Source organism: Adhaeribacter pallidiroseus (assembly GCF_003340495.1).
GTDB classification, from domain to species: Bacteria; Bacteroidota; Bacteroidia; order Cytophagales; family Hymenobacteraceae; genus Adhaeribacter; species Adhaeribacter pallidiroseus.
Window position 1 is genome coordinate 1 of record NZ_QASA01000001.1, and the last position, 57671, is coordinate 57671.

Sequence of the window (57671 nt, forward strand, 5' to 3'; positions counted from 1 at the left end):
ATGATTAAAGACTGTACGACAGTATGGAAAAACTGTCTGCAGGTGATAAAGGACAGCATAGGGGAGCAGAGCTACAAAACGTGGTTCGAGCCTATCGTGCCTTTGTTGCTGAAAGACAACGTACTGACGATCCAGGTGCCCAGTCAGTTTTTTTACGAATGGCTGGAAGAGCATTATGTTAGTCTGCTCAAAAAAGTTATTTACCAGGAGCTAGGGAACGAAGGCCGGCTGGAATATTCGATTATCGTGGATCGGGGCAACGATTTTAATAAACCGCAAACGGTAAATATTCCGACCAAAAAAGTACCCACGGCTATTTCTAATTCATACCATCCGGAGCAACATTTTTTAAAAAATCCGTTCGAATCCAAAACCATCGACCGGAATTTTTTTAATTCGCAGTTAAACGGTTCTTATAATTTTGATAATTACATCGAAGGCGATTGCAACCGGCTGGCCCGTTCGGCGGGTTACGCGGTAGCTGCCAAACCCGGTACTACGTCTTTTAACCCCTTAATGGTATACGGCGGCGTGGGTTTAGGCAAAACGCACCTGGTACACGCCATCGGCAACCATATTAAAAGTACCTGGCCCGAGAAATTTGTACTGTACGTTTCGTCGGAGAAATTCGTTAATCAGTTTATCGAGTCATTAAAAACCAATTCGGTTCAGGATTTTGCGAACTTTTACCTGCTCGTTGATATCCTGATTATTGATGACGTGCAGTTTTTGAGCGGGAAAGAGAAAACCCAGGAAATGTTTTTCCATATTTTCAACCACCTGCACCAGTCCGGCAAACAAATCGTGATGACTTCGGACTGCGCACCGCCGAAGTTAAAAGGTTTGGAAGAGCGATTACTTTCCCGGTTTAAATGGGGCTTAACCGCCGATTTGCAAAGTCCGGATTTTGAAACCCGCATGGCCATTATTCAGAAAAAAATGCAGGCCGATGGCATTGATATTCCGAATAACGTAATTGAGTACCTGGCTTATTCCGTGGATACCAACGTACGGGAACTGGAAGGCGTACTGATTTCGTTAATTGCCCAATCGTCGCTGAACCGCAAAGAGATTGACCTGGAATTGGCTAAAAATGCCTTAAAGCACATTATTGAAGACGTAGAAACCGAGGTAAACCTGGATTTCATTCAAAAAACGGTAGCCGAATACTTTGATGTAACCCTGGACTCGTTGAAAGCCAAGACCCGGAAGAAAGAAATTGTAACGGCGCGGCAGGTGGCGATGTATTTTGCCAAAGAATTTACCAGTCATTCTTTAAAATCTATTGGTTACCATTTTGGTGGCCGGGACCATAGTACCGTTATTCACTCGGTGCAAACCGTTTCGGATTTAATTGATACAGATAAAAAATTTAAAGCATCGATACAAGAACTACAAAAGAAATTTAAAGTGAAAACCGGCTGATAGCCGGAATTAGGAACTGATATGCTTTCAAAAAAAGCGAAATACGCTCTAAAAGCCCTCTTATACCTCACCAAAAACGCCGATAAAGGCCTCATTCTTATTTCGGATATTTCCGAGCGGGAACGTATTCCCCGTAAATTCCTGGAAGCTATTCTGGTAGATTTAAAAACCCAGGGCTTGCTGCAAAGTACCCGCGGTAAAAATGGCGGCTACGCTTTAGTAAAAGATCCTTCGCAAATTTCCGTGGGCAACGTTATCCGCATGATCGACGGCCCGCTGGCTCCTATTCCCTGCGTGAGTCATTTGTATTACCGCAAATGCGACGAGTGCGTTGACGAAATAACCTGCGAAATCCGGATTGTGATGAAAAAGGTGCGTGATTCTACTGCCAACATTCTGGATACTACCTATCTAACGGACCTAGAAAAAATGAATACCCTGGTAGCTTAAAAAAAAGATTTGGCTCTTTCAAAACTTCTTGCGTTATTTGTCTACAAATTCTATAGACAATGCCTTTAACTACTTGCTGCCATCTATCTTGCCTAACGGAAACAAAACTGTTTTATACCTGTTTAGGTGCTTTGTTTTACAGATCTGTTTAGCATTAAACGCAGCAAAATAACTAAAATTTTAAAAAAACTTCTGTACCACCTCACCAATCCTGCTTTTACCTTTAACCCATGAAAAAAACTTTTTTACTCCTTTACGTTCTGCTTATAGCTGTGCTAACCACCTATGGTCAGGAGAATAATATTATTGAAATTACGGGCCAAGTAACCGACCAGGAAGCCAAAGATCCTTTGCCCGGGGTAAGTGTCTACGTAAAAGGCACCGTTACCGGCACTGTAACCAATAATGCTGGCGATTTTTCTTTGCGTACCCGGTTACGGTTTCCATTTACTTTAATTTTTTCTTCGGTGGGCTTTCAGCAGCAAGAGTTTGAAGTAAAAGGAGTCGGCTCTAAATTGAATGTAGCTATGGTTACCCAAACCGTACTGGGTAAAGAAGTAGTTATTACGGCTTCGCGGGTAGAAGAAAGTATTTTAAAGTCACCGGTAGCTATTGAAAAATTAGATATCCGGGCGATAAAAGATACTCCGGCCCCCAGTTTTTACGATGCTCTGGAAAACGTAAAAGGCGTGCAGATGACCACTTCCAGCCTTACCTTTAAAGTGCCTAATACCCGTGGTTTTAATATCCCGAATAACTTCCGGTTTATGCAATTGGTAGACGGCGTAGATATGCAAGCGGCCACTTTGGGCGTACCGTTGGGTAATGCTATTGGCCCAACGGAATTGGATATTGCCAGCGTAGAAATTACGCCGGGGGCAGCATCGGCTTTGTACGGCATGAACGCGATTAATGGCATGGCCAACTTAATTACCAAAAGCCCTTTCTTGCACCAGGGTTTAAGTGTTTACCAGAAAACCGGGGTAAACCACGTAGACGGCATCGACCACGACCCGAGCGTATTAACCGAAACAGCTATCCGGTACGCCAAAGCTTTTAACAACAAATGGGCCTTTAAAATTAACGGGAGCTACATGCGGGGTACCGACTGGCGATCTAACACCGCTACCGATCAGAACCCCAATAACTTAAATACGGCTAATCCTAGTTTTCCGGAACTGGCAGGTGCCAACAACCCGGCTTACGATGCCTGGAATAAATACGGCGACGAAAACAACAATGCGGTTACTTTAAGCGGCGTGCAGTATCAGGGTAAAAACCAAACCTTTTTGGTGCGGCGTACCGGTTATTGGGAACGCGATATTGTGAGCCCAATCGTAGATAATTTAAAATTTGATGCCGCATTGCACTACCGCTTAAACGAAAACGCCGAGCTTTCTTATGGTTACCGCATTGGTAAAATGGACGGGGTTTTTCAGCGCGGAAATAAAATTCAGCTGGATAACGTGCGGGTACAAAACCACCGGCTAGAGTTAAAAGGCACTAATTATTTTATCCGTGGTTACGCCTCCATCGAAAATACCGGCGATTCTTATAATGTAAAACCGATGGTGGACAACCTGGATATCACCGGTGGTGGTACCAATTCAGTGTGGGGTGGAAAATTTAAAACTGCCTTGCAAAACGAACTAAATAGCGGCGTTGACTTAGCTACTGCCATGCAGAACGCCCGCCAGTCGGCTGATCAAGGTCGGCCGGAACCAGGTACGCCGGCTTTCGAAAATTTAAAAAATACCATTCGTAGTATCAATAACTGGGACCATGGAGCTGTAATTGCGGGTGCACCGGCTACCGGTGGCGCTTGGTTAAGGCAAATGAGCCGCTTGTATCACGCCGATGCGCAGTACGACTTTGGTGATAAAATTAAATTTGTAAATGTATTGGTTGGTTTAGATGCCCGTTTGTACGAAATTATTCCGGATGGGAACAACTTCGTAGACTTTTCGCGGCCTATCGAAGAAAGAACATTGCCGGGCGGTAACAACGTGTATTACAAAAAAGTAGGCGGTTTTGGCCAGGTAACGAAAACGTTTTTCGACAACAAATTAAAATTATTCGGTTCGTTGCGTTTGGATTACAATCCGGAGTTTGATCCGAAATTAAACCCGCGGGTTGCCGCTGTGTATACGCTGTCGGATCAACATAATTTCCGGGCTTCGTTCCAGAATGGCTTCCGGTTCCCGTCTTTATTTGAGGCCTTGTCTTACGTAAATAACGGCAATGTGCGGCGCGTAGGTGGTTTATCGTATATTAACGAGGGCCTGGGTTATTTAGATAATTCGTATACTTTAAATTCGGTAAATACTTTTAATGCCGCCGTTAATAAAGACGTAACGGCCGGCTTAACCGCGAACGATGCCGCTTTAAAAAACCGGGCTTTGCTGGAAGCAACTAACTTATCTGCTACCCGGCCCGAGCGCATCAATTCATTTGAAGTTGGTTATAAAAGCGTGTTGCTGGATAACAAATTAGTAGTAGATATTGATGCGTATACCAACGAGTACAGTGGATTTTTAGGCCAGGTAGAAGTAGCCGTACCTGCTTCCGGCAGAGTAGGAACCGATGCGGGTGTAACCGATATGTTAGCCGCTAACCGGAGTAAACAAACCCGCTACCGGGTGTATACCAACGCCAAAAATACGTACAATAATTACGGCTCTTCCTTAGGAATTACGTATAACTTTTACCAGAAATTTACACTGGCTGGTAACGTAAACTATAATAATATTAAAACTAACGCCGAAAGGGATGTGTTTGTAACGGGCTTTAACACGCCAAAGTTTATTACCAATTTATCTGTTGGTAACCGCGAAGTTTTTAAAAATGTAGGCTTTAACGTGGTCTGGAAATGGCAGGATTCTTTCTTGTGGGAAAGCCCATTAGCCAACGGTACCGTACCGGCTTATCACACTTTTGATGCGCAGGTAACGTACCGGGTGCCTAAAGTAAACACCACTATTAAAGCGGGTGGAGCTAACATCTTTAACCAGCGCTACATTCAGTACGCCGCTGGCCCAACCATTGGTGGTTTGTATTATGTAGCCATAACTATCGACGGATTGTTAAATAAATAAGCCGATTGCTCCGTTTAGTATTTGATTGAACAAAATCAGAGATTATTGGTTTTATAACCCAAGATGATAAAGAGCCCTATGCAAGTTTTTAAAATCGAAAGCTGTTGTTACATGTGTTGTTGTAGCTAGTGGCCGGACCGGAGTAGATGAACGGTGCTGGCTGTAATGAGTTAAAACTATTTTTCTACTTTAAAAACTTTGCCGCATGAAAGCCATTACCTCTTTATATTCCAATGCCCTTGTTTCCGAAAGCAATTTCCGGAGTTCTTCTGATAAATTACGTACTTATCCGGCGGCGGCCGCTAATGTTATTTCGGTTCTGATGACTACGCCCGCTAAGCCTAAAATTACGGTACTTAAAAACAGTCATTTAGTAGAACTGCAAAAGCTAACGAAATCGTTGCGCGCGCAGGTGCGCAATTCGGTAGCGCTAATTAAGTTTCTGCACGCCAAAAAAGTAGATTATACCGGAATCGAAACGGAACCAGCAAGTAAGCAAAACGCATTTGGTGAAAGCTTAACGTTCCGGTTTTCAACCGATCCGGAAGCTTTTTATTTGTTTGCCGATACCTTGCTCCGGAAAAGTTATTTTTTACATCACCACGCCGAAGTAGATCCGGACAACCAATTGCTGAAAGTACGCGTGGCCGAAAGCCGTTTGCCCGAACTGGAGCAGGAACTGAGTATTGTGTTCGAAAATATAAAACCAATAAATTACCTTGAGACTTATTTGCTACGGAAATAACCGGTGAAATTTAAAAAAGCAAGCAGCAAATATTACCTCGATCGGATTTAGTTTATAATTATTTAGTAACAGGCTGGTAGCAGGCCTTTACATGTGCTGCGTTTTAAAAATTGGGGTGTTGTTAAAAATTATATTTTATTTAGCGATTTTCAGAAAGTAGTACTTTCTGCACGGGTTAATTTTAATGGACAACATCTAAATAATCCTTTGTTTTACCTTTAACAGATAAAAAACTATGGCTTTACGATTAGGGGATTTAGCTCCCGATTTTACAGCAGAAACGTCGCAAGGCGTTATCCATTTTCATGAGTGGCTAGGCGATAGTTGGGCCGTTTTCTTTTCGCATCCGCGCGATTATACCCCGGTTTGTACCACTGAACTGGGAGCCGTAGCGCGCATTAAAGACGAATTTGATAAGCGCAATACCAAAGTAATTGCCGTTAGTGTAGACCCCGTCGACTCGCACGCCGGTTGGATCAAAGATATTAACGAAACCCAGGATACCACGGTAAATTTCCCACTTATCGCCGACCCAACCAAAGAAATTGCCAACCTGTACGATATGATTCACCCGAACGCCAGCGACACCGCTACCGTGCGAACAGTTTTTGTGATTGGGCCAGATAAAAAGATTAAATTAACTCTAACGTATCCGGCTTCTACCGGTCGCAATTTCGCCGAGATTTTACGGGTTATAGATTCGTTGCAGCTAACGGCCAATTACAGCGTTTCCACGCCGGCTAACTGGGAAAACGGTCAGGATGTTATTATTGTGCCCGCCATTGCAACCGAGGATATTCCGGCCAAATTCCCGAAAGGTCATACCATTATTAAACCTTATCTGCGAACTACGCCGCAGCCAAATTTATAATTCAATTGTTTTTTTAAATAAAGTAGCGGCTCCGACCGCTACTTTATTTTTAATTATTAAACCTTAGTTGCTGTATTACAGTAATTTGTATTTTCATTCCGCATTTATACCCCGTTTTATACGCCCATGTTCCGGAAATTCCGGCTTTGCATCCAAAAATTTAAAAAAACAGCTTTACTCCTTAATTAACTTGTATGCTTTTACCTACTAATCCATCCGGTAATAATAAAACGGAAGTTAAAACTGGAGTAACAACTGTATTACCAACCCCTATGAGTGAAACGGAAAAACCAGCAAAGCAAGGTCGTAAATTACTACGCTATGCGGGATGGGCTTTATTTCTGGCAGTTGGTTTATTTCTTTTGAGTCAAGTACCGGTTCGCCATTCCGCTACTATTTACGATTTACTGGCCCAAAATATTACTTCCGAATTTTTTCTGTATATGCTAGGGGGCTTTATCGCCCAGATGGTAGATGGAGCATTGGGTATGGCTTACGGACTTACGTCTACTACTTTTCTGCTTTCGGTGGGTATTTCGCCGGCGGCCGCTAGTGCCAGCGTACACGCTTCCGAAGTTTTTACCAGCGGAGCTTCCGGGCTGATGCATTTAAAATTAAAAAATGTAAACCGCAAGTTGTTTACCTCCTTACTAATTCCGGGAGTAATTGGGGCAGGTTTAGGCGCGTATATTTTATCGGAACTCGAAAGTTATAACCACATTATGAAGCCGTTAGTGGCCGGTTATACCTTAGTTTTAGGGGTTTTAATCATTATTAAAGCCTTTAAACCCAACCGTAAAAAGTTAAAAGAGAAATTAATTCCGCCTTTAGCGGTATTTGGCGGATTTATGGACTCGGTGGGCGGCGGTGGCTGGGGACCGATTGTGTCTTCCACGTTAATTGCAGGTGGTCATCCGCCGCGTTTTACCATTGGCTCCGTTAACTTAGCCGAGTTTTTTATTGCCTTGGCCAGCTCTCTCACCTTTTTTACCATGATCGGTATTCATCATTGGCAAATTATTGCGGGTTTAATTTTAGGCGGCGTTATTGCGGCACCTATTGCGGCTAATTTGTCGAAAAACTTGCCCGTAAAAGGGTTGATGATTTTGGTGGGAGTGCTGGTTATTCTGGTAAGTATCCGGATTTTATTTCTGGCTGTAGGAGTTTGATTTTTCTTTCTTTTACCTGATAAAACAGAACGGAAGGTGCTTTTGTACTTAAATGAAGCATTTCATACTAAATAGAACGCAGTAGGTTGCTATGAAAACCACGGCTTACTATTCGTTTGCATTGTAGTGTAAGAGAACAAATCCGGAAGTAAAGACATATCTTCAATCTCTGCCTTCTTTGTATCCACTTTGCTTAAATTAATAAGAATTATTCGCTGAAACCGGCCCTTCGGTTAAATCAAAATCAAACTTAAGCGCCATAATATGCAGTTGTTCTTTGATTTTTTTTAAATTTTTACGGCGGCTGATGATCTTTAAATCAATAGTATGCCTTTCGCCGTTTTTTAAAAGCAAGCGTAACGATAGTGGAGCAATGTGCAATTCGGCTACTTCTTCGAAAGAAAAAATGGTTTTGGGCTTGAAATGTCCGCGCTTCAGCACAATATAATCCGGAGTAATTTCGAAGTACGATTGGGTGCCAAATACAGGGGTATTCTGGGCTAAGATATATAGCAAGTAGCCAACGGCAAAAGTCAGGAAAACGTAATGAAAAAAATGGCTGTCGTTGGTAGGGCTTTCTGTAAATAACAGGAACAAGGCATAAATAATCCAGAAAAAAACTAAAGCTAACTGCACTCCAAACGAAAGCCGGGCATTTCGGGAGGGCCGCAATCCTACGCGTACCAATGATTTCATAGAAGAATTTTATTTACCAATAAGAAATTAGCGGCCGCTCATTGGGCCGCTAATTACCAGTTTATGCACTTTTTAAAGAAGCTTGCAAAGTAATATCCGGCACGCCGCCTAAAGCTTGCGAAATAGGGCAGCCTTTTTTCGCTTTTTGAGCGTGTTCCTGAAAGTCACTGTCGCTTAAGCCATTTACTTCGGCTTCGGTAGTAACATCGATCCGGGTAACAAAAGGACCGCCATCTTTACTGCCTAAAGTTACTTTGGCTGAAGTATTTATAGCCGTAGCCGGGCTGCCGGCTTGTTCGAGCAGGCTGCTCAAAAACATCGAATAACAGGCCGCTAATGCTGCGCCAATTAATTCTTCCGGATTGGTCCCATTCGGATCGTTCTCGAAACGAGTCCGGAAGGTATAGGGAGTATTTAACGCTCCACTCTCGGTAGATACCGTACCGTTGCCATTTTTTAAGCCGCCATTCCAGACAGCTTTACCAGTTGTAAATGCCATAGTTTTAGAGTTTGATTTGTCTTATGCTTAAGTACGCGATTTACTTAAAATATTTAAAAAAGCCAAGATAGGTAGCCGTAGCTCTTGCGTTATAAACCGTAGTTCTGGAAGTACGCAGTTCCGCCAAAGATGGTTAAAAACTAGCCGGTAATCGTTACAAGTACCAGCGAATATAATTACCTTTACCAACCGCAAAGCGTTTCACGTGATCTATGGGTATAAAAGCTGCTTTAAGTAAACCGTTTGCCGCCTACATGCACCAGCGCAACCAAGCCTGGATGCAACAACCGGCGCTGGCGCAGCAGAAAATATTTAATAATCTTATTCAAAAAGGCCAGCAAACTAAGTTTGGTCACGATCATTTTTTTAAAAATATTCGCACCCACGCCGATTTTACCCAGGCCGTACCCGTCCGCGACTACGAAGGTTTAGCGCCTTACCTGGAAAAAGTGAAAAAAGGAGAACCAGATGTAGTATGGCCGGGTAAACCCATTTACTTTGCTAAAACCTCGGGCACCACTTCCGGTACCAAATACATCCCGATTACCGCCGATTCTATTTCGAACCACATTAACGGCGCCCGCGATGCTTTATTAGCCTACGTGCACCAAACCGGTAAATCAACTTTTCTGGATGGTAAATTAATTTTCTTATCGGGTAGCCCGGAGCTCGATGAAGTAAGTGGCATTAAAACGGGTCGCTTATCCGGCATTGCTAACCACCACGTGCCCGCCTATTTGCGGCGCAACCAACTGCCCAGTTACCAAACCAACTGCATTGAGGATTGGGAAGAAAAGCTGGACGCCATTATTGCCGAAACCATCAACCAGCGCATGACGCTTATTTCGGGCATTCCGCCCTGGGTGCAGATGTATTTCGATAAAATTACCGCCCGCACCGGTAAAAAAATAAAAGACGTATTTCCGGATTTTTCCTTGTTTGTGTACGGTGGGGTAAATTTTGAACCATATCGCGCCAAGCTGATGGAAAGCATTGGCAAATCTATTGATTCCATTGAGCTTTTTCCGGCCTCCGAAGGTTTTTTTGCTTACCAAAACGAGCAGGACGATCCCGGGATGTTGTTGCTGCTGAACTCCGGCATATTCTACGAGTTTATTCCGGCCGCTGAATATTACAATGAAAATCCGCGGCGCTTACCTATTTCGGAAGTAGAAACCGGTATAAACTATGCTTTGGTAGTAAGCAGCAATGCTGGTTTATGGAGTTATTCTATCGGCGATACGGTAAAATTTACTTCTATCAACCCGTACAAAGTAATCGTGAGTGGTCGCATCAAGCATTTCATTTCGGCTTTTGGCGAGCACGTTATTGGCGAAGAAGTTGAAAAAGCTTTGCGGAATGCTATGCAAAAATTTAAGGAAGTAGAAGTAGTAGAGTTTACAGTAGCCCCTTACGTAAGCCAAACTGCCAGTAAATCGTACCATGAATGGCTAGTGGCCTTTGCTAAACCACCGCAGGATTTAGCTGCCTTTAGTCAGGAGCTGGACAAACAGTTACGGGCTTTAAACGTGTATTACGATGATTTAATTGTGGGCAACATCTTAACTCCGCTTCAATTAACGGCTTTGCCGCCGGATGCTTTTCAACGCTACATGAAAGATTTAGGTAAACTGGGTGGCCAAAACAAAGTACCCCGCTTAAGCAACGACCGGACTATTGCTGAAGCGCTGTTGCGCGTAAAAATTTAAAAAAGTTCTTTTATCAAAAGACCTATTTAATTAAAAAAGCAAATTGAAAAAAAGAATAGCGGTACTAGGCTCTACTGGTTCCATCGGCACCCAGGCATTAGAAGTAATTCAGGCGCACCCCGAAGCCTTTGAAGTAGAAGTACTAACCGCCCACAACAACGCCGATTTACTCATTACCCAAGCGCTGGCGGTAAAACCCAATGTAGTAGTGATTGGCCAAGAAACTTTGTACGATAAAGTTTTTGAAGCGCTGGATGCGCACAATATAAAAGTTTACGCCGGTAAAAACGCTTTAAATTCGGTGGTGCAAATGGATACTATTGATGTAGTATTAACCGCCATGGTGGGTTATTCGGGCCTGGAACCTACCATTAAAGCCATTGAAGCGGGTAAAAACATTGCTCTGGCAAATAAGGAAACGTTGGTGGTAGCCGGCCAGTTAATTACCGATCTGGCCCGCGCTAAAGGGGTAAATATTTACCCCGTAGATTCAGAACACAGTGCTATTTTTCAATGTTTAGTTGGAGAGTTTCATAATCCGATTGAGAAGATAATTTTAACCGCTTCCGGGGGACCGTTCCGAGGCAAAGGCCAACAATTTTTAAGTACGGTAACCCGCGAGCAAGCTTTAAAGCACCCGAACTGGGACATGGGCGCTAAAATTACCATTGATTCGGCCTCGCTCATGAACAAAGGCTTGGAAGTAATTGAGGCCAAGTGGCTGTTTCATTTGCAAAATCAGCAGATAGACGTAGTCGTGCATCCGCAATCGATTGTGCATTCGCTGGTGCAGTTTCAGGATGGATCATTGAAAGCCCAATTAGGTTTGCCCGATATGAAACTGCCTATTCAATACGCCTTAAGTTACCCCCACAGACTAAAAAACAGCTTTCCCCGTTTTAACTTCGTTGATTATCCGCAGCTAACCTTCGAGAAGCCCGATGTAGAAACTTTCCGCAATTTAGCACTGGCTTTTGCGGCCATGGAGCAGGGTGGTAATGCGGCTTGTGTCTTAAATGCTGCCAACGAAGTAGCCGTGCAGGCTTTTTTAGAGAAGAAAGTAGGTTTTTTGCAAATGTCCGACATAATCGAAAGTTGTCTGGCAAAAGTTGCTTATATTGCTCATCCGGCACTTACCGATTATATGGCTACCGATCAAGAAACCCGTCGGGTAGCGCAAGAAATGATTAAGTTTTAACTTTAAACGCCTAAATTTGTTTTTCAAGCGGCTCTGGTTTTTGTTTAGATATAGAGTAATAAAACCGCTAAAATTTTAATTATTTTTTTAAATGGATTTTTCTGAAATAGAATTTTTAGATCTTTTTGTTACAATCGCTCAATTTCTTTTGGGTCTTTCTTTTTTAGTGGCCATTCATGAATTTGGCCACATGTTAACGGCCAAATGGTTTGGTATGCGGGTAGAAAAATACGCTATCGGCTTTCCTCCCAAGATTATTGGGAAACAAATCGGCGAAACCGAGTACATGATTGGCGCGATCCCTTTGGGCGGTTTCGTTAAAATCTCCGGAATGGTAGATGAGTCTTTGGATACCAACATGTTAAACGAGCCACCTAAACCCTACGAGTTCAGGGCTAAACCTGCTTGGCAGCGCTTAATTGTAATGCTGGGTGGTGTTTTGGTAAACGTGTTGGCAGGTATTATCATATTTGTTTTATTGCTTTACATTTATGGCGAAAGGTACCTGCTGATTAATGATGCAACCTATGGCATAGTAGCAACTACGGTGGGCCAGCAAATAGGTCTTAAAGATGGGGACAAAATAGTAAAGGTTAATGGCAAAGCTATCAAAGAGTTTGATGAAATTAATAATCCGGACTTGTTGCTGGATAACGATCAAATCAATTACACTATTAACCGCGATGGTAAATTTATAGAAATTAAGCCTTCTGCTAATTTACTGAATGAGATTATAAAAGAAAACGAGCCAGTAGCAGCAGAGCGTAGCCCGTTCGTAGTTATCGATGTTACAAAGAAAAAAGCCATAAAAGCTGGTTTAAAAGCCGGAGATAAAATAGTTCAGGTAGCAGGGCAACCTGTTCAATATTATCATCAATTTTATAAGGCTTTACAAAGTAATAAAGGCAAAGTAACTAAAATTGTTGTAGAAAGAGGAAACCAAAATTTGGCCTTACAAGTGCCGGTAAATAAAAGAGGCCTTTTAGGTATAGAAGTAAAAAGCTTACTAAATTATAAGACAAGGCATTATACTTTTGCGCAATCCATCCCCAGAGGTGCTCAAAAAGCCTTTAATATTATTGTGCTTAATATTAAAGGCTTCAGTAAAATTTTCCGCGGCAAAATCAAAGCCAGTAATGCGGTAAGTGGGCCTATTGGTATTGCCAGTTTATTTGGTGGCTCTTGGGTCATGTTTTGGTCGTTAGTTGGCATGCTTTCCATGGTTCTGGCCTTTATGAACTTGTTACCTATTCCTGCCTTGGATGGCGGGCACGTCATGTTTTTAACCTACGAAATGGTAACGGGCCAAAAGCCTTCGGATAAATTTTTAGAAAATGCCCAGAAAGTGGGCATGGTGCTTTTATTAGGCTTAATGGTTTATGCCTTTGGCAACGATATCTATAAATTATTTACCTGATTTTAAATTAGAAAGCCATGCAAAGAAGGAGAAGGTACAGCGGGTGGCTGGTTTTTTTAATTTTTTTATCTTATCATCTGGTCCGAGCGCAAGCGCCAATTGCTGATTCGCTCCTAACAAGCAAAACAAAAGAGCTTACTGAGCAGCACTTAGTTCAACCCGGCGATACGTATTACCGCTTGGCAAAATTATACCAGGTGCCGGTAGATTCATTGATATCCTGGAACGGAGAAATTCTACCCGCAGGTAAATTCATTCGTGTGCGTCCTAAAGTTGCCAGTGATTTAACTCCAAGCTCCGAATCCGGGAGTAGCGCACCTGTATCGCCTACTAATGCTTTGTTTAAGTCTACCAAAAGTAAAAGTACGGTTGTTGCTGTTCCGCCTAATACTCCGGTTAGTACTACCATCACACCTGCGCCGGTAATTCATAAAACAGTTCAGCGGGTAATGGTGGTGCCGTTTGATCCGTACCTGTACTTTTCGGATGCCGATGAGGATATCGCCCGCCAATCGCGGGTGCCACGGCCCCAAGTACGTTATGGTTTCCGGAGCCGGCTAAGCGCTTTGCTAACGCCGCCTGGTTTTGAAACAATTAATTTATTACGGACTGGTACCAATAGAAATGCGGATTCGCTCCCCGAGATTTATAAATCTTTAAATTACCAGTACCGGAATGTTACATCTTCCAGGTTTAATCCTTTGCCCCCGAAGCAAAAAGCCATAATGTCTGGTCCGAAAACTTGGTTTTTAAAACAGAAAGAGAAGGCCGGCATCGCTACCGTACAAGAAGCAACGGTAGCGGCGGAGGGAGATAAGTACTACGGCGTAACTGTGAAAAGCCCAAATTTTTATACGTACTATAACAACCGCTACCAGCCCGATTATTATTTATTCATTAACCAGTTCGAAATCCATACCGATTATAGTAATTGTCTCGACCGAACTACGCAGGATTTTATTCGGGAGTTTACGGTTCATTACACCATTTTTGATGCGCAGGGTAATTTAATAGCCGGCAATAAAGTAAAAATACCGTACGTGTCGAATATGAATGATCTGGAGAAAATAAGCCGGGATAATTTAGGTAAGATAGCCCAACGCATTTTAGCCGATCTGCCACCCCCGCAAATTCCGGAATCGGAAGCCGCTCAGAATTAAATAATTTAAAAATTCTGATTAAATATTAATCTTTATTGAGGTAAAGAAGTTATAATCCCTTGTTGGACATAATAATGACATAAAAGGAATATAATGGATAACAAATCAGTAGTTACAATTTTAAATATTATTGCTGCTTCTGTAACTATCTATTCTACAGTCCCAGTTTTTGACTATTTCTCAAACTCTAGTGGCGGATGTGATGGCGGACTTTGTGCCTATGGAATAATATTCGGTGCAATTTGTTTTGTTTTAGTATTACTTATTTTCTCATCTCACTGGTCATTTACTATTAAGGGAGTAAAGAAATTACAAGAATTAAAAATGGAAGGAATGAATATGTTTTTAATCTCCTTTATCTTTTCTTTATTGATTTTACCATTTGGTGAGATGTTCTCTAAACCAAAAATTATATATCTGCTTTCAATTAATTTAATAAATTTTATGGGACTGATTTATTATTTTAATAATATGCCTAAATCTTCTTGGTTTGAAAATTGGTTTGGCTTTAAAAAGAAATAAAATTACTATGCCCAATCATACCTAAAGCACACTAAAGCGTACCTTAGCCAGGGCGGTAGATTGGTTTAAATACTTTGTTTATTCTTTCAAATTAGCAGGTTCTGGTTTTACTAATTTAAACTCCACACGCCGGTTAATCTGCCGGTCTTCTTCGGTTTGTTCTTCGCGTAAGGGCTCCGAACTGCCATAACCCCAGGCTTGCACCCGGTCGTCCGGAATTTTGCCTTTTTGCTCAATGTATTTTTTAATGGAATCAGCGCGTTTCTGCGATAATTCGGTATTAAACTCCGGGTCGCCGCTCGCATCGGTATGACCACCAATTTTTAATGTAAAAGTAGGATGATCAGCCAGAAACAAGACAATCCGATCAAGTATTGGTTCCATAATGGGTTTAATGTCCGATTTGCCTTCGTCGAACTCAATATTTTTAAAAATTAAAGGTATTTTATAGTTAATAGCCGACGTCATAATTTTGAGTACCGTATCCTGTTTCAAATCAATTTCTTTCTCTACGCTAAAAAAGTCGGGGCTCTGGATGAGAAGCATGTAGCGGTTCTGGTCAATTAAATCAAAATCAAAAGAACCATCGTTGCGGATGTACTTGGAGGCTACTTCAATGCCGTTGGTTAAATCAATTACCGAAACAATACCAGCCAGTGGGGAGTTGGTAACCGAATCCACGAGCGTACCTTCCAGGCGGGTTACCGCTAGGGGTTGCGCTTCCATGGGCAGCGGAAAAGAATATAAATCCAGATTTTTTAAATCGTTGGCCTCGGAGCGGGCATAATACAGGTTCTCGGATTTGCCATCGATGGTAAAATAATATTCGCTACCTTTGCCATTTACCAGTGGGCCAATATTGCGCGGTTCTTGCCACCGGCCATTCACGCGATAGGTTTTGTAAATATCAAAATCACCGTTATTTAGTAATTGCCCCCGCGAACTAAAGTATAATACTTGGTATTTCGGGTGAAAAAACGGGCTTACTTCGCTTTCGCGGGTATTGATGACCGGTCCCATGTTTTTAGCGGGTCCCCAGCGGCTATTTTTCTGTTTGGCGGTAAAATAAATGTCGGAAGTACCAAAGCCACCTAAGCGATCCGAAGCAAAATACAAAGTGTCTTCGCTCCGGGATAAGGTTGGTTGCGAATCCCAGGAAGGGCTGTTTACCTGCATGCCCAGGTTTTTAATGTTGCCCCAGGTACCATCTTTCATTTTTTTGGCCACGTATAAATCACAATTGCCGTGGCAGTCGCGGCAATCGCAGCGGGCAAAATACAAGGTTTGGCCATCTTTGCTCAAGCAAGCGGAGCCTTCGTTGTAAGTGCTGTTAATGGGCTTGCCAAACGATTTGGCCTTTTCCCAGTTACCATTTATGTTTTCGGTATAAAATAAATCTTCGTTATAGCCCGAGTTAATGGAAGGACCGCGGTTGCGGCGCGAGGTAAAAATTAAATTGTTGGTGTTGGCATTCATAGTGGGGCCATAATCTTCGTACTTAGAGTTAACATCCGGACCCATATTGGTATACACGCCTTTAGGCGGCTGAAAAGTATTAACGGCTTTGCGGTACTCTACCAGTTCATAATAAAAATTTAAAGGCAAGTACAACGATTTACTTTTGGCTTCCAGCGAATCGTAGTACAGCTGAATTTTAGTAATATCGGAGCGCGTATGTTTAAGAGCCAAGCGGTAAAAAGCTTTCGCATGATCCAGGTCGTTGGCTCGCTCGTATAATTGCGCTAAACGCCACAATAAAGAGGTATTGCGGTAAAAATTTTCGATGCCAAAGTTGTTGACGTAATTTCGGAGTAAAGGCAGGGCTTTCGCGTATTCTTTGCGTTTTTCGAGGCGGTTTATCGTTCTTAATTCTCGCCGGTTTTCAAAAAAAGAGATTTTATTCAGGTTAGGGAAGTCAATCACAACTTCGGCTTTAGGCTGGAACCGATGAGCCGTACTATCGCTACTTACTTTTCTTTTGAGCGAGAGTTTAGTTTGAGCCTGAACTGGCTCAAAAGTGCCGCAAAGTAAAACTAAAAATAAGTTAAATACAAAAATGCGACGCATACAACCAATTCAGCGTTTTCGGCACGTATATTCAATTAATTGATATTCAATTAGTCAAATATACCGTAAAATAATTCAAAACCACAACACTTATTAAATAGATATCTTGAATTAATTAAAATTTAAAAAAACAGTTAAGTAGGGATGACCAATTAGCTAGTAAACCAGGTTGTCTGGAAATAATACAAGAGTCGTATTGCTGCTTTCTACTACCGTTAGATTTGAGCCGATAGCCTGTAAAAAAGAATTAAAAAGAACAGCATTAATCTTTTTTAGAATAGTTTTTAAAATGGCAGGGCTTGTGTTGGCATAGGACTTGACAATTACTTATATTGATTTAAATTTACAATTCACTTCGCTGGTTGCTGTCAGTTTGGCACATCCCTGTACACTATGGATTATAACGCTGCTATTCTTCACGAGTTGTTTCTCGCTAATTCCCGGAGCGACGACCCGGAAGATATGATTTCTATTATTACTACTGAACCCGAAAACGACGACTTTGCTAGTAAAAAAATACCCGAATTGCTGCCTATTTTACCGGTGCGCAATACCGTTTTATTTCCGGGAGTGGTGCTGCCGATTACCGTTACCCGCAAAAAATCTATCCGGTTGGTGCGTAAAGCTTACCGCGGAAACAAAATACTAGGTGTAATAGCTCAGAAAAATACTAAAAGTGATGATCCTACTCTCGCCGATCTGTACGCGGTAGGTACCATGGCTAAAATCTTAAAAATGCTGGTGTTGCCTGACGGAAATACTACCATTATTATTCAAGGCCAAACCCGTTTTCAAATTAAAGAAGTAGTTCGCGAAATTCCTTATTTAACGGCTACGGTTAGTTATTGCCAGGAGTCCTTTCCGGCAAAGCCCAGCAAAGAAGTAAAAGCCTTGGTGCAGTCGCTGAAAGATGCCGCGGCGAAAATGTTGAAACTGAATCCGGAAATCCCCCAAGAAGCCCAGGTGGCGCTCGATAACATTGATTCGCCCAGCTTTTTAACGCATTTTCTGTCGTCGAATATCAACGTGGAAGTGCAGCAAAAACAATCGCTTCTGGAAATTAACGATGGGGTAGAGCGCGGTACCACCTTGCTGCAATTGATGCTGCGCGAAATTCAAATGCTCGAAATCAAGCACGAGATTCATAATAAAGTACACACCGATATTGACCAACAGCAGCGGGATTATTTCCTGCGGCAGCAAATAAAAGTTTTACAGGATGAGCTCGGTTTCGACGGCCCGGACCAGGAAATAGAACGTTTCCGGGAGGCCGCTAAAAAGAAGAAGTGGCCCGAAGCGGTAGCGAAACATTTTAACAAAGAAATTGAAAAATTAGCACGTTTAAACCCCGCCGCGGCCGAGTACCCGGTATCGGTAAATTACGTGGAATTTTTGCTGGAATTGCCTTGGGGCGAGTACACCCGGGATAATTTTAATTTAAAAAGAACCAAGAAAATTCTGGATGCCGATCATTACGGCTTGGAGAAAGTAAAAGAGCGCATTATTGAATATTTAGCGGTTTTAAAGCTAAAGAACGATATGAAAGCGCCTATTTTGTGTTTATACGGCCCACCGGGCGTAGGCAAAACGTCGCTGGGCCGTTCTATCGCCAAGTCTTTAGGGCGCAAGTATGTCAGAATGTCATTGGGTGGCGTGCGCGACGAAGCCGAGATCCGGGGTCACCGGAAAACCTACGTGGGGGCCATGCCGGGCAAAATCGTGAGCCAGATAAAAAAGATTGGATCAGCGAATCCGGTTATTGTACTGGACGAAATTGATAAAATTTCTTCCGATTTTCGGGGCGATCCTTCGTCGGCCTTGTTGGAAGTATTGGATCCGGAGCAAAACAGCACCTTCGTAGATAATTACTTAGAGGTAGAGTACGACTTATCAAAAGTTTTATTTATTGCTACCGCCAATGCTCTGGATACTATTCAACCGGCTTTGCGCGACCGCATGGAAATTATTGATATTACGGGCTACACCATCGAAGAAAAAACCGAAATAGCTAAAAAACACCTGGTACCGAAGCAAAAAGCCGAACACGGCTTAGAGCCTAAGGATGTTGTTTTTTCGGCGGCGGCCATTCAAAAAATTATCGAAGATTATACTCGCGAGTCGGGCGTACGGGGCTTGGAACGGAAAATTGGCGCCGTTACCCGGAACATTGCTAAAGCCAAAGCAATGGACGAAGAATTTAAAAAAATAATCGAGCCAGCCGATGTCGTAAAAATTCTGGGACCAGAAATCTTTGATAAAGAAATGTACCAGGATAACGATACCGCCGGCGTAGTTACCGGATTAGCCTGGACGTCGGTAGGCGGTGATATTTTGTTTATCGAATCTATCCTGAGCCGGGGTAAAGGTAAATTAACTTTATCGGGGCAACTGGGCGATGTAATGAAAGAATCGGCCATTACGGCACTTTCTTATCTGAAAGCACATGCTTTGGATTTGAGTATTGATTACCGGATTTTTGATCAGTACGATTTGCACATTCACTTTCCGGAAGGAGCCGTACCCAAAGATGGTCCTTCGGCGGGTATTGCTATTTTTACTTCAATTGCTTCGGTGTTTACCCAGCGCAAAATACGTTCGCATTTGGCTATGACCGGTGAGATTACCTTGCGGGGTAAAGTTTTGCCGGTAGGTGGCATCAAAGAAAAAATATTAGCTGCTAAACGGGCCGGTATAAAAGATGTGATTTTGTGCCAGAAAAACCGGAAGGATATCAACGAAATTCCAACTGAATACTTGAAAGACTTGCAAATTCACTTTGTAGATAAGGCGCCGGACGTGCTGCAAATTGCTTTACTCCAGGAAAAAGTAACTAATCCGTTAAACCTGGAACTGAGCGAACCTGTACCTCCCGTTCCGGCTGAAGTTTAGATTAAAAATTTAAAAAATGGTTCTAATCTGGAAGGAATGCCGATAAATTACCGAACCATTTTTACTTTTTTAATTTTTATACAAGCGTTTCCGGGCTGGAGCCAGGTAGGCAGCCGGCAAACTTTTTCTTTTTTAGATTATCCGGCGGGTGCTCGCTTAGCCGCTTTGGGCAGCATAAATGTTTCCTCACCCAGTACCGATGTTACGATGCTGCAGGCCAATCCGGCGTTATTGCAATCCGAGATGCATCAACACCTGGCGCTGAGCTATACCGATTACCTGGCCGATATTTCGTTAAGTTCCGTTTTTTACGCCGTCAATCATCCTAAACTTGGACAATGGGGAGCAGGATTACAGTATATGGGTTACGGTGCCTTCACCCAAACAGATCCAACGGGTGTAGCAACAGGTAGTTTTTCGGTGCATGATTATGTGTTAAGTGTTACACATGCTACTACCATTAAACCGTTTACTTTAGGAGGAACCCTGAAAATAGCACTTTCGGGAATTGCCGAGTATAAAGCGGTAGCGGCTTTGGTAGATTTAGGTGGCGTTTATAAACATCCGGAAAAAGAATTGTACATAGGCTTAGCGCTTAAAAATATTGGTTATCAGCTTAAAACATATACCGGCGAGAACCAGGAAGCCATGCCTTTTGACGCCCAGCTTGGGTTAACTTACAGGCCGGAGCACCTGCCTGTGCAATTATCGATAACGGCGCATCACTTGCAACAATTTAATATTAGTTACACCGACACCGCTCAAACCAGCCTATATCTAGTAAATGCGCCTGCGCAATCGTTTGGTGATAAAATAGCCCGGCATTTTGTGGTAAGCAGTCAGTTTTTACTCAGTAAAAATTTTAACGTGCTGTTCGGTTACAATCATTTACGCCGGCAGGAGCTGCGTCTGGAAACTAAATCAGGCGGGGCGGGTTTATCTGTAGGAGCTACCGTGCGAATAAAAACGTTTGAGCTAACTTTTACCCATGCGTATTACCACGTAGCGGGCGCGAGTAATGCATTTACGGTTATTTCTAATGTAGCGCCCCTTTTTAAAAAGAAAACTAAGGTTTAATCTGTTTTATTACTTTTGAATGTATAATTTCTCTTCTACTATTACTAAAATTTAAAAAAATACTCCCGCCAGGAGATCTATTCTGGAACCTACCATTATGCTAGATACCACCCAATATTTAACCCCGGTTCAAATTGTAGCCGAACTAGATAAGTACATAATTGGGCAGCACGAAGCCAAACGCAACGTAGCCATTGCATTGCGTAATCGCTGGCGCCGGATGCACGCTGCTGCCGACATGCAAAACGAAATAGTACCCAATAATATATTAATGATTGGCGCTACCGGCGTAGGTAAAACCGAAATTGCCCGCCGTTTAGCCAGTATTGCCGATGCGCCATTTACCAAAGTAGAAGCTTCTAAATTTACCGAAGTAGGCTACGTGGGCCGCGATGTAGAAAGTATGGTGCGCGATCTGGTAGAACAATCCGTAAACATGGTAAAAACCCGCCGGAAAGAAGAAGTAAAATCACAAGCGGCCCAAGCCGTAGAAGATATTATTCTGGATGCTTTAATTCCGCCCATAACTACTACGCCCGCTAAGCCATACGCCGGATTTTCTTCGGTGAATGATGATAGCCAGATGCCAGACAGCGATCAGGAATTAAACGAACGGACGCGCGAAAAATTTCGGGTCAAAATCCGGAATGGCGAACTCGACGACCGGAAAATAGAAATAAAAGTACAGCAGAATAGCTCCACCGGCGTGGGCGTTTTAGGTCCTGGCATCGACGAAGCTTCCATGATGAATATTCAGGAAATGATTAGCGGCATGATGCCCAAGAAAACCCGCAAGCGCAAAGTAAGTATTGCCGAAGCTCGTAAAATTTTACTGGAAGAAGAAGCCGTAAAGCTGATTGACATGGACGAAGTAAAAGAAGAAGCCATCCGGAAAGCGGAAAATGCCGGCGTAATTTTTATTGACGAAATTGATAAAATTGCTTCGGCGAGTAATAAAGGCGGGGGCGGCCCCGATGTAAGCCGTGAAGGCGTGCAACGCGATCTATTACCGATTGTGGAAGGCAGCACGGTTAGTACCAAATACGGCGTTATTAAGACTGATCATATTCTGTTTGTGGCGGCCGGTGCTTTTCACGTGGCTAAACCTTCAGACCTGATTCCGGAGCTACAAGGTCGTTTCCCGATCCGGGTAGAACTGAACAGCTTAACTAAGGAAGATTTTTACAGTATTCTCAAATTTCCGAAAAACGCCTTAACCAAGCAGTACGAAGCCTTGCTGCAAGCCGAAGACGTAGAATTAACTTTTTCGGATGATGCCTTACACAAAATTGCCGAAATTGCTTTTGAAGTAAACGCCGAAGTAGAAAATATCGGTGCCCGCCGTTTACAAACGGTTGTAAGCCAATTATTAAACGAATTTTTGTTCGATGTGCCCGATAAGATTGGGGCTAACGCTAAAATAATAATTACCGCCGAAATGGTAGATGAGAAATTATCCGGTATGGTGAAGAACCGAGATTTAAGTCAGTATATTTTATAAAATAGTATTGTTATTATAAGTTGCTGCTGTAGCAAAAAAGCTCCTGTATGTATCAGGAGCTTTTTCTATTACACATATATATGTTTTTTGAATTTAGTATATGTTAAGTGGCTATCGGCAATTAAGTCTAGAGTGCCCCGGAGTTCGTGCTGCCTATTCCTGGACAATAACCGGATGCTATCCCAAATTTAGTTCGGAACGCAGACTATGGATAAAGTAGACCGTAGGGCAATAAAAATTTAAAAAAACGCAAAAGAAAGGCCGCTGATAAAACCAGCGGCCTTTCTTTTTCAAGTGAAGATCCGGATAAATTTAAGCATCGGCTTTTACTTGGCTTTGGCCCATTCGGCCATTACTTGTTCGTTCATGCGCACATAATCGTCGTTTTTAGCCGCCTTGGCTAGTTCAATCGATTTTTGCGCAGCGGCAGTAGCCCCTTTAAAATCTTTGGCCCGGGCCTGGATTTTAGCCTGCGTATGCATATTCCAGAATTTAGGATCCTTTTCGTTAGCTTTTTTAATCCACTCCAAAGCCAGTTTGTTGTCTTTATTATTTTCGTAATAATAGCTGGCGGCAGCGGCGTACATATCGGCACTTACGTTTTGGCCGTTGATCACCTGCTCCTGAATTTGCTTCATTACTTTGCTTTCTACCTCGGTAACTACTTTAAACTTAACCGAAGTATTTTCCCAGAGTATTTCTACGTTGGCCGTAGCCGGTGTCAGGTCCGAGAAGTTAATGGTAAAAGTTTCGGTTCTATTGGTGAGCCGGATGGGTTTTACGGTAAAACGGGTTACATCTTCGGTGGTTTTATACTCGTTGGTGTTGCCGCCCAGCGTTAAATTTTTGTTTAATACAATGGTCCACTCGGCTTCATTCGGAATAGTATAAAGGGCGTATTCGCCGGCCGGTACTTTGTTGCCCTGCACGGTTACATCGTCTTTAAAGGTAATTTTAGTAGTGCCATTGGCACCAGTACGCCAAGCTTTGCCAAATGGTAAAATGCCACCAAAAATTTTGCGTCCTTTAGCGCTGGGCCGCGAGTATTCTACGGAAATAGTGGTAAGACCAACCCGTTGGCTAACAGTGCCTAGCGGACTGGCTTGCGGTGTTTCTAACTGGGCAAAGGCAGCGCTCGTAGAAAGCAGGCAAGCCAACATAACCGACACACATCCGGTAATCAAATTTTTCATTTTAAAAAAAATTAATGGTTTAGGTATTCAGATTTAATTGTAAAAATAAGAAAACTCCTGGTAAGGCGAACGCTTTTTTAAAGGATATGTAATCCGACAGCTTTTTAAAAAAATAACCAACTCAGCATTGGGTTGGTTATTTCGGGCAAGTTTTTTTAAATTTTTAGCTTAGTTCAAACTGTAACCGGAGCAAGTTCGCGTACAAGCCATTCTCGTTTAAGGATAATTCTTCGTGGGTGCCTTGCTCTACGATGTGGCCGTTTTCGATTACCATTATTTTGTCGGCTTTGCGGATGGTAGATAGCCGGTGGGCAATAATAATGCTGGTGCGGCCTTTCATGAGTTCATCCATAGCCTGCTGTACCAGTTTTTCCGACTCGGAGTCCAGCGAACTGGTAGCTTCGTCGAGGATTAAAATAGCCGGATTTTTTAAAATGGCCCGGGCAATAGCAATCCGCTGCCGCTGACCACCCGATAATTTAATGCCGCGTTCGCCCACTAGCGTATCGAGCTGTTCCGGGAAAGACTGGATGAATTGGTAGGCATTCGCTTTTTTAGCCGCCTGGATAATTTCTTCTTCGGTGGCATGGGGCTTGCCATAAGCAATATTTTCGCGGATGGTACCGCCAAACAATAAAACTTCCTGGGGCACAATGCCGATGTTCTGCCGCAGTGCCGTTAAATTTAAATGATTGATATCGGTTCCGTCGATGCGGATGTGACCACCTTTTAGATTGTAAAACTTCATCAACAAAGCCACAATGGTTGACTTACCAGCTCCGCTGGGTCCTACTAAAGCCACTTTCTCACCCGATTGAATCTGAAACGAAATAGCCTTTAACACCGCAATATCGGGGCGGGTCGGGTAGGAGAAAGCCACCTGATCGTATTCAATATTGCCTTCTACCACTAAGCTGGGCACCGGTTGGTTAGCTTTAATCGTAGGTTCTTCGGGTTCATCCAGGATTTCCAGGATACGGTCGGCGGCTCCCAAAGAAGTTTGCACTTTGCCGTACATATCGCCTAAACCACCTACCGAAGCGCCAATAAACACGGTGTAAATAATAAACTGCACAAGCTGCCCTATGGTTAATTGCTGGCTTTCTACTAAAGAAGCCCCAAACCAAAGTACCAGGATAACACCGCCAAACAGGCCGATAATGATAAAAGATACAAAAGCGCCGCGAAAATACGACGCTTTTAAGGCATTGCGTACGGCATTGGATAAAGATTGCTTATAACGGGCAATTTCAAAAAGCTCGTTGGTAAACGCTTTTACTACGTTTATCGCTTGCAGCGTCTCTTCCACGATAACATTGGTTTTCCCTATTTCTTCCTGGGTAGCTTTGGAAAGTTTTTTAATGCGCTTCCCGAATACAAAGGCCAGTAAAACCAACACCGGAAAAGTACCCAACATAAACAGCGATAGCTTTACCGAGATAATCATAATCAAAATAACGCCCACTATCAGGGTTACCAATTGGCGAAAAAGCTCGGCCAAAGTAATCGAGAAGGTATCTTGTACCTGCGCAACATCGGAGGTAATGCGGCTGGTAATTTCGCCGACCCGTTTTTGCTCGAAGAAGGGAATAGGCAGTACCACAAATTTAGAGTACAGCGCCCTCCGGATATCGGCTACGGCAAACTCGCTTACCTGAGCAAAAAAGTAAATCCGGAAAAACGAGAAAATACCTTGCAGCAGAATAACCCCGAATAAGCCAAAGGCAATCCAGTTGATATTAGCCAGGAAATAATTACCATTATCGGAAGCCGCACCCGTAGCCGAATCTACTAACTGACCCGTAAGCGCCGGGAAAATCATAAAAGTAGAACTCGATAAGGCTAGAAAAATCAAACCTATTATAAATTTACCTTTGTAAGGAAGCGTGTATTGAAAAATACGAAGGCCTTTCTGGAAGCTTTCTTTGTTGAGTGGTTTTTTGCCGGAGGTTGAGTCGTCAGTACTGCTGGTTCTTCCCCCGAATCCGCGTTTAGCCATTAAATAAAAGTCTGCTGATAGTATTACTTATTAAACACGAAGTACGTGTAAATCGTTTGCAAAGGTAGGTATTCTTAGCTAAGTAGAATTTTAAATTTTTTCCGGAGTTTGCTACCTGAATCAAAGAAAACAAACTTTTTAGTTTAGTTTTAGGGATTCACCTTGCTCAGTAAAAGTTAACTCAAGTAATTAAATCTTATCACTTTAAAAAGAGTAGACACGGTAGCTATAAGTAACTAACGCCAGTTTGGCTCAGGAGGGCCTTCTGAGGTTGTGGTGCCGGAGGCATTCCGACGGAAGCAGGAAAACAAGCTTAGACAGCCCGGAAGAGCCAAACGGGGCCCGCCGGCCACGAGGCAAACTTGAAAGTTGCAAATTAGGCAGCGCCAGAGCCTGGAGACTTGAAAAGGCTCCACAGAAAAGCCGTTGATTTCTTATGTAAGTTTTACACCAAACAAGTTGTTGTGAAATAGAGTTAACTGTAGCATCTTTTAAAAAACAGAAGCCTCTCCACAATTCTATGAAGAGGCTTCTGTTTTATAAGGAAAAATTTAAAATTTTAAGGTAGCCGGTAAATATTTCGCTACTAAATCTTCGTAATAAGGCCGCAACTCCGTCCAGTTAGGTGGGGTTGAGTTTTTGGAATATAAATCGTACGGGTTAAAAAGCTGCACGTATTTAAACATCTCATGATCATGTGCATCCAGTAAATGGTCGTAGGCATTCTCGCGGTGTTGTGGGTAAAAAGAATGGTAGCGGAGCATGTACAAAGCGGGCTCCGGCAAGTAATCTTTCATCATGTGGTATACGTACTCGTCGTGGCCCCAGGATAAATGCACGTTGCGCAAACCACAGTTAGGCTCGTATACGCCGTATTTGGTGTTAAACCTTGGATCGTTAATGTCGGGATTATCTTTGAAAAACTCGGGATACACAATTTTATCCGAGAAAGCACAACCTACCGGAAACGTATCTCCTACTACCGCCCATTGGGGCTCGCCGAATAAGCAAAGCACTTTTCCCATGTCGTGCATTAAACCTACCATTACCATCCAATCGGGGTGGCCATCCGCCCGAATCGCTTCGGAAGTTTGCAGCAGGTGTTGCATTTGGTCTAAGTCCGTGTCCGGATCGGAATCATCTACCAACTGGTTTAAGAACTGAAAAGCTTCCCACACCGGCATTTCTTTTTTATCAAAACGCAGGAAATCTTTTTCTTTTTCCAACACAAAGTCGTAGCACTGGTAACGGTGGTTGAGCCGGTAGAATTCTTTAACGGTATCCCGCACCGGCGCTTCGTAGTTACGGTAAGCTTCGGTGGCTTTGCCTTGGGCAATATCTTCCGGATCGGGGTAACGTTCGAGCAAGTTTTCTTCCCACTCTTCTAAGCTATCCAGCGGATTTAAGATGGTTTTTTCCGTTGCGTTCATATTTGTAGTAGATTTTTAAAATAATAAGTGGTTGTTGCGTTGCTTTTGCTAATTTACTAAAAAATAAACCTAGGTTATGGTTAGCATCAGGTTTATTTACGCAATCGTTTGCCTAAAACGAAATCCGCCACCCGGCTAATACCGGAATTAATATGGAGAAAGTAACCCTGAAGCAAATAGCCAAAAGACTTAACCTGTCGGCTTCTACTATTTCCAGAGCTCTACAGGATAGCCACCAAATAAGTCCGCAAACTAAGCAAAAAGTGCTAGAACTGGCCACGGAGCTTAACTTTGTACCCAACTACCACGCCAGCGGTTTACGAAAAAAAGTAAGTAAAACCATTGCGGTGGTTATTCCGGAAGTAGCCGATAGTTATTTTGCCCAAGCTATTAACGGTATTGAAGCCGTAGCGCAAGAGCAAGGCTTTCATGTACTAATTTATCTCACCCACGAAAGTTTTTTAAAAGAACAGGCTATATTAAGAGAATTACAAAACGGCCGGGTAGATGGAGTATTACTCGCTATTACCGCCGAAACTTCGCATAATCGGCATATTCGGGAATTACTGAACCGGGGCATGCCATTAGTTATGTTCGACCGGGTTTGTGAAGATATGGAAACCGCTAAAATTATCACCAACGATCTGGAAAGTAGTTACCTGGCAACTAGGCATTTAATTTCTTGCGGCTGTAAACGGGTGGCTTTATTATCGGCTTCTAACAGTTTAGCTATGAGCGCTAACCGGCTGGCAGGTTACAAAAAAGCGTTACAGGAACAAGGTCACCCTTTCCGGCCCACCGATGTAATTGCCTGCTCTAAAGCCGAAGATGTTAACTATTTCTTTATAAAGACTTTACTAAGCAACGCACACCGGCCAGATGGAATTATCGCTACTGTAGAAAAGCAGGCTACCAGTGTGTACCAGGTATGTCAGGAACTAAATTTAAATATTCCCCAAAAGGTAAAAATAGTTGCATTTTCTAATTTACAATCGGCGGCTTTTCTCAATCCATCTCTTACCACTGTTATGCAACCGGCTTTTGATATGGGTAAAGCTGCTGCCGCCAATTTATGCAAAGTGTTAAAAAGAAAAAATTTAAATATACTGCCGGAAACCCAAGTGCTACCCTCTGTTTTGCATATCCGGAATTCTACTGGCTGAGCGCCGTTCCGGATTTAACACGGAAGATTAGTAGTTCCTCGGCCTGGTACGCTGGGACAATGCCGCTGAAGTTTTAATTGCCTAATGGGTTGAAAATTTAAAAAAAACATTTAAGCAAGGCCACTTGCGGAAAAAGCAAAGTCAAATATTTGCCAATTTCACAAACGCAGGTTGGGAGCAAAGGAAAGCAGTGTGTTTAAGCACAATCTGCTGTAAACATAACCACAATCTGCTGTAAACAAAAATTGAATGCTGAATAAGATATTACCTAAAATTTAACTATAAAAGAGTAAGCAGATGTTTGCGTTTACTCTTTCGTTATAATTTGTTTTAGAGCCTAAAATATCCAATAAAAGATGCTTTTTTTAAATTTTTTACTTTTTTGATCAGGTGTGTTCGGTAACAATTATAAAATATTTAAAATAAGTTATTTAATCTCTGCCGCAATAATTTTTAAATCCATTAAAACAATCGTTAAATTTGTTAGATGCCTGGTGCATTCCTTTTACTTACCTTACCTCCTTCATGAAAAAAAAAGCTTACCTGTTCCTGATCTTTTCCTGGATCAGTTTTTTGCCTGCGCGTGCACAAACTCAAGAAATTCCGGCCAGTAACCTCGGCTTAGTTCCTTTACCTTTAGAAGTTAAAGCCTACGAAGGAAAATTTAGTTTACCCGCGAAAATTGTTATTGCTGCTAAAACTCCCGACGAACAAAACGTAGCCGGCTTTCTAAAAGATTATTTTGCGGTGTTGGGTAAAGTAGTTACCATAACCCCGGACGCCAGCTTAGCCACCGTAAATTTAAAAATTGGTGCCATTACCAGTAAAAATCCCGAAGCGTATCAGCTCACTGTAAACCAGTCGGGAGCCAGCATTACGGCTTCGGCCGGGGCCGGTTTATTTTACGGCGCCCAAACCCTGATGCAACTTTTACCGCCCACGGCTCAGGAAAATATTGCTATTCCGTATGTGCGTATTATCGATGAGCCCGCTTTTAAATGGCGCGGCAACATGTTAGACGTAGCCCGGCATTTCTTCCCGGTAGCTTTCGTTAAAAAATACATCGATAACTTAGCCGCTTATAAGATTAATACTTTTCACTGGCACCTCACCGACGACCAGGGCTGGCGCGTGGAAATTAAAAAATACCCGAAACTCACGCAGATCAGTGCCTTCCGGAACGAGAGTTTAGTGGGGGCGCAGCAACTGATGAAAAAGCCCGAAGATTTTAAATACGACGGCATTCCGCACGGAGGCTTTTATACCCAGGAAGAAATTAAAGACGTGGTGGCCTACGCCCAAAAACGCTACATCACCATTGTGCCGGAGATAGAAATGCCCGGTCACTCCGTGGCCATTTTGGCGGCTTATCCCGAGTTGGCCTGCAAGCCCGGTCCCTACCAAACCCGCACTTTATGGGGAATTTCTGAGGATATTGTGTGCCCTTCCGAAGAAACTTTTCAGTTTTTTGAAAACGTGTTAGCCGAAGTAGTGCCTTTGTTCCCGGGGAAATACGTGCACATTGGTGGCGACGAAGCGCCTAAAGACCGCTGGCGCGAAAGCGACCTGGTTAAAGGCATCATGAAAAAAGAAAAACTGAAAGATGTAGAACAAGTGCAGGGTTGGTTTAATAACCGCATCGAAAAATTTTTACTGGCTAAAGGCAAAAAGTTAATCGGCTGGGACGAAATTCTGGAAGGCGGTATTTCGCCGAAATCGACGATTATGAGCTGGCGCGGCGAAAAAGGCGGCATCGAAGCTGCTCGCCACGGCAACGAAGTAGTTATGTCGCCGGCTTCGCATTTGTACCTGGACCACGGCCAGAATCCGGTGCCGCACAGCCCCGTTGAACCTTTAATGATTGGCGGCTACTTGCCTCTGGAAAAAGTGTACAGCTACAACCCGCTTTCGAGTGAACTCACGCCGGCACAGCATAAGTATATCCTGGGCGTGCAGGCCAACCTATGGACCGAGTACATCCCGGCCCCCGAAAAAGCAGAATACATGTTGTTCCCCGCATTATGGCTCTATCCGAAGTAGCTTGGACACCTTACACTAAGAAAAATTACGCCGATTTCCTGCAACGCTTAGGAAAGCAGTTTCCACGCCTCGACGCTAAAAACATTAAATACCGCGTGCCGGAACCAATTGGTTTAGATTCTACCAAAATTGTAAAACAAGGCGATAAAGCTACTATTACGCTAACTTCCATGGTGCCGGATGCTCAAATTCGTTACACCCTGGATGGAACCATACCCAACGAAACCGCTGATTTATATACCAAACCTTTGGCTTTACCAATTAATCGCAACTTAAAAATCCGGGCTATTACCGTTACGCCAAAGGGCCGACTAAGGGTGCCAGCGGAAGTAGTTATCCCTTAATAGACCCTTAATTTAATGTATACAAAATCTAAACAGCGCAAAAGAGTTACCTGGTAACTCTTTTGTGCTGTTTAGTAAAATATTTCTGAAATTTAGATACTCCCGAAAGTACGTTAAGGGAAATAATCTTCAGTATTTACTTTTCAACCCGCTAAACACTTACTCGCTCATAAAAAATTTAAAAAATTAACGGTTCCCAGTCATCAACTTAATCGATTAAGGTGTCTTTATTTAATAGTATCCTTTGGGGGAGTAAAGGGCCAATCAATTTTGATGCAAAGCCGATAGTTTGTTTGCCCGCGATAAATACCAGGACTGATTTTTTATCTAATCCCATATTATTTAGTTAGTTATATTGAACAGAATTTAAGAATTTTAAAAATCTCAAATTAGTAACCCTAATCTTATTATGACTCCAGACAAAGCAAATGCAAGGCGGAAGTTCCTTAAAACTTCAATCGCGGCGCTCGCGGGTATCACCATTGTGCCGCGCCATGTTTTAGGCGGTAAAGGCTACCTGGCGCCGAGCGATCACTTAACCAAAGGTATTATTGGCGTGGGTTCCATGGGCCGGGGCCACATTCCATATGCGGGTACCAAAGTAGTAGCTATTTGCGATGTAGAACAAAATCATATAAAATTGGCGCTGGATAAAATTGGCAGCACCGTTAAAACATTTTCGGATTACCGCGAGCTGATTCAGTTGCCCGAAGTAGATATTGTACACGTAGCTACCCCGCCGCACTGGCACGGCATTATGGCCGCCGATGCCGCCCGGGCTGGGAAAGATGTGTGGTGCGAAAAACCCATGACCCGCACCATTGGCGAAGGCAAACGCGTAGTAGAAGCCGTGCAGCAACATGGCCGTATTTTCCGGTTAAACACCTGGTTCCGCTTCGAAGATATGTTCTACGGCATGCGTACGCCGGTGAAACCGATTAAAAAACTAGTAGAAAGTGGCTTGTTAGGTTGGCCGTTAAAAGTTACCGTAGGCGCTACCACTGGTTACGATTGGAAATTTTACTGGGTAGGCAAAACCAGCCTCGATCCGATGCCCGTACCATCCACTTTAGATTACGATGCCTGGTTAGGACCGGCTCCTTATAAACCATACAACCCGCACCGCGTGCACCAAACTTTCCGGGGATATTGGGATTACGATGGCGGCGGCTTGGGCGACATGGGCCAGCATTACTTAGATCCGGTGCAGTATTTCCTGGGTAAAGACGATACCAGCCCGGTTTCCGTGGAGGTGGATGCTCCGCAGCAACACCCGGAAGCGGTAGGAACCTGGCGCCGGATTACTTATACCTACGCCGATGGTTGCCAGATTATTCTGGATGGTGAAGGCAAAGACACCAATGCCGCTTACATCGAAGGACCTAAAGGTAAATTATATCCTGGCTTTAAATCTGATATTCCGGACTTAGAGAAAAAACTGGCGGCTTTCCCGGATCCCCAACCACAGGTTACCGACTTTGTAGACGCCGTTAAAAACCGCAAAAAGTTTGCCTTGAACGAAGAAAACGGTCACCGTTCTTGTACCATAGTGAACATGGGATTAGCCGCTTTAAAACTAGGCCGCTCGCTGAAGTACGATCCGGTAAAACAAGTTTTCATCGACGACGATGCCGCCAACCGCCTCATCGATCAACCCATGCGCGCCCCGTTTGTGATCTAGGAAAGTTAAAAGGACACTCCTTTGTGAGCTTATCACATTAAAAATTTAAAAAATCAACCACCCTTGCCCCTCCTAAGCTTAGGAGGGGAGTTTTCAAGGTAATCTTTCAATATTATATTAATTGTTTTTAGAGCTATGAAATAAGTAGCCTTTGCCCAGTGCAGATCTGGACGATTTTGTGTTTGAGCGGCAGCGAGTTGAAAATCGTCTTGACTTTTTTGGTTCTTTTTGTGTCAAGACAAAAAGAACAAAGACCTGAGCAATGAAACAACTCAGCTAGTAATTAAAACTACTGAGCTATTACAAGACTCATTTTTGAATCAATATACCGTTATTCATGAAAAAATTACCCTTATTATTACTTTCCTCCTTACTACTGTTGGGCAGTGTTCAAGCCCAGACCAAAACCGATAACCGGACTACTTCTACCCGGATTGCCGATGTTCTGGCCATGTTCCCGGCGCAGAATGCGGAGCAATTAGCTACCAACATGAACGAGGTAGTCGCTTTGGGCGAAGCCGGCCTGGTAGATATGGCCAAAATGCTGGTACCTCCCGGCCAAGGCGATAACACGAAAGTGCAATACGCCTTAGCGGGCTTTTCGTATTACGTGGCCCAGGGTAACCGCGAAAACCTGCGCGCTATGACCGCCAACGCCTACGTGAAAGCTTTGGACCAGGTAACCGACCCAGTTAACAAAACTTTTTTAATTTTTCAGCTGCAAATGGTCGGGAAAGACGAAGCAGTGGCGGCTTTGGTTAAAAATTTAGGCAATGATCAGATATGCGGTCCGGCTGCCCGGGCTTTGGTTAAAATAAATACCGCCAGCGCTAAGTCGGCTTTGTTGACGGCTTTATCGCAAGCCCAGGGCAGTTGCCAGTTATCGTTAGTAGAAGCCTTAGGCGATTCCAAAGACGCCGCGGCAGTATCCGCTATCAGCAAAATAGCCAGTAGCGCCAGCGATCCTAAAGCTAAGAAAGTAGCGCTGTTTGCCTTGGCGAACATTGGAGATCCGTCGGCAGAACCCGTATTAGCCGCTGAAGCCGAAAAAGCGGGTTATGCATACCAGAATGCCAATGCTACCGCTGCTTACTTACGTTGGGCCGAAACCATGCTGGCCGCTGGTAACAAAGCGCCCGTAGAGAAAATGGCGCAAACCTTAATTAGTAGAGCAACTCAGGAAAACCAGGTGCCTACCCGCATTGCCGCTTTAAATTATTTAGTAGACGTGCAGGGCGAGCAAAGTTTACCAACTTTGTTAGACGCGGTAAAAGATAAAAACCAGGCTTACCGGGTAGCGGCTTTAAACCGGGCGGTAGAATTTAAAAATACCGGCACCGACCAATGGCTAACCGCTTTGAAAAAAGCCGATCCGGCGGCCAAAGCCGATATTATTAACATGCTGGGTCGGAAAGGCGATGCCGCGGCATTACCCGCTATTTTAAAAGCAACCAAAAACAAAAACAGAAATATTAAAGTAGCCGCTATTACCGCTGCGGGTAAAATAGGGCAGGAGGGAGCTTTGCCGGCTATTTTAAAGGCCATGCGCAAAGGCGATTCTACCGTGGTAAAAGCAGCACAAACCGCTATTCTTACCACTAAAGGCACTAACGTTGTGCCACAGGTAAGCCAGGCATTACCCAAAATGAACGAAACAGCGCAAGCCGCTTTACTCGAAGTTTTAGGTTCCCGCAAAGCGACCGAACAAATTAACGTAGTACTGGACGAAGCCAAAAGCAAAAATCCGGCGGTAGAGCTGGCCGCTTTAACGGCTTTAAAGGACATGGCCGCTCAAGAGAATCTTTCTTCTTTGTATCCTTTATTACTAGCTGCTGATCGCCCGGAAGAAGTAACTGTGATGCAGGAAGCCATCTACAACGCCGTAAAAGGAGAAAGCGATAAAGCTAAGCAAACCGAAACCATTCTGCAGCAAATGGGGCAGGCTCCTGCGGATAAAAAAGCCTTGTACTACGCGGTTCTGGCCAAAATTGGCGATAAAAAAGCGTTACAAACCGTAGTAGCTGATTTTAAATCCGGTAACGAGGAAACCAAGAAAGCGGCTTTCGCGGCTTTAGGTACCTGGTCCGATTTCAGCGCGGCCAATGAATTATACAACATCGCCCAAACTGATCCCAATTCACCTTATTTCGACCAAGCTTTACGCGGTTACGTGAAGCAGGTAAGTTCCGCTAAATTTCCGGCCGAGCAAAAGCTATTACTTTTAACTAAAGTAATGGACATTGCGAAAACCAGCGAACAAAAAAGCGTTATCCTGCGCGAAGTAGGCAAAAGCCCCACCTATTTAGCTTTACAACTAGCCGGTAAGTACCTCGACGATGCCGCTTTAAAGCAAGTAGCCGCCGATGCCGTTACCAGTATTGCTTTGGGCAACAAAAATATCTACGGTCAGGATGTCCGGGATTTGCTGAATAAAGCCATGAGCGCCATGCAAGGTGCCGAAGTAGAATACACCAAAGCCAACGTCCGTAAATTAATCGACGAAATGCCGAAAGAAGCCGGTTTTGTATCGCTATTTAACGGCAAAGATTTAACTGGCTGGAAAGGCCTGGTAGCCGATCCTATTAAACGGTCTAAGATGGATGCGAAAACCTTAGCCGCTGCCCAGCAAAAAGCCGACGAGCAAATGCGTCAGGACTGGCAGGTAAAGAACGGCGAAATCGTGTTTGTGGGCAAAGGCTACGATAACCTGACTACGGTTAAAAAATACGGCGATATCGAAATGCTGGTGGATTGGAAAATCTACGACGATGGCAAAAAACAAGGTGACGCCGGTATTTACCTGCGCGGCACGCCGCAAGTGCAAATGTGGGACACGGCCCGGGTGAAAGATGGCGCTCAGGTTGGGTCTGGCGGTTTGTACAATAATAAAGTAAACCCCAGCAAACCTTTGAAAGTAGCTGATAATCCTTTGGGCGAATGGAATAACTTCCGGATACTAATGCAAGGCGACCGCGTTACCGTGTACCTGAACGGTGAGCTAGTTACCGACAATGTGATTTTGGAAAACTTCTGGGATGCTAAACTGCCGATATTCTCCGAAGAACAAATTGAACTGCAAGCGCACGGTTCGCCGGTAGGTTACCGCAACCTGTACATCCACGAAATTCCCCGTCCGAAGCCTTATGAACTAAGCGCCGCCGAAAAGAAAGAAGGCTTCAAGGTTTTATTTGATGGTACCAACATGCACGAGTGGCAAGGCAATACCACCGATTATACCATTGAGAAAGGTACTATGGCGGTTTCACCGAAACCGGGCAGCCGCGGTAATTTGTACACCAAAGAAGAATACAGCGATTTTGTTTTCCGGTTTGAGTTTCAGTTAACACCCGGCGCGAACAACGGTTTAGGTATCCGGGCTCCCATGGAAGGCGACAATGCGTACAACGGTATTGAATTACAAATTCTGGATGATGGCGCCGATATTTACAAAGCCTTAGAGAAATACCAGTATCACGGTTCGGCGTACGGCGTTTTGCCAGCCAAACGCGGCGCCTTAAAACCAGTAGGCGAATGGAACTACCAGGAAGTAATCGTACAAGGCCCTAAAATTAAAGTAATCCTGAACGGTACCACCATCCTGGACGGCGACTTAACCGAAGCCCGCAAAAACGGCACCCTAGATCATAAAGATCATCCGGGCATTCACCGCAACTCAGGTTACATTGGCTTCCTGGGCCACGGTTCAACGTTAGCTTTCCGCAACATCCGGATTAAAGATTTAAGCAAGAAAGTAGCCCTTAAATAAAACCAAAATTTAAAAAATCATCCTTCAGGTAGAAACTAAGAAGCGCTATCCAGCTCACCAGATTCTGCCTGAAGGATTTTTTTACCATTAACTAATAGTTGTTTGCAATGCAAAAATTAATTGAACCATGGAGGATGATTACGATATTGACATTCTATTAACTCTAAACCCCCATGGATGGAGTACTTGCTGGATTATCAAGGAAAGGAAAAACTTTGAATTAGTCATTTCACATGTATTTGGAGATCCTTATTTTGATTTAATTCAAGCACTAACAGGATTAATAAACAATAAAGAGGAGGTAACCTTCTTTTGGTATAGAGAACCTGGTGGGGAAAAAATTGAAATCAGCAGAATAAAGGAAAGGAGACACGAGGTTCGGGTATTAATAAGTGGATTTCAAGAGTCTTTTGAAGAAGCAATCAAGGATTTTAAACCAACTGTTGAGTTTCAAATTAAATTAAAACAACTAATCATCATAATGTACTTTCAACTTCGTAAGACGTTCGTTCTCTTGAAAGATAAGGAATATTCAAAAAATAGGCCTAATAGTTTTCCTTTTGAAGAATACATGAAATTTGAAAAACTTGCATCTGAATATCTCGGACTGAAGAAATAATCAAGAATGCATTACACAAAACAACGTGCAGTAGTGAGCGGCAGAAACCGCAAAATTAAACGAAACTGATGTTTATCAATTTACACATCCGGGAAAGTCAAAGTTTAATCAATGTCGCTTTCGGTCGCACAAACTACAATAAAGTGTATGAACAAATGAAAAAGAATAATGCACTTTGCAAACCACTATTAGACAATACCAGAAAAACCGTAGCTAAGTGCAACTGACACCAGTTTGGCTATTGAGGGCCTTCTAAGGTTCCGGTGCGCAGCATTCCGACGATAGGAGGAAAGGAAGCTTAGACCGCCCGAAAGAGCCAAACGAGGCCCGCCGGCCATGAGGCAAAACTTGAAACTTGCTAGTTAGGTAGCACCAGTACATGAAGACTTGAAAAGGCTTCAAAGATAAGCACTTAGTAAGTCATCATTATTTATAAAGGGCTAATACTTCTTGATTAAACTTATCCTCAAAACATTTTTTAAATTTTTCCTTAAAACGGAACCCCGTTACCCTATATGAGAATACCTCTACTCACGCTTTTTTCGATTTTACTAAGCTTACAGCTATTCGCCCAAAAAAAGAATGCATCTTACCAATTACCCATCAAGGCAGCCTCATCCGAAATTAAAATTGATGGTGTGCAAGACGAACTGGCCTGGCAGGAAGCAGCCGTGGCTAAAGATTTTTACATGATGCTGCCGATGGATACTAGCTTTGCCCAGGTACCCACCGAAGTGCGCATGACCTACGATAAAAATAACATCTACATTATTGCTACCAACTACGTTACACTGCCTGGCCCGTACATGGTAGAGTCATTGCGGCGGGACTGGAATTTTGGAAAAAACGACAATTTTATTTTTTTTATCGATCCCTTCGACGACCAGACCAATGGTTTTTCTTTTGGCGCTAACGCCGCTGGTGCCCAATGGGACGGCATTATGTACGAAGGCAGCAAAGTAGATTTAAGCTGGGACAATAAGTGGGTTTCGACTGTAAAAAACTACGACGATAAATGGATTTTTGAAGCGGCCATTCCTTTCAAAACCATTCGGTACAAAAAAGGCATTACCAACTGGGGCATTAACTTTGGCCGTCAGGATTTAAAAAGTACCGAAAAATCAGCTTGGGCGCCGGTGCCCCGGCAATTTCCAAGCGCCGCTCTAGCGTATACCGGCAGCCTGATTTGGGATCAACCACCACCCGATGCCGGCACTAATATTTCTTTAATTCCTTACGCGCTAGGTGGCTTTTCCCGGAATATTGCGGCCGGGCAAAAAACCGACTACCGCAAAGAAGTAGGCATTGATGCTAAAGTCGCGATTACCTCGTCTTTAAATTTAGACTTAACCGTAAACCCGGATTTTTCCCAAGTAGACGTGGATCAGCAAGTAACCAACCTGGACCGCTTTGAATTATTCTTCCCGGAACGGCGCCAATTCTTTCTCGAAAACGGCGATTTGTTTACGAACTACGGCTATACTAATATCCGGCCTTTTTTCTCCCGGCGCATTGGCTTAGGCGTGCCCATTCAATTCGGGGCTCGTTTAAGCGGCCGCCTGAGTAAAAACTGGCGCTTGGGGGTGATGGATATGCAAACCGGCGCAGTAGGCGAACTCGGGTTGCCGGTTCAGAACTTTGCGGTAGCTTCTTTGCAAAGGCGGGTTTTTGCCCGTTCGTATATTGGGGTGTTATTTATCAACAAAGAATCTTTGAACTACAATCCGGGAGCAGAACCTACCAAACCGGTTTACTCGCGCTATAACCGGAACATCGGTTTTGAATATAATCTTGCTTCGGCAAATAACGTCTGGACGGGGAAGGCAATGGTTTTAAAATCCTTTAGTCCGGGCAAAACCGGCCGCGATTGGGTACACGCGGCTAATTTACAGTACACCAGCCGGGCTTGGCTCATTAACTGGCAGCACCAGTACGTAGGTCAGAATTATACCGCCGAAGTAGGTTACGTGCCGCGGCAAGGTTTTATTCAGATAAATCCCAAAGTAGGTTATTCGTTTTTCCCGAAGAAAGGGGCCATCTTAAACCACGGACCAACCGTAAGCACCAGCCACATCACCGACGAAAAATTAAAAACGACCGATAATACCAGCTTGGTTTCATATGGTTTTACTTTCCGGAGCCGGAGCGTTTTTAATATCTGGACGGCCTACGATTTCGTGAAATTGCTGCGGCCATTTGACCCAACTAATTTTAGCGGCGATACCTTGGCCCGGCGTACAAACCATTCCTGGAAATCCTGGGGAACCGATTTTGTATCTAAACCGCAGAGCATTTTTACCTATTCGTTTACTACCCGGTACGGTGGCTATTATGCCGATGGTACTCGTTTGAATCTCACGGGTAGTTTAGGATACCGGTTTCAGCCTTTTGTGAGTATTGCCGCTGCTGCCAGTTATAACGATATTAAACTACCGGAGCCTTGGGGCAGAAATAAATTCTGGCTGATCGGGCCGCGCCTGGATGTAACCATGACTAATACTTTGTACTTAACCACTTTTGTGCAATACAACGAACAAATTAAAAACGTAAACTTAAACGCCCGCCTGCAATGGCGCTACAAGCCGGCTTCGGACTTATTTATCGTGTACACCGATAATTATTTGCCTACCCACTTAATGGTGAAGAACCGGGCGCTGGTGGTGAAGTTTACGTATTGGTGGAATTTGTAAATTTTTAAATTTTGTGCAAGCAAGTAGGTTATTTGGGAATTACCGAACGGAGAACCAGCCATCTCCGTACAGACTAATCAACTAATTAACCGAACTTACATTTACTATGGAAAAACCAAACGTGCTTGTTTTTACTTACCACGAATTAGATCGAAAGCAAACCTACCTGCTTAACTTAAATGCCATCTCAAGGATCTTATTTGAGCAAAACGGCGAAGTAAAATCTTTACATATTCATTATTCTAATGGGGCAGAAGCCGATAAGTTTACCGGTTCCATTGCAGTTTCTATCGCCAATTTAATTACCGATACTTTAAACCCAGGAAATTCAGCTTATTCCTTAAGCACTGAGCTGTGGTAGGCTAAACTCGTTACTAAATAGCGTATAAACTAAAAAGCTCCGGCGATTCTCTATAAATAATCGCCGGAGCTTTTTAGTTTACATGAGTTTTGTTACAAATCTTATAACTGAGTTGTACATAGAGTTAGCATAGCGCTCTAAGTACAGTTCCTGCGGACAATCTCTGATTGGCGTTTTGCTGGGTTCTTGGTTACGCCAATCAGAGATTGGCTATCCAAAAATAAGTAGAGACCGCTAACGCGAACTTGACCTATAACAGAGGCAGGTTTAAGCCCGAAAAATTAGAAAAATTTAAAAAATTACAATCTGGCAAACCGTAGAGTTAAAATCAACCAGCCCAACCTTCGCGGTCGAGGCTACGATATTGAATGGCTTCGGCTAAATGTTCAATCTTAATTTCATCGGTACCCGCTAAATCGGCAATGGTGCGACTTACTTTTAAAATGCGGTCGTAGGCACGCGCCGACAAGCCTAAGCGTTCCATCGCCGTTTTGAGCAATGCTTTTCCGCCGGCGTTTATCTCGCAAATTTCTTTTACCATCTGCGACGGCATCATAGCGTTAGAATGAATATTCGGGAAATCTTTAAAACGCTCTTCCTGAATTTGCCGGGCTTTTACCACCCGTTCCCGAATAGCTTCGCTGCTCTCCGTTTTCCGCGATTCGGTCATTTGATCGAACGTTACCGGTGTAACCTCCACGTGCAAATCAATGCGGTCGAGCAACGGTCCGCTTACTTTGTTTAGATACCGTTGCACCACGCCCGGTCCGCACACGCAATCCTTATCGGGGTGGTTGTAATAACCACAGGGGCACGGGTTCATGCTGGCGATGAGCATGAAATTAGCCGGAAAATCAATGGTCATTTTGGCCCGGGAAATAGACACACGGCGTTCTTCGAGCGGCTGACGCATTACCTCCAATACGGTACGTTTAAATTCTGGTAGTTCATCCATAAACAACACGCCGTTATGCGATAGCGAAATTTCGCCGGGCTGCGGCACACCACCGCCACCCACCAAAGCTACATCCGAGATAGTATGGTGCGGCGCCCGGAACGGCCTGGTAGAAAGCAAAGAAGCGGATTCGCCGAGTTTACCCGCTACCGAATGAATTTTGGTAGTTTCCAAAGCTTCCTGCATGGTAAGCGGGGGTAATATAGAAGGCAAGCGTTTCGCCAACATAGTTTTACCCGCTCCCGGAGGCCCGATCATGATGGCATTATGTCCGCCGGCAGCGGCTATTTCCAACGCCCGTTTTATATTTTCCTGGCCTTGTACGTGGGCAAAGTCAGCTTCGTACTGGTTTACGGTTGCCTGAAAAATATCGCGGGTGTCAATTACCAAAGGCGTAATGTCTACTTTACCGTCAAAGAAATCAATGGCTTGTTTAATGTTTTCGACGCCGATAATGTCGAGTTTATTGACTATGGCGGCTTCGTTGGCGTTTTGCACCGGTAGCACAAAGCCCTTAAATCCTTCTTTGCGGGCTTGTATGGCAATGGGTAAAATACCTTTCACCGGCCGTAAGGTACCATCCAACGAAAGTTCGCCCATAATAATGTACTCGCCCAAGCGTTCACCGCGCATTTGGTCGGAAGCCGCCAGTATCCCTAAAGCAATGGGTAAATCGTAAGCCGAACCTTCTTTGCGAATACCGGCCGGCGCCATGTTGATGACTACTTTTTGCCGCGGCATGCGGTAACCATTGTATTTTAAAGCGGATTCGATGCGTTGCTCACTTTCTTTAATGGCGTTATCGGGTAAACCAACCATGTAATATTTGGTACCCGGCGTTACATTTACTTCCATGGTGATGGTATAAGCATTAACGCCTTGTACCGCGCTGCCGAACGTTTTTATGAGCATGAATTCTGTGCGTAATTTTAAATATAGAGAATTAGGTATAGTTGGAAGCGCAACAGGAACAGTCGGAAATAAATTCCAGAAAAAGGATTTTAGAAGAAGTATCCAGATTAAAATTAGTTAAGCTAAATTTTTTACTTTATGAAACAACTTTATTTTTTGTCGTTTCTAATTTCTGCATTTAGCGTTTCTGGAATTGAAACCCATATGGTTTCTGGTGTAATTTGTAATTTACAATCACATTCTGTTTCTAAGGTTGTTATTATATGGCGGAACCAATCAAGATATGTCCACTCTCTTGGTTTAGGTGAATACAGAATATTTTTATTACTATCCCAATGTACTTCGGTTGCCGTTCGATAAATCAGGGGAAACTTTCTTTTGTCGGGTTTTATGAAAAGCTGGCCATTTTGGTTTATCCCAATTTCCTGAATATTATCTGATTCCATATCTTGTAAATGTTCCCTAATAGCCCTATTGGTTATATCTTTTCAGGATGATTGGAAGCAAAGAAGGCATTACTTGGTGCTCAAGAAGACAAGTATTAAGCCCCAACCACTTTTTGTTCAATCAGCAAAATCAGAATATGAATAACTTTAATGTGAATTTCCTGAATACGGTCGGCAAAGCCAAAATGCGGCACTCGTATTTCTATATCACTGAGAGCAGCCAGTTTGCCCCCGTCTTTCCCTGTTAAACTAACTACTTTTATTCCTTTGTTGCGGGCTACTTCGGCGGCTTTTAACACGTTACCGGAATTGCCGCTCGTGCTGATGGCTAATAATACATCGCCGGCATTTCCTAAAGCTTCGAGGTAGCGCGAAAAAACAAAGTCGTAGCCGTAATCGTTGCTCACGCAACTAATATGGCTGGAATCCGAAATAGAGATGGCCGGTAAAGCCCGACGGTCATTACGATAACGGCCCGATAATTCTTCGGCAAAATGCATGGCATCGCACATGGAACCACCATTGCCGCAAGATAAAATTTTGTGGTTGTTGTTAATGGCATGGCTCATGAGCTCAGCCGCCGCTTCTATTTGAGCAAAATTTTCGGGATTTTTTAAAAAATTGGTTAATACCGTGTGCGCCTCCGTAAGTTCGGCCAAAATAAGATCAGAAGTACTAGCCATTCCGTTTAGATAGAATCAGAATTGGGGGACGAAGGCCGGTTAGAGTCCTGGCCCGATGAAAAACCTGGTTTTACAATAATGGTATTGCGATCGTAGCTAGACGCCGACGAGTTTAAGGGCGTAGTTCCCGGAGAAACATTTGAAGCAGCGCTATTTTTGTATTGTTGCATCTCGTGTTTCTGGTCGTATAGCAAGGCTTTTAGCTCGTTCACTTTGCGGTCCTTGTGCGTATGTTCGCGTTTTAAGGTGGCAATATACAGGTTTTCTACCAGCAGTTCGAGTAGCAATATTACGCCTCCAATAATGTAGAAAGTAGTATTAAAATTAGGATTAGTATCCTGACCAACTTTTAATACATCCAGGTAAATAAGCGTAGCTGCTATTAGGTACAGCATCACCACCACATTTACAAATTTCTTAACAGCATCCATAAGTATACATTTAAAGTGACCTTCTGTTTTTACTACGTAAATAACAAACTCAAGATAAGCTGAATCTTTATTATGAAAATCTAAATTGCGGCTTGTAAACGGTTTTAAGATTAAAAATTTAAAAATTTGAATGTACGCTGCTCTAAAGATACATTTTTTGAGAATCAATTATAAAGAGATTACGCCGGTAGTAATCTGCATTTGATTTAAGCGGGCGTATAGGCCATTTTGGCGCAGCAATTGTTCGTGCGTTCCGCGTTCGCGGATACTGCCTTTTTGCAGCACAATAATCTCGTCGGCGTGCTGGATGGTGCTTAAGCGGTGGGCAATTACCAGCGAAGTGCGGTTACGCATGAGGTTGATTAAAGCTTCCTGCACTAATTTTTCTGATTCCGTGTCCAAGGCCGAGGTTGCTTCGTCCATGATTAAAATGGGCGGATTTTTTAAAATAGCGCGGGCAATGCTGATGCGCTGGCGCTGCCCACCGGATAATTTACCGCCCCGATCGCCGATAGTGGTTTGATAACCATCGGGCGATTGCATAATAAATTCGTGGGCATTGGCAATTTTAGCGGCGGCAATTACTTCGGCTTCGGTGGCGTTGGTTTTATTAAAAGCAATGTTGTTGAAAATAGTATCGTTAAACAAAATGGATTCCTGCGTAACCACGCCCATTTGTTCGCGCAAGGAATGCAGAGTACAGGTTTTAATATCGACACCATCAATGGTAATAACACCGCTCGTTGGATCGTAGAAACGCGGCAATAAATCGGCCAAGGTAGATTTACCACCTCCCGACGGGCCCACCAGGGCAATGGTTTTTCCTTTCGGGATGGTAAGGTTTATCTGCTGTAAAACCGCCTCGTTACCGTAAGCAAAGGATACAGCATTAAAAGTAATGGCATCTGAAAAGCCGGGCAATGTTTTAGCGGTAGGTAAATCCCGAATTTGCGGTTGGGTATCAATAATTTGTAAAACACGGTCTCCGGAAACTAAACCACGCTGAATATTACTAAACGCCGTAGAAATTGCTTTTACCGGCACCAGTACTTGCGAGAATAAGATAATATACGTTATAAATTGGCTGGGCGATAAATCAGAAGTTTTATTTAACACCAGATTGCCGCCGTAAAAAAGAATACCCGCTACCGAAGCAACTCCCATAAATTCAGATATAGGCGAAGCTAAACTTCTTTTATTCCACATAGATTCTGTAATCTGGCCATAGCGGTTGTTTTGCTGGGTAAACTTGTCTAGAATATAAGACTGGGCATTAAAGGCTTTAATAACACGAACACTCCCCAAAGTTTCGTCGATGATACTTAAAATGTGCCCCAGAGCTTCTTGCCCCAGAATAGCCGTTCGGCGTAGTTTTTTGGTAATAGAAGAAATAATAAATCCGGATACCGGTATTACTAACATCGTGAATAAAGTAAGGCGCGCCGACATGGTAAATAAAATTATAAATAAACCAATTATAGTAAATGGCTCCCGGACAATAACATTAAGCGTACTTACTACCGACGTTTCTATTTCTTGAACGTCGTTGGATAAACGCGACAGAATATCGCCCTTTCGCTCGTTGGTAAAGTAACCGAGCTGCAGCTGCGTAATCCGTTCATAAACTTTCTGGCGGATATTTCTTACTATTTTGGTTCTTACATGGGCCTCGGCACGTAGCCCTAAGTAACGGAATAGGTTAGATAAAAAAACAGAAATCACAATTAAGATACAGACAAATTGCAGGGCAGCAATTTTTCCGTTATTTACTATTATCTGACCGAAAAAATAATTAAATATTTTTTTGATATACTCCACATCCAGCGAAAAAGCTGGTTTTTGCAAGATGGCTTGTGCTTCATTAATAGAAGTGGTACCAAAAAGCACATCCAGGAGGGGGATTAATAAAGTAAAATTAAAAAGGCCAAAAATAATTCCAAGTATTGTGAAGATGGAGTATTGAGGTACAAAGCTTAGAAAAGGTTTGGCAAAATGAAGAATTCGGAAATAAGTTTTCATCAACGGCAAAGGTACACCTTTGCGGTAATTTGGACAGCTTAACCTGTTATAAAATTTACTGCCTTAAAAATAGATAAGCTATAATTCTGGCTTTTAGCTTTAATAAAAGGAGATTTTAAAATGCTATTTCATTAAAGCTAAAAAGTCAAAATGTTTCGGGGTAAGCATTTTAGTCTTATTATCAATAGGAGTCATTTTATTGCTAAATAAACCGTCTAAGCGGTATAATTGATACCCCATAGTTGTAAGCAATTCAAAATACTCAAACCGATCTTCCGGAGATAAACCAACGTAGCACTCGCTTAATAAAGTGGTTTTATGCTTTAAAAGTAGATCTTTAACTGTTTTAATTATTTCTTTATCAAAGCCTTCGGCATCAACTTTTAAAAATGATAACCTAGGTAATAAGTCAGCATAATTTGATTTAAGGTAATTTGTTAAATTTTTGCCTTCTACTTCTAACGGATAAAGATGATTTTTTTTTATTAATCCGGGATCTCCACCATTGCAAAAGGAAGCATCAGAATAATAAAAAGTTAGCTTTTCATTTTTAATAGTAGAAGCAAAGTTTAGCGGAATGATATTGGTTTTATCTGAATTAAGAGCAGCGTTTTTTTCTAAAATTTTAAATACGTATTTATTGGGCTCTAATGCTAAAACACAGCCGGTGGAGCCAGCCGCTAACGCTAATGGAATGGTACTATCGCCAGTATGTGCTCCGATATCAATAACGAAGTCGCCAGGTTTTATATAATTTTTAATAAAATTAACCTCATCCTGATCTATTTGCTTTTCACCTTCGAAAGGATGTGTCCATTGGGCATACTGAATTTCGCCATCATCTGGAAGATGAAACGTCTTTAACTTAAATCCATATTCCTGAAAGGTACGCCGCTGTTTATATTTTTTTAATTTGTTTTTTATATAATTAAACATCCTGATGGGTTGGTTATAAACGCAAAAATAAATTAATCCATTAAATAAAGCAGCATAAACAAAAGTACGAAGAGCTAAGTGTAAGAACGCATGCTGCTTTATTTAAGAAATAATAGTAACAATAGACAATTATCCCGGATTTTAAAATTCATGGAGCCGTTGCGGGATATTCCAGCGGAAGGCCACCGTAGTATAAGCAGAATTATAAGAGCGAGTAGCCATCTGGCTATCTACTTTCCTTAAGATTTGCTTTACATCCAGAAACATGTTGTGCCGAAGTTGCCACGACGCGGTTAACTCTACGTGTAATTGGTCGGTGGTGAGGCCTTGCCCTACTTTGTTGTTGTACTCCTGTGCCCGGTTATTGTAAGAAAGCAGCACGTTGTTGCCGTAATTAAGGGTATCGGTATCCGCGCCGTAATGCGTGTAAAAAGCTTTGGCGGTTAAGTTTAAACGGCCTAGGGGCTGGTAACGCAAAATGCCGATCCATTCGTACAAGTTGGCGCCCATGGGGTGGGCGAGGGGTTGTTGGTAGTGCTGGTAATTGGTAAATTTATTTTCGTGCTGGTAGGTGTAAGGACGGATAAAATTAAACTCTACCTGCGCATCGAGGTTATTAATTTTGGCCACATCAATGTATTTAGCCCCCAGCTGAAAGGCTTGTTTGTTGCCCCACCAACCATTGCGCGCGCGCACGTTCGGTAACGAAAATTCGTCGAGCATTAATTGTCCGTAAACCTGCGCGGTTTTAAAAACATTGGCTTTAAAGTCTAAGCCGAGTAAGGCGTTATCGTTGCTGCCCAGCATTAACTCCACGCTGCGGTAAAAAATAATGGGGTTGAGGTATTCTAATTCAAAATGGCCTTTGTCGCGGGCGTAAATGACCGATTCAAAAACGCCCACGTTTACATTGGGCGTAATATTTACACCCAAATGGTGGTAAGCAAAATACTTTTTTGGCAGCAACTGATCGCGGAACTCATAATCGGCATTCATTTCGGTAAACAGGTTGGTGTACTGCAGCTTCCAGACGTTTACATTAAATTTTAAAAAAAAGTAAGCCGGCGCGTAATCCGAGAGCACTAAAGAGCGATACCCGTTACCAATAAAATTTCGATCGTGGCCCAATTGCAAACTAAGGTGTTTAGAGGCGGCGTAATTGATATAACCGCGCGCTGTCGTAAAATCGTAGCCGGCCGCTGGGTCGTAACCAACGGTCCGGAAGGGTTTAAAATAACCTTCGTGGGGCAAAATAGTATCGCGCACAATGCGGTCGTTCACGTAATCCGGAAAGCGGGCCTGGTTTTCGGCAATAAAGGTGTAAAAGCCTAATTTCTCATCCAGTTGTCCTTCTACCTGAATGCCCCGGGTATTTACGTAACGCATGCCGTCTACGCGGGTATCGCGGCCGGCCTCAAAATGAACAACGGGATTAACGCGCAACGTAAAATCCGGAACATCCACGGAATAAAAGTCGGCGGGTTGCCGGAAAAAGTATTTCAGAAATGGTTTGTTGTAATTGGTCTGGTTCACCCGGTTGGTGTAATTCCAGTTATCGTTTAATAAATAAGTAGCGTTAAACTGATCGGCGCGCGACAATGAATCATTCTCCCGGATTACTTCCTGGGCCAGTTCGGCTACTTCCTTCCGGAAATAAGGTTTAATGCCGGTATGCAAGTTGGGAGCCTTGTCGGGGAATTTAATCAGAAAACGATCTATTCTGTGATACGTATCGGGGTCGAGTGGCACGTAAGTGCTTTGCGCCAACGCGGTAAAAAAGAAAAAATTTAAAAAAACTGCCGTAAATAATATTCTCATAGAGGCGGTATGCTAAGTAAATATTTAAATAACCCGGTTTCGTATAAAGCTGGTTACTAATGTTAAGTGTAACTACGTATTGGACCAAAACAGACTATGCCGTTTTTTTGCTAATAGAAAATAATAGTTACCAAACGTATAACTAAAATTTGCATATACTATTAAAAGCTCTACTGGGTTAAAGTCCTCTGGTAAGTAAGTGGTAGCCGCCATAAAGCTAATAACTTGCGGTCGGATAAATATAATTTTTGACGAATACGCTACAAAGTGCCTATAATTTTAATTTTTATGATAAGATCTAACCTGGTTCATATTCTTACCGAAGAGCCGTCCATCGCCAGTCAGTTTATTTCTGAATTGCGTAACGTGGAAGTGCAGCGCGACAGTATGCGTTTCCGGCGTAACCTGGAACGCTTAGGGGAGGTGCTGGCCTACAAAATATCTACCCAATTAACGTATGCCCCGCAGCAAATTCAAACGCCTTTGGCTAGCTGCGAGCAACAACAACTCACGGATTACCCGGTCTTGGCTACTGTACTTCGAGCGGGTTTGCCTTTTCACCAGGGATTTTTAAATTATTTCGATCAGTCGCCGAGCGCGTTTGTAGCGGCTTACCGCTTAGAGGCTACTTCCGAGATAACGGTAAACGTGGATTACTTGGCGGGCCCTTCACTCGAAGAGCGAGTTTTATTGCTGGTAGATCCGATGTTGGCGACGGGCACTTCGCTGGCGCTCACGTATAAGGCTATGTTGCGGTTTGGCACCCCGCGTGAAGTGCATATTGCCGCCGCCATTGCCAGCCCCGAAGGCGTCAAGCATATTCAGGAGCAGTTACCCGAAGCTATCCTATGGCTAGGCGCCCTGGATGATCACTTAAACGAACGGGCTTACATTGTGCCGGGTCTAGGCGATGCTGGCGATTTAGCATTTGGGTCAAAGATCTGAAAATAGAAATATTTTTATCTTTTAAAAACTCTGGTACTTTTCTTGTAAATAGATCTATACCGCAATTTTTACACGTATCTAATACGTTATATAAAAAGTAACCTCTAATTTAAGAATAAAGCAGTGCATACTTTGGCAGCCGAAATATTAAAATACCTATCTGTTTACCTGCTTAGCATGGTGAAATTTTTTGGCGGACCATTAGCCGGTATCTCCATGGGCTTGTCGTTCTGGATGACTTTATTACTAAGTGTTACCGGTATGATGACCAGTGTTTTTATTTTCTCCCAAGTCGGCATGTTAATTTCTAAATGGTATGTGCAACGGCATCGCGCCCAGAACAAACCCATTTTTAGTAAAAAAAGCCGGAAAATTGTAAAGATCTGGCAGCGCTTCGGGATTAAAGGCATTGCTTTCTTAACGCCGGTTTTATTTAGCCCGGTAATTGGTACTATCATGGCTACCGTATTAGGTGCCAGCCAACGGCACATCTTATTGCATATGTTGTGGAGTGCTGTTTTCTGGGGCGTTACTTTTACACTAGCCTTGCACGAATTACGCCACCTCGATTTGGCAATTTTTCATAAGTAGTATTTGGTGGTCATAATAACCGACCTGTTTTAAAAACTAGATTGAAATCTTGTTACCAGGATTTCAATCTACCATCAAAACTTAATTTTCCTGTTTTCAATTGAAAGGCTTCTTCCAAATAAACGAAGAAGCTTTCTTATTTTTAAGTGTTTTATAACAGCAGGTACAGAAACAAGCCAATAATTTTAAGAAGAAACAAATTAAATTTTGTTTAAAGCGCTAATCTTAACTATTATGTGCTTACCTCTTTTAATAAATTTGTGTTAAATAGCATCTTAGATAGCACTTGCGCACCGATTACTCCTTACGTTCGTCTTGTAACAAGCATGTAAAAAATTCTTAATTATTCAGGATATTAGGCAACTATACAGATAGTCTGAACACTATAGCTACTTAGGAATAATTTAAAAAAACCTGCCTTCTATCCCGTGTTTCATAGATGGTACAAACGAATGAAACTGCAGCTATGTACTTACTGGAAATCAAGATTTCCGCGAAGAATAAGCCAGCAAAGAAGGAGATTATAATAAAACAAAGAATAGCCTTTCTTCCCTGATACCATTAAAAAAACTGCGGTACTTAAATCTAATTAGGAAGTGATAAAAAAGAATAAGCAAGTCCTGGGTTTGCCTATTGTTTATTATTTGTTGTTAATTTTAATTAATACTAAACTAATAATTTAACTAATCTGCTTGAAATATTTTATTATAGTTATTATTATAATTAAAAAATGGCATAGTAATACCATAGTTTTTTGCGTATTTGTAATTACTTGTTATTTTAATAAATTTAATACAATTCTGTTTTTATTAGTTATGGATTATAAAAAATTTAAAATTGTTAAAATTTTATTAAATTAAGGTACTGCTTAGCAAGCTTACTTAACTTAAAACTATAAGCGGTTTTTAATGGTAAGTTCTGATTTAGAAAACAAATTGATAAAAAAGTATTACTTCTAAGCTTATAATTGGGGTTACCTTGTGGATTGATTTTAGAGTTGTTCGTTAATATTACTATCACCCAAATTAACAGTGCCCATGAAAAAAATACTCATTCTTGGCAACGTAAAAGTTGCGTTTTACTAATGCTGCTTGCTTTTAGCGGAGCCATAGACTCCAAGGCAGCAGTAGCTTACCACAAGGCAGTTATAAGAACCGTTGACTGGACGCTTACCGGCAAAGTAGTATCAGCTAGTGGCGAAGCTTTACCGGGTGTAACTATCTTAGTTAAAGGCACTACCAATGGAACCACTTCTGATTTAAACGGGGCATTTTCGATTAGTGTTCCCGAGTCAGCAGGTACGTTAGTGGTTTCTTACGTTGGTTATACCACCAAAGAACAAGCTTATTCTGGCCCCGGAGCCATTAATATTACTCTAGCGGACGATACGAAGGCCCTGCAGGAAGTAGTAGTAGTAGGTTATGGTACCCAAAAGCGGGAAGATGTAACCGGTGCTATTAGCTCAGTAAGTGCTGCTCAAATTGAAAAAACACCTGTAACTACCCTGGACCAAGCTCTACAAGGCCGGTCAGCTGGAGTTCAGGTAACCAACAACGATGCTTCACCCGGAGCCGGTATTCAGGTGCAGATCAGAGGTATTGGTAGCTTTGGTAATAACGAGCCTTTGTATGTAGTAGATGGCTATCCTATCTCTGGTGGTGTAAATACCTTAAATCCAGCTGATATTGCTTCTATGGATATTTTGAAAGATGCCTCAGCAACCGCTATTTACGGTAACCGCGCCGCTAATGGAGTAGTAATTATAACTACTAAAAGAGGAAAAGCCGGCGAGTTGCAAATTTCTCTGGATGCACTTACTTCTTTCCAGACAGAGCCTAATATGTACAAGCTGTTAAATGCGGAGCAATTTGCTACCTTGGCGAACGAAAGATCAGTACCGGATGAATTTGCCCCCGTACCAGAATGGAGCAATCCATCAGCTTTACGCAACATTGATTGGCAAGAAGAATTATACCGGACTGGTTTGCGGCAAAACTATAACGTAGCCGTTCGTGGCGGCGGTGAAAAAGTGCAGTCAGCCTTTTCTTTAGGCCTGGTAGATCAAAAAGGTATTATTCTGGGCTCTAATTACCGTCGGTATAATGCCAGCGTAAATGTAGATTATAACGCTACCAAATGGTTAAAAGCATCTACCAGTATTAAATATAGCCGGAGTGATAGCAAAATAGCTTTAGGTACCGGCGGTCAAAACTCGGGATTAGGGGTAGGTACTTTTACCAAGTTAATTCCTACCATGACCGGAAACCCATTAACCGATCAGGTAAAAGATGAAAATGGGGAATATGGTTATTATACTAAAAATAATACGGCAGTAAGTTATCTGGATAATCCTCTTGCTGTTATTGAAACGCAGGATCAAAAAAATCAAAACAACTATTTGTTAGCTTCCGCTTACCTGGAAGCTACCCTGGCCAAAGGTCTTCGATTAAAGACTAACCTGGGGGTGAATATAAGCGATTTCTCTGGTTATTATTTTACGCCTTCCAATAACCGTTTGCAAGCACCGGTATTATCTAACTATTCACAAAGCGCCACAAACACCTCAGAATATTTGTGGGAAAATACCTTGGCCTACACCAGAACCTTTGGGGTACATACCATTGATTTTGTGGGTGGTTTTTCTTTCCAGGATAATACTATTCGCCAGATTGGAGCTGGTGGAAATGGCCAGATTAGTGACGTTTTACGGAATTTAACTAACGTACAAACCATTACTAATATTTATGGCGACCAGTATTCTACTTCTTTGGCTTCGCAGTTTGGCCGGGTAAGTTATAACTTACTGGACCGCTATTTATTAACTGCCACCGTAAGACGTGATGGTTCTTCGAGGTTTGCACAAAACAATCAATACGGGGTATTTCCTTCCGTATCCGTTGCTTGGAGAGTTAAAAATGAAGCTTTCTTAGCAAATGTAAATGCGTTGAGTGATTTGAAAATAAGAGCCAGTTACGGACAAGTGGGTAATCAGGCCAGTATAGATCCTTTTAAATACTTAGCGCAATACTCGACTGGTGGGAGTCAATTGTCTATTAATAATAATGGTTATCCATTTAATAAGAAGTACCAGGAAGGATTAGTACTGCAAGGTTTACCGAATCCAGGACTGAAGTGGGAAACCTCGGTGCAAACCGATATAGGTTTAGATGCTTATTTTTTAAATAATAAAATAAGCTTAACTGCTGACTATTACCGTAAAGAATCCCGTGATTTCTTACTAAATATCAATGTGCCTGCACAAACAGGTTTTTCTACCGCTACCCGTAACGTAGGCAGTATCCGAAACAGTGGTATTGAATTAGGAATTGAATATCGGGAAGCAGAAAAGCCCTTTAAATACGGTATTGCTGCTAACATAACTACTGTTAAAAACGAAATTTTAAACTTAGGTGGTTTAAGTGCCATTGGTAATATTGGAGGCTTAGGATTTCCTAACGTGGGTGGTAATACCTGGGTAGAATTCAGCCGTTCCGAAGTGGGTGGCGAAATAGGTGCGTTTTATGGCTATCAGAATGCCGGTATTTTCCAAACCCAAGCCGAAATTGATGCTTTAAACGCTCGAGCATCTGAAATAAATGGGGCCAATACTCCTTATCAGGCTACTACTACGGTGCCCGGCGACCGTAAGTTTGTCGATCAAATTACAGTGGATTCAGACGGAGATGGTGTTCCGGATGCAAGAGATGGTAAAATTACGGCGAATGATCGGGTAGTATTGGGGAGTCCCATTCCTGACTTCTTTGGAGGGCTTAACCTGGATGCTTCGTTCAAGAACTTCGATTTTAACATGTTCTGGTACGCTTCGGTAGGGAATGAGATTTTTAATTACACCAGCCGCGTTTTACAAAATTTTGGCGCTACCCAAGGCGGCATTGGTTTGCAAAATATCGGTGAAGAATATTATTTAAACCGCTGGACAGCTACAAACCCATCCAATACCTATCCCAGAGTTACCCGTCCGGATTTGAACGGTAATACGCGCCCATCTGATGCTTATATTGAAGACGGTAGTTACCTACGTTTAAGAAACGTGCAGATTGGTTATACTTTCCCAACAGCCTTAACCCAGAGAGCTACTATTCAAAAAGTACGCGTATTTGTTAGTGCCCAAAACTTAGTAACGTTTACCAAATACTCTGGCCTGGACCCAGAAATTGGTCAAATTGCCGATCCGGATACTGGTAGACGAAACGTAACGATGTCCGGTGTAGACGTTGGAACTTATCCGCTGTCTAGATACTTTGGATTAGGTTTAAACGTAACATTTTAATTAAAGAATAAATTAAGAGTAACATGAAAATTAATAAAAGTATATACTTACTTACTTTGGGGGTAGCAACGATGCTGCCCTTGAGTTGTAAGGATTTTTTAAACGAAACCGATACTCGGGCTATTACAGACGAGTCTCTGTTTAAAAAACCGGAAGATGGTATTCGTTTAGTAAATGCTATTTACGATACTTTCCACGATGGTGATTTTATGAATAAATCATTGTGGTATGGAGCTAACTTCTTATCGCAGGACTTTCATAATTACGGGGCTGATGTATTTTTCGAAACCTACGAAGTGCCCGCTAACTTTGATCCCCTGAACATTCTTTGGCGCCGCTCTTACCAGGGTATTGCCCGAGCCAACTCGGCTATTCCGATTATCGCTAAAATGAAAGAAGAGGGCGTTATTACCGAGGCACTAGCTAACCGGCTCACCGGGGAAGCTTATTTCTTGAGAGGTGTTTTTTATTACTACTTAGCCTCTAGCTTTGGCGGCGTACCTCTGGAATTACAAACAGTAACTGACGATGGTCGACACCCGCGTAATACCCAGGACGAAGTATTTGCTTCGGTAATTACCGATATGCAAACTGCAGCCAACTTATTGCCCTGGAAAGAAGAATTAACCGCCGACGACTTAGGCCGCGCTACGAAAGGTGCCGCGATTGCTTACATGGGTTCTGCCCAGATGTGGATTAAAAAGTACGCCGAAGCGGTAGCTACTTTTAATCAGCTGGAAGGCCGTTATCAGTTAATGCAAAACTTCGTGGATATTCACGAATATAGCAAGCAAAATAACCAGGAATCTGTCTTTGAGGTGCAGTATTTAGAAGGAGCGGATCAATCGTGGGGCCATGCTAACGAAACTATTTGGTTTTCTTCTTTCCACATGCCCGAAGAAGTTTCTAACTTTGGCTACTCGTACGCTGATCCGAAATTGTACGCTTCTTTTGAGGAAGGTGATAAACGTAAGCTCCCAACTGTTATTGGACCCGGCGATACGCACCCCAGTCCAGCTATTAAAATTTCAGAATATCCAAAGGTTAAAGAACAATTTGGCGGTATCAACACTTTAGGTACCATCGATAAACCTTGGAAAGGTACTGATAAGTTGCGTTCGGGCTATTACAGCACCAAAACTTGGCGTGATCCGAACGTTAGAGGTAGCACGGGTAACCCGCAAACTATCTTTGGTGGCCAAAATGTGATTATGATGCGGTTAGGCGAAGTTTTATTGAGCAAGGCCGAAGCCATGGCAAAAAGCGGCAACGAAGCTGGTGCCCGCGACATCATCAACAACGTAATCCGGCAACGGGCTGGTTTAGCACCGGCTCCCGCTGATAAGCCATTTACTGATTTAATCGTGGATGAATATCGTCACGAACTAGCCGGTGAAATGTCGTTGTGGTATTTGTTACGCAGAGCCGGCGAGCATATTAATTATGCAAAAACTAGGTTTAACATTACCATCCCGAACGGAAAAGATATATTACCAATTCCGCAACAGGCAATTCTGGATAATGCTACTATCAAGCAAAATCCTGGCTACTAAACTTTTAATTTGATTTGTTTTAATAATACTTGCAATAAAGGCTTTGTAGAAATACAAAGCCTTTATTGTATAACTGCTATTAACTTTGTCGTTTAATTAGTGGTAGTCAAAGTGTAATAAAGAATTTAGCTGCTAGCTTACATTCAATTTTATTTTTTTATAAGGTTGGCCAATTTGCCTTTTGCTATAATACTTTTGCCTCAATGAAAATTAAAGTTTTTGCCCCTCTTCTACTTCTTCTCCTCACGCAATGCCAGTATTTCAAGCAGCCTACGTTGTACACTCTGCTTAAACCTTCCGCCACCGGGGTAACTTTTGCCAATACCATTACCGAAGACGATTCGCTGAATATTTTAAATTTTGTTTACCTGTACAACGGCGCGGGCGTTGCCGCCGGCGATATAAACCAGGATGGCCTCACCGATCTGTACTTTGGGGGCAACATGGTTTCGAGTAAGTTGTACTTAAACAAAGGAAATTTTAAATTTGAAGATATAACCTTGCCCGCGGGCGTTGGTACCAAGCTGTGGGCTACCGGCGTTACCATGATTGATATCAACCAGGATGGTCGCCTGGATATTTACGTGTGCACCGTGAAGCCGCTTGCCAAAGAAGGAGTTCCGAACCTGTTGTTTATTAACCAGGGCCAAGATACCACCGGTAAACCTGTTTTTAAAGAAGAAGCCCAGGCTTATGGCTTAGCCGATACGGGCTACAGCACCCAATCGGCTTTCTTTGACTACGACCGCGACGGCGACCTGGATATGTACCTGCTCACCAACGCTTCCGATAAAACCAACCGCAATAACCCGAACTATAAACTTACCAAAGGGCAGAATTCCAACACCGACCGGCTGTACCGCAACAACGGCAATAATACTTTTACCAACGTGTCGCAGGAAGCCGGTATCCAGATTGAAGGCTGGGGTTTAGGAGTCGGAATCAGCGATATTAACCAGGATGGCTGGCCCGATATTTACGTGGCTAACGATTTTATCAGCAACGATTTACTCTGGATTAACAATAAAAACGGCACCTTCACGAACAAAATTAAAGATTATTTAAAACACCAGAGCTACAATGCCATGGGCACCGACATTGCCGATTATAACAACGACGGCTTAGTCGATATTATGGTGCTGGACATGTTGCCCGAAGACAACAAGCGCCAGAAAACCACCATGGACGTACAGAATTACGACCGGTTCGAGATAAACAAGCGCATGGGCTACGAAATCCAGTACGTGCGTAACAGTTTACAACTCAATAACGGTAACAACACCTTTAGCGAAGTAGGCCAAATGGCTGGTGTGTACGCTACTGATTGGAGTTGGGGTCCTTTGCTGGCCGATTACGATAACGATGGCTGGCGCGATTTATTTATTACCAATGGCTACGTGCGCGATATTACTGATTTAGATTACGTGCATTACCGCCAGACTTCTTTACAGTTCGGCGACGAAAAAGCGGTAGCCGAAAAAGAAAAGGAAGCTTTTGGCCAGGTGCCCAAAGTTAAAATCCCGAACTACATTTACCAGAACCGCCACGATTTAACTTTTGCCAATAAAACTAAAACTTGGGGCCTCGAAGAATCTTCCAACTCCAACGGGGCCGTTTACGCCGATTTAGATAATGACGGTGATTTAGATTTAGCCGTAAACAACATTAACGCCGAAGCTTTTATTTACCAGAACAACGCCGAGAAACTCGAAAAAAATAATTTTTTAAAAATTAAGCTAAAAGGCGCTGCTCCGAATCAGGAAGGGATTGGCACTACCATTCGCCTGAAAAATAAAGGCCAGCAACAATTTTACGAGCACTACCTCACGCGGGGTTTTAAGTCCTCGGTAGATCCGGTGGTTCATTTTGGTTTAGGCAAAGCGCCGGTAATAGATAGCCTGGAAATTACCTGGCCCGATGGAAAGTACCAGTTGCTCACGCAGGTAAAGGCGAATCAGGTTTTAACCGTATCCTACCAAAACGCCACGGCTGCCAAGCCACAAGCAAAACCAAATCCAGAGGCTTTTTTCAAAGAAGTAGCTGCCGACCATACCATTACTTTTAAACACACCGAAGAAGATTATATTGATTTTAAAAATCAGCCTTTAATGCCGCACAAATTATCGCAAACCGGACCGGGTTTGGCGGTAGGCGATGTAAATGGCGATGGACTGGATGATTTTTTTGTGGGTGGTTCGGCCCGGAAAACCGGCGCTATCTTTTACCAGGATAAAAACGGCAAATTTACGGGGAAACCTTTAAGCACCTTGTCCAACACCGAAGACGATACGGGCGCTTTGTTTTTCGATGCCGAT

The 57671-nt window shown here is 42.9% G+C and carries 40 protein-coding genes (1 of these 40 running past the window's edge); 27 read left to right on the plus strand and 13 right to left on the minus strand.

What is annotated here, in order from left to right; genetic code table 11:
- The 6 genes from dnaA to AHMF7616_RS00030 form a co-directional block, all read left to right on the plus strand.
- On the plus strand, window positions 1–1425 hold a 1425-nt coding region (gene dnaA / locus AHMF7616_RS00005), incomplete at its 5' end, for a chromosomal replication initiator protein DnaA (RefSeq protein WP_115371012.1).
- A gap of 21 nt (window positions 1426–1446) precedes the next feature.
- The gene (locus AHMF7616_RS00010; protein WP_115371013.1) at window positions 1447–1875 is read left to right on the plus strand and encodes an RrF2 family transcriptional regulator; all 429 of its coding nucleotides are present in this window, start codon (window positions 1447–1449) and stop codon (window positions 1873–1875) included.
- A gap of 230 nt (window positions 1876–2105) precedes the next feature.
- A complete protein-coding gene (locus AHMF7616_RS00015; protein WP_115371014.1) occupies window positions 2106–4970 on the plus strand; it encodes a TonB-dependent receptor in 2865 nt (954 codons plus the stop codon).
- Window positions 4971–5175: 205 nt separating this feature from the next.
- Window positions 5176–5715, plus strand: a complete 540-nt coding sequence (locus tag AHMF7616_RS00020) for a hypothetical protein (protein WP_115371015.1) — start codon at window positions 5176–5178, stop codon at window positions 5713–5715.
- A gap of 235 nt (window positions 5716–5950) precedes the next feature.
- Window positions 5951–6586: a peroxiredoxin gene (locus AHMF7616_RS00025; RefSeq protein ID WP_115371016.1), complete on the plus strand. Its 636-nt coding sequence runs from the start codon at window positions 5951–5953 to the stop codon at window positions 6584–6586.
- 272 nt (window positions 6587–6858) lie between these two features.
- Window positions 6859–7755: a sulfite exporter TauE/SafE family protein gene (locus AHMF7616_RS00030; RefSeq protein ID WP_233507217.1), complete on the plus strand. Its 897-nt coding sequence runs from the start codon at window positions 6859–6861 to the stop codon at window positions 7753–7755.
- A 198-nt stretch (window positions 7756–7953) separates the two neighbouring features.
- Here AHMF7616_RS00030 and AHMF7616_RS00035 read toward each other — a convergent pair whose 3' ends face one another.
- Window positions 7954–8451, minus strand: a complete 498-nt coding sequence (locus AHMF7616_RS00035) for a hypothetical protein (protein WP_115371018.1) — start codon at window positions 8449–8451, stop codon at window positions 7954–7956.
- 61 nt (window positions 8452–8512) lie between these two features.
- Window positions 8513–8950 carry an OsmC family protein gene (locus AHMF7616_RS00040; RefSeq protein ID WP_115371019.1) on the minus strand — a complete coding sequence of 146 codons (438 nt, stop codon included), beginning with the start codon at window positions 8948–8950 and terminating at the stop codon, window positions 8513–8515.
- Between the two features lie 212 nt (window positions 8951–9162).
- Here AHMF7616_RS00040 and AHMF7616_RS00045 point away from each other — a divergent pair, with 212 nt between their 5' ends.
- From AHMF7616_RS00045 to AHMF7616_RS26135, 5 genes are all read left to right on the plus strand, one after another.
- On the plus strand, window positions 9163–10659 hold the full coding sequence (locus tag AHMF7616_RS00045; RefSeq protein ID WP_115371020.1) for a GH3 auxin-responsive promoter family protein: 1497 nt from the start codon (window positions 9163–9165) through the stop codon (window positions 10657–10659).
- A gap of 43 nt (window positions 10660–10702) precedes the next feature.
- Window positions 10703–11857: a 1-deoxy-D-xylulose-5-phosphate reductoisomerase gene (locus AHMF7616_RS00050; protein WP_115371021.1), complete on the plus strand. Its 1155-nt coding sequence runs from the start codon at window positions 10703–10705 to the stop codon at window positions 11855–11857.
- A 91-nt stretch (window positions 11858–11948) separates the two neighbouring features.
- Window positions 11949–13274 (plus strand): RIP metalloprotease RseP, encoded by a 1326-nt coding sequence (gene rseP / locus AHMF7616_RS00055; RefSeq protein ID WP_115371022.1) that lies wholly within the window; start codon window positions 11949–11951, stop codon window positions 13272–13274.
- A gap of 17 nt (window positions 13275–13291) precedes the next feature.
- Entirely contained in the window at window positions 13292–14434 is a 1143-nt protein-coding gene (locus AHMF7616_RS00060; protein ID WP_115371023.1) for a LysM peptidoglycan-binding domain-containing protein, read from the plus strand.
- Window positions 14435–14527: 93 nt separating this feature from the next.
- Window positions 14528–14956 carry a hypothetical protein gene (locus AHMF7616_RS26135; protein WP_147275579.1) on the plus strand — a complete coding sequence of 143 codons (429 nt, stop codon included), beginning with the start codon at window positions 14528–14530 and terminating at the stop codon, window positions 14954–14956.
- 78 nt (window positions 14957–15034) lie between these two features.
- On the opposite strand, the gene AHMF7616_RS00070 is transcribed toward AHMF7616_RS26135, so the two are convergent.
- On the minus strand, window positions 15035–17023 hold the full coding sequence (locus AHMF7616_RS00070) for an OmpA family protein (RefSeq protein WP_115371025.1): 1989 nt from the start codon (window positions 17021–17023) through the stop codon (window positions 15035–15037).
- Between the two features lie 393 nt (window positions 17024–17416).
- Here AHMF7616_RS00070 and lon point away from each other — a divergent pair, with 393 nt between their 5' ends.
- The 3 genes from lon (at window position 17417) to hslU (ending at window position 22490) form a co-directional block, all read left to right on the plus strand.
- Window positions 17417–19912 (plus strand): endopeptidase La, encoded by a 2496-nt coding sequence (gene lon, locus AHMF7616_RS00075; protein ID WP_115371026.1) that lies wholly within the window; start codon window positions 17417–17419, stop codon window positions 19910–19912.
- A 36-nt stretch (window positions 19913–19948) separates the two neighbouring features.
- The gene (gene porQ / locus AHMF7616_RS00080; protein WP_115371027.1) at window positions 19949–20989 is read left to right on the plus strand and encodes a type IX secretion system protein PorQ; all 1041 of its coding nucleotides are present in this window, start codon (window positions 19949–19951) and stop codon (window positions 20987–20989) included.
- 97 nt (window positions 20990–21086) lie between these two features.
- Window positions 21087–22490, plus strand: coding sequence for an ATP-dependent protease ATPase subunit HslU (gene hslU / locus AHMF7616_RS00085; RefSeq protein ID WP_115371028.1), 1404 nt, complete (start codon window positions 21087–21089; stop codon window positions 22488–22490).
- A gap of 326 nt (window positions 22491–22816) precedes the next feature.
- On the opposite strand, the gene AHMF7616_RS00090 is transcribed toward hslU, so the two are convergent.
- From AHMF7616_RS00090 to AHMF7616_RS00100, 3 genes are all read right to left on the minus strand, one after another.
- Window positions 22817–23683, minus strand: a complete 867-nt coding sequence (locus AHMF7616_RS00090; protein WP_115371029.1) for a DUF2911 domain-containing protein — start codon at window positions 23681–23683, stop codon at window positions 22817–22819.
- Between the two features lie 163 nt (window positions 23684–23846).
- Window positions 23847–25682 (minus strand): ABC transporter ATP-binding protein, encoded by a 1836-nt coding sequence (locus AHMF7616_RS00095; protein WP_115371030.1) that lies wholly within the window; start codon window positions 25680–25682, stop codon window positions 23847–23849.
- 551 nt (window positions 25683–26233) lie between these two features.
- The gene (locus AHMF7616_RS00100; protein ID WP_115371031.1) at window positions 26234–27112 is read right to left on the minus strand and encodes an inositol oxygenase family protein; all 879 of its coding nucleotides are present in this window, start codon (window positions 27110–27112) and stop codon (window positions 26234–26236) included.
- A 152-nt stretch (window positions 27113–27264) separates the two neighbouring features.
- Here AHMF7616_RS00100 and AHMF7616_RS00105 point away from each other — a divergent pair, with 152 nt between their 5' ends.
- The 8 genes from AHMF7616_RS00105 (at window position 27265) to AHMF7616_RS00140 (ending at window position 39776) form a co-directional block, all read left to right on the plus strand.
- Entirely contained in the window at window positions 27265–28275 is a 1011-nt protein-coding gene (locus AHMF7616_RS00105) for a LacI family DNA-binding transcriptional regulator (protein WP_115371032.1), read from the plus strand.
- Between the two features lie 525 nt (window positions 28276–28800).
- Window positions 28801–30315, plus strand: a complete 1515-nt coding sequence (locus AHMF7616_RS00110; RefSeq protein ID WP_147275580.1) for a beta-N-acetylhexosaminidase — start codon at window positions 28801–28803, stop codon at window positions 30313–30315.
- Window positions 30297–30659 (plus strand): FN3 associated domain-containing protein, encoded by a 363-nt coding sequence (locus tag AHMF7616_RS00115; protein ID WP_158546062.1) that lies wholly within the window; start codon window positions 30297–30299, stop codon window positions 30657–30659. Before AHMF7616_RS00110 ends, AHMF7616_RS00115 begins: the two co-directional genes overlap by 19 nt.
- Window positions 30660–31068: 409 nt before the next feature.
- On the plus strand, window positions 31069–32340 hold the full coding sequence (locus AHMF7616_RS00120) for a Gfo/Idh/MocA family oxidoreductase (RefSeq protein WP_115371035.1): 1272 nt from the start codon (window positions 31069–31071) through the stop codon (window positions 32338–32340).
- Window positions 32341–32677: 337 nt separating this feature from the next.
- A complete protein-coding gene (locus tag AHMF7616_RS00125) occupies window positions 32678–36106 on the plus strand; it encodes a DUF1080 domain-containing protein (RefSeq protein ID WP_115371036.1) in 3429 nt (1142 codons plus the stop codon).
- Window positions 36107–36233: 127 nt separating this feature from the next.
- The gene (locus tag AHMF7616_RS00130; RefSeq protein WP_115371037.1) at window positions 36234–36725 is read left to right on the plus strand and encodes a hypothetical protein; all 492 of its coding nucleotides are present in this window, start codon (window positions 36234–36236) and stop codon (window positions 36723–36725) included.
- 515 nt (window positions 36726–37240) lie between these two features.
- The gene (locus tag AHMF7616_RS00135; RefSeq protein ID WP_115371038.1) at window positions 37241–39415 is read left to right on the plus strand and encodes a carbohydrate binding family 9 domain-containing protein; all 2175 of its coding nucleotides are present in this window, start codon (window positions 37241–37243) and stop codon (window positions 39413–39415) included.
- A 106-nt stretch (window positions 39416–39521) separates the two neighbouring features.
- Complete coding sequence (locus AHMF7616_RS00140; RefSeq protein WP_115371039.1) at window positions 39522–39776, plus strand: hypothetical protein; 255 nt, start codon at window positions 39522–39524, stop codon at window positions 39774–39776.
- Window positions 39777–40104: 328 nt separating this feature from the next.
- Here AHMF7616_RS00140 and AHMF7616_RS00145 read toward each other — a convergent pair whose 3' ends face one another.
- The 7 genes from AHMF7616_RS00145 to AHMF7616_RS00175 form a co-directional block, all read right to left on the minus strand.
- Window positions 40105–41643 (minus strand): YifB family Mg chelatase-like AAA ATPase, encoded by a 1539-nt coding sequence (locus tag AHMF7616_RS00145; RefSeq protein WP_115371040.1) that lies wholly within the window; start codon window positions 41641–41643, stop codon window positions 40105–40107.
- 149 nt (window positions 41644–41792) lie between these two features.
- Window positions 41793–42089: a hypothetical protein gene (locus tag AHMF7616_RS00150; RefSeq protein ID WP_115371041.1), complete on the minus strand. Its 297-nt coding sequence runs from the start codon at window positions 42087–42089 to the stop codon at window positions 41793–41795.
- Window positions 42090–42184: 95 nt separating this feature from the next.
- Window positions 42185–42772, minus strand: a complete 588-nt coding sequence (gene lpcA, locus AHMF7616_RS00155; RefSeq protein ID WP_115371042.1) for a D-sedoheptulose 7-phosphate isomerase — start codon at window positions 42770–42772, stop codon at window positions 42185–42187.
- A 5-nt stretch (window positions 42773–42777) separates the two neighbouring features.
- On the minus strand, window positions 42778–43203 hold the full coding sequence (locus tag AHMF7616_RS00160; protein ID WP_147275581.1) for a hypothetical protein: 426 nt from the start codon (window positions 43201–43203) through the stop codon (window positions 42778–42780).
- A gap of 168 nt (window positions 43204–43371) precedes the next feature.
- Window positions 43372–45222: an ABC transporter ATP-binding protein gene (locus tag AHMF7616_RS00165; RefSeq protein ID WP_115371044.1), complete on the minus strand. Its 1851-nt coding sequence runs from the start codon at window positions 45220–45222 to the stop codon at window positions 43372–43374.
- 123 nt (window positions 45223–45345) lie between these two features.
- Window positions 45346–46158, minus strand: a complete 813-nt coding sequence (locus tag AHMF7616_RS00170; RefSeq protein ID WP_115371045.1) for an FkbM family methyltransferase — start codon at window positions 46156–46158, stop codon at window positions 45346–45348.
- A 141-nt stretch (window positions 46159–46299) separates the two neighbouring features.
- Window positions 46300–47976, minus strand: coding sequence for a hypothetical protein (locus tag AHMF7616_RS00175; protein WP_115371046.1), 1677 nt, complete (start codon window positions 47974–47976; stop codon window positions 46300–46302).
- A gap of 288 nt (window positions 47977–48264) precedes the next feature.
- On the opposite strand from AHMF7616_RS00175, the gene upp reads away from it, so the two are divergent.
- The 5 genes from upp to AHMF7616_RS00200 form a co-directional block, all read left to right on the plus strand.
- Complete coding sequence (gene upp, locus AHMF7616_RS00180; RefSeq protein ID WP_115371047.1) at window positions 48265–48921, plus strand: uracil phosphoribosyltransferase; 657 nt, start codon at window positions 48265–48267, stop codon at window positions 48919–48921.
- A gap of 177 nt (window positions 48922–49098) precedes the next feature.
- On the plus strand, window positions 49099–49512 hold the full coding sequence (locus AHMF7616_RS00185) for a hypothetical protein (protein WP_199474030.1): 414 nt from the start codon (window positions 49099–49101) through the stop codon (window positions 49510–49512).
- 1084 nt (window positions 49513–50596) lie between these two features.
- Window positions 50597–53803 (plus strand): SusC/RagA family TonB-linked outer membrane protein, encoded by a 3207-nt coding sequence (locus AHMF7616_RS00190; RefSeq protein ID WP_115371048.1) that lies wholly within the window; start codon window positions 50597–50599, stop codon window positions 53801–53803.
- A 23-nt stretch (window positions 53804–53826) separates the two neighbouring features.
- Window positions 53827–55356, plus strand: a complete 1530-nt coding sequence (locus AHMF7616_RS00195; protein ID WP_115371049.1) for a RagB/SusD family nutrient uptake outer membrane protein — start codon at window positions 53827–53829, stop codon at window positions 55354–55356.
- Between the two features lie 203 nt (window positions 55357–55559).
- A protein-coding gene (locus AHMF7616_RS00200) for a VCBS repeat-containing protein (RefSeq protein WP_115371050.1) crosses the window boundary here: on the plus strand, window positions 55560–57671 show its 5' portion. It continues 1413 nt past the right edge of the window; 2112 of the gene's 3525 nt are visible here — the first part of the coding sequence; the start codon lies at window positions 55560–55562; the stop codon falls past the right edge of the window.

Bases quoted from the DNA above. Each gene is read 5' to 3' on its own strand.
- AHMF7616_RS00160 (WP_147275581.1), bottom strand. From the start codon at position 43,203: ATGGATGCTGTTAAGAAATTTGTAAATGTGGTGGTGATGCTGTACCTA.
- AHMF7616_RS00170 (WP_115371045.1), bottom strand. From the start codon at position 46,158: ATGTTTAATTATATAAAAAACAAATTAAAAAAATATAAACAGCGGCGT.
- AHMF7616_RS00190 (WP_115371048.1), top strand. From the start codon at position 50,597: ATGCTGCTTGCTTTTAGCGGAGCCATAGACTCCAAGGCAGCAGTAGCT.
- AHMF7616_RS00090 (WP_115371029.1), bottom strand. From the start codon at position 23,683: ATGAAAAATTTGATTACCGGATGTGTGTCGGTTATGTTGGCTTGCCTG.
- AHMF7616_RS00175 (WP_115371046.1), bottom strand. From the start codon at position 47,976: ATGAGAATATTATTTACGGCAGTTTTTTTAAATTTTTTCTTTTTTACC.
- lpcA (WP_115371042.1), bottom strand. From the start codon at position 42,772: ATGGCTAGTACTTCTGATCTTATTTTGGCCGAACTTACGGAGGCGCAC.
- lon (WP_115371026.1), top strand. From the start codon at position 17,417: ATGGATTATAACGCTGCTATTCTTCACGAGTTGTTTCTCGCTAATTCC.
- AHMF7616_RS00140 (WP_115371039.1), top strand. From the start codon at position 39,522: ATGGAAAAACCAAACGTGCTTGTTTTTACTTACCACGAATTAGATCGA.
- AHMF7616_RS00165 (WP_115371044.1), bottom strand. From the start codon at position 45,222: ATGAAAACTTATTTCCGAATTCTTCATTTTGCCAAACCTTTTCTAAGC.
- AHMF7616_RS00035 (WP_115371018.1), bottom strand. From the start codon at position 8,451: ATGAAATCATTGGTACGCGTAGGATTGCGGCCCTCCCGAAATGCCCGG.
- AHMF7616_RS00120 (WP_115371035.1), top strand. From the start codon at position 31,069: ATGACTCCAGACAAAGCAAATGCAAGGCGGAAGTTCCTTAAAACTTCA.
- AHMF7616_RS00115 (WP_158546062.1), top strand. From the start codon at position 30,297: ATGGCTCTATCCGAAGTAGCTTGGACACCTTACACTAAGAAAAATTAC.
- AHMF7616_RS00045 (WP_115371020.1), top strand. From the start codon at position 9,163: ATGGGTATAAAAGCTGCTTTAAGTAAACCGTTTGCCGCCTACATGCAC.
- AHMF7616_RS00020 (WP_115371015.1), top strand. From the start codon at position 5,176: ATGAAAGCCATTACCTCTTTATATTCCAATGCCCTTGTTTCCGAAAGC.
- AHMF7616_RS00130 (WP_115371037.1), top strand. From the start codon at position 36,234: ATGGAGGATGATTACGATATTGACATTCTATTAACTCTAAACCCCCAT.
- AHMF7616_RS00040 (WP_115371019.1), bottom strand. From the start codon at position 8,950: ATGGCATTTACAACTGGTAAAGCTGTCTGGAATGGCGGCTTAAAAAAT.
- AHMF7616_RS00185 (WP_199474030.1), top strand. From the start codon at position 49,099: ATGGTGAAATTTTTTGGCGGACCATTAGCCGGTATCTCCATGGGCTTG.
- AHMF7616_RS00095 (WP_115371030.1), bottom strand. From the start codon at position 25,682: ATGGCTAAACGCGGATTCGGGGGAAGAACCAGCAGTACTGACGACTCA.
- AHMF7616_RS00015 (WP_115371014.1), top strand. From the start codon at position 2,106: ATGAAAAAAACTTTTTTACTCCTTTACGTTCTGCTTATAGCTGTGCTA.
- AHMF7616_RS00125 (WP_115371036.1), top strand. From the start codon at position 32,678: ATGAAAAAATTACCCTTATTATTACTTTCCTCCTTACTACTGTTGGGC.
- AHMF7616_RS00025 (WP_115371016.1), top strand. From the start codon at position 5,951: ATGGCTTTACGATTAGGGGATTTAGCTCCCGATTTTACAGCAGAAACG.
- porQ (WP_115371027.1), top strand. From the start codon at position 19,949: ATGCCGATAAATTACCGAACCATTTTTACTTTTTTAATTTTTATACAA.
- AHMF7616_RS00110 (WP_147275580.1), top strand. From the start codon at position 28,801: ATGAAAAAAAAAGCTTACCTGTTCCTGATCTTTTCCTGGATCAGTTTT.
- AHMF7616_RS26135 (WP_147275579.1), top strand. From the start codon at position 14,528: ATGGATAACAAATCAGTAGTTACAATTTTAAATATTATTGCTGCTTCT.
- AHMF7616_RS00145 (WP_115371040.1), bottom strand. From the start codon at position 41,643: ATGCTCATAAAAACGTTCGGCAGCGCGGTACAAGGCGTTAATGCTTAT.
- AHMF7616_RS00195 (WP_115371049.1), top strand. From the start codon at position 53,827: ATGAAAATTAATAAAAGTATATACTTACTTACTTTGGGGGTAGCAACG.
- AHMF7616_RS00150 (WP_115371041.1), bottom strand. From the start codon at position 42,089: ATGGAATCAGATAATATTCAGGAAATTGGGATAAACCAAAATGGCCAG.
- AHMF7616_RS00060 (WP_115371023.1), top strand. From the start codon at position 13,292: ATGCAAAGAAGGAGAAGGTACAGCGGGTGGCTGGTTTTTTTAATTTTT.
- upp (WP_115371047.1), top strand. From the start codon at position 48,265: ATGATAAGATCTAACCTGGTTCATATTCTTACCGAAGAGCCGTCCATC.
- AHMF7616_RS00070 (WP_115371025.1), bottom strand. From the start codon at position 17,023: ATGCGTCGCATTTTTGTATTTAACTTATTTTTAGTTTTACTTTGCGGC.
- AHMF7616_RS00105 (WP_115371032.1), top strand. From the start codon at position 27,265: ATGGAGAAAGTAACCCTGAAGCAAATAGCCAAAAGACTTAACCTGTCG.
- hslU (WP_115371028.1), top strand. From the start codon at position 21,087: ATGCTAGATACCACCCAATATTTAACCCCGGTTCAAATTGTAGCCGAA.
- rseP (WP_115371022.1), top strand. From the start codon at position 11,949: ATGGATTTTTCTGAAATAGAATTTTTAGATCTTTTTGTTACAATCGCT.
- AHMF7616_RS00100 (WP_115371031.1), bottom strand. From the start codon at position 27,112: ATGAACGCAACGGAAAAAACCATCTTAAATCCGCTGGATAGCTTAGAA.
- AHMF7616_RS00030 (WP_233507217.1), top strand. From the start codon at position 6,859: ATGAGTGAAACGGAAAAACCAGCAAAGCAAGGTCGTAAATTACTACGC.
- AHMF7616_RS00135 (WP_115371038.1), top strand. From the start codon at position 37,241: ATGAGAATACCTCTACTCACGCTTTTTTCGATTTTACTAAGCTTACAG.
- AHMF7616_RS00010 (WP_115371013.1), top strand. From the start codon at position 1,447: ATGCTTTCAAAAAAAGCGAAATACGCTCTAAAAGCCCTCTTATACCTC.